Source organism: Xylophilus sp. (assembly GCA_009914555.1).
In the GTDB taxonomy this organism is placed as follows: domain Bacteria; phylum Pseudomonadota; class Gammaproteobacteria; order Burkholderiales; family Burkholderiaceae_C; genus WNDY01.
Genome location: WNDY01000002.1, coordinates 112298 through 168361 on the forward strand (window position 1 = coordinate 112298; position 56064 = coordinate 168361).

General features: G+C 70.0%; 53 protein-coding genes and 1 pseudogene (2 of these 54 only partly in view). 28 read left to right on the forward strand and 26 right to left on the reverse strand.

Translation table 11 applies throughout. The features are described 5' to 3' along the window. Both pgi and tal read right to left on the reverse strand, forming a co-directional pair. Positions 1–614, reverse strand: the 5' end (the start) of a protein-coding gene (gene pgi / locus GAK38_RS02285) for a glucose-6-phosphate isomerase (protein WP_325341082.1). Its footprint begins 949 nt before the window's first position; only the first 614 of its 1563 coding nucleotides appear in the window; the start codon lies at positions 612–614; the stop codon falls past the left edge of the window. A gap of 103 nt (positions 615–717) precedes the next feature. Continuing rightward, positions 718–1668, reverse strand: coding sequence for a transaldolase (tal, locus tag GAK38_RS02290; RefSeq protein ID WP_325341084.1), 951 nt, complete (start codon positions 1666–1668; stop codon positions 718–720). Positions 1669–1811: 143 nt separating this feature from the next. Here tal and zwf point away from each other — a divergent pair, with 143 nt between their 5' ends. Then, positions 1812–3281: a glucose-6-phosphate dehydrogenase gene (gene zwf / locus GAK38_RS02295; protein ID WP_325341086.1), complete on the forward strand. Its 1470-nt coding sequence runs from the start codon at positions 1812–1814 to the stop codon at positions 3279–3281. Between the two features lie 8 nt (positions 3282–3289). Continuing rightward, a complete protein-coding gene (locus tag GAK38_RS02300) occupies positions 3290–4141 on the forward strand; it encodes a MurR/RpiR family transcriptional regulator (RefSeq protein WP_325341088.1) in 852 nt (283 codons plus the stop codon). Between the two features lie 68 nt (positions 4142–4209). Here the strand turns inward: GAK38_RS02300 and GAK38_RS02305 are convergent, their stop codons facing one another. From GAK38_RS02305 to GAK38_RS02325, 5 genes and pseudogenes are all read right to left on the reverse strand, one after another. Then, positions 4210–5538 carry an LLM class flavin-dependent oxidoreductase gene (locus GAK38_RS02305; RefSeq protein WP_325341090.1) on the reverse strand — a complete coding sequence of 443 codons (1329 nt, stop codon included), beginning with the start codon at positions 5536–5538 and terminating at the stop codon, positions 4210–4212. A gap of 204 nt (positions 5539–5742) precedes the next feature. Continuing rightward, complete coding sequence (locus GAK38_RS02310) at positions 5743–7260, reverse strand: ABC transporter substrate-binding protein (protein ID WP_325341091.1); 1518 nt, start codon at positions 7258–7260, stop codon at positions 5743–5745. Between the two features lie 29 nt (positions 7261–7289). After that, positions 7290–8520, reverse strand: a pseudogene (locus GAK38_RS02315) (M20 aminoacylase family protein). A gap of 30 nt (positions 8521–8550) precedes the next feature. Continuing rightward, on the reverse strand, positions 8551–8742 hold the full coding sequence (locus tag GAK38_RS02320; RefSeq protein ID WP_325341093.1) for a hypothetical protein: 192 nt from the start codon (positions 8740–8742) through the stop codon (positions 8551–8553). 102 nt (positions 8743–8844) lie between these two features. After that, positions 8845–9951, reverse strand: coding sequence for a porin (locus GAK38_RS02325; RefSeq protein ID WP_325341095.1), 1107 nt, complete (start codon positions 9949–9951; stop codon positions 8845–8847). 270 nt (positions 9952–10221) lie between these two features. On the opposite strand from GAK38_RS02325, the gene coq7 reads away from it, so the two are divergent. Further along, positions 10222–10839 carry a 2-polyprenyl-3-methyl-6-methoxy-1,4-benzoquinone monooxygenase gene (gene coq7 / locus GAK38_RS02330; protein ID WP_325341228.1) on the forward strand — a complete coding sequence of 206 codons (618 nt, stop codon included), beginning with the start codon at positions 10222–10224 and terminating at the stop codon, positions 10837–10839. A gap of 19 nt (positions 10840–10858) precedes the next feature. On the opposite strand, the gene GAK38_RS02335 is transcribed toward coq7, so the two are convergent. Continuing rightward, positions 10859–11308 carry an OsmC family protein gene (locus tag GAK38_RS02335; RefSeq protein ID WP_325341097.1) on the reverse strand — a complete coding sequence of 150 codons (450 nt, stop codon included), beginning with the start codon at positions 11306–11308 and terminating at the stop codon, positions 10859–10861. A 254-nt stretch (positions 11309–11562) separates the two neighbouring features. On the opposite strand from GAK38_RS02335, the gene ilvA reads away from it, so the two are divergent. The 3 genes from ilvA to GAK38_RS02350 are packed head-to-tail and all read left to right on the forward strand — an operon-like array spanning position 11563 to position 14509. Further along, positions 11563–13122: a threonine ammonia-lyase, biosynthetic gene (gene ilvA, locus GAK38_RS02340; protein ID WP_325341098.1), complete on the forward strand. Its 1560-nt coding sequence runs from the start codon at positions 11563–11565 to the stop codon at positions 13120–13122. Between the two features lie 14 nt (positions 13123–13136). Further along, complete coding sequence (locus GAK38_RS02345) at positions 13137–13949, forward strand: adenosylcobinamide-GDP ribazoletransferase (protein WP_325341100.1); 813 nt, start codon at positions 13137–13139, stop codon at positions 13947–13949. After that, entirely contained in the window at positions 13946–14509 is a 564-nt protein-coding gene (locus tag GAK38_RS02350; protein WP_325341102.1) for a histidine phosphatase family protein, read from the forward strand. The genes GAK38_RS02345 and GAK38_RS02350 overlap by 4 nt, the downstream gene beginning before the upstream one ends. A 1-nt stretch (position 14510) precedes the next feature. On the opposite strand, the gene GAK38_RS02355 is transcribed toward GAK38_RS02350, so the two are convergent. Then, complete coding sequence (locus tag GAK38_RS02355) at positions 14511–14951, reverse strand: type II secretion system protein N (RefSeq protein WP_443089143.1); 441 nt, start codon at positions 14949–14951, stop codon at positions 14511–14513. Positions 14952–15027: 76 nt separating this feature from the next. Between GAK38_RS02355 and gspG the strand changes: the two genes are divergently transcribed. The 10 genes from gspG to GAK38_RS02405 all read left to right on the forward strand — a co-directional run bounded on the left by gspG (position 15028) and on the right by GAK38_RS02405 (position 24572). Next, positions 15028–15480: a type II secretion system major pseudopilin GspG gene (gene gspG, locus GAK38_RS02360; protein WP_325341105.1), complete on the forward strand. Its 453-nt coding sequence runs from the start codon at positions 15028–15030 to the stop codon at positions 15478–15480. Then, entirely contained in the window at positions 15455–15901 is a 447-nt protein-coding gene (locus GAK38_RS02365) for a prepilin-type N-terminal cleavage/methylation domain-containing protein (RefSeq protein WP_325341106.1), read from the forward strand. Before gspG ends, GAK38_RS02365 begins: the two co-directional genes overlap by 26 nt. A gap of 20 nt (positions 15902–15921) precedes the next feature. Next, entirely contained in the window at positions 15922–16314 is a 393-nt protein-coding gene (gene gspI / locus GAK38_RS02370) for a type II secretion system minor pseudopilin GspI (protein ID WP_325341230.1), read from the forward strand. Between the two features lies 1 nt (position 16315). Further along, positions 16316–17047 (forward strand): PulJ/GspJ family protein, encoded by a 732-nt coding sequence (locus GAK38_RS02375; protein WP_325341107.1) that lies wholly within the window; start codon positions 16316–16318, stop codon positions 17045–17047. Then, on the forward strand, positions 17044–17994 hold the full coding sequence (gene gspK, locus GAK38_RS02380) for a type II secretion system minor pseudopilin GspK (RefSeq protein ID WP_325341108.1): 951 nt from the start codon (positions 17044–17046) through the stop codon (positions 17992–17994). The genes GAK38_RS02375 and gspK overlap by 4 nt, the downstream gene beginning before the upstream one ends. 63 nt (positions 17995–18057) lie before the next feature. Beyond that, positions 18058–19311 carry a type II secretion system protein GspL gene (gene gspL, locus GAK38_RS02385; protein ID WP_325341110.1) on the forward strand — a complete coding sequence of 418 codons (1254 nt, stop codon included), beginning with the start codon at positions 18058–18060 and terminating at the stop codon, positions 19309–19311. Next, complete coding sequence (gene gspM, locus GAK38_RS02390; protein WP_325341112.1) at positions 19308–19967, forward strand: type II secretion system protein GspM; 660 nt, start codon at positions 19308–19310, stop codon at positions 19965–19967. Before gspL ends, gspM begins: the two co-directional genes overlap by 4 nt. 52 nt (positions 19968–20019) lie before the next feature. Continuing rightward, positions 20020–20844, forward strand: a complete 825-nt coding sequence (gspN, locus tag GAK38_RS02395; protein ID WP_325341114.1) for a type II secretion system protein N — start codon at positions 20020–20022, stop codon at positions 20842–20844. Between the two features lie 4 nt (positions 20845–20848). Next, positions 20849–23209 carry a type II secretion system secretin GspD gene (gspD, locus tag GAK38_RS02400; RefSeq protein ID WP_325341116.1) on the forward strand — a complete coding sequence of 787 codons (2361 nt, stop codon included), beginning with the start codon at positions 20849–20851 and terminating at the stop codon, positions 23207–23209. A 1-nt stretch (position 23210) separates the two neighbouring features. Next, entirely contained in the window at positions 23211–24572 is a 1362-nt protein-coding gene (locus GAK38_RS02405; RefSeq protein WP_325341117.1) for a GspE/PulE family protein, read from the forward strand. Between the two features lie 65 nt (positions 24573–24637). Here GAK38_RS02405 and GAK38_RS02410 read toward each other — a convergent pair whose 3' ends face one another. Both GAK38_RS02410 and GAK38_RS02415 read right to left on the reverse strand, forming a co-directional pair. Further along, positions 24638–25426: a transporter substrate-binding domain-containing protein gene (locus tag GAK38_RS02410; protein WP_325341119.1), complete on the reverse strand. Its 789-nt coding sequence runs from the start codon at positions 25424–25426 to the stop codon at positions 24638–24640. A gap of 132 nt (positions 25427–25558) precedes the next feature. After that, positions 25559–26479 (reverse strand): LysR substrate-binding domain-containing protein, encoded by a 921-nt coding sequence (locus GAK38_RS02415; protein ID WP_325341121.1) that lies wholly within the window; start codon positions 26477–26479, stop codon positions 25559–25561. A 103-nt stretch (positions 26480–26582) separates the two neighbouring features. Here GAK38_RS02415 and metC point away from each other — a divergent pair, with 103 nt between their 5' ends. The 5 genes from metC (at position 26583) to GAK38_RS02440 (ending at position 31316) form a co-directional block, all read left to right on the forward strand. After that, positions 26583–27746, forward strand: coding sequence for a cystathionine beta-lyase (gene metC, locus GAK38_RS02420; RefSeq protein WP_325341122.1), 1164 nt, complete (start codon positions 26583–26585; stop codon positions 27744–27746). Positions 27747–27788: 42 nt separating this feature from the next. Further along, entirely contained in the window at positions 27789–28433 is a 645-nt protein-coding gene (locus GAK38_RS02425) for an amino acid ABC transporter permease (protein ID WP_325341124.1), read from the forward strand. 2 nt (positions 28434–28435) lie between these two features. After that, positions 28436–29215, forward strand: coding sequence for an amino acid ABC transporter ATP-binding protein (locus tag GAK38_RS02430; RefSeq protein ID WP_325341126.1), 780 nt, complete (start codon positions 28436–28438; stop codon positions 29213–29215). 224 nt (positions 29216–29439) lie between these two features. Further along, positions 29440–30273, forward strand: a complete 834-nt coding sequence (locus GAK38_RS02435; RefSeq protein ID WP_325341128.1) for a transporter substrate-binding domain-containing protein — start codon at positions 29440–29442, stop codon at positions 30271–30273. Beyond that, positions 30270–31316, forward strand: a complete 1047-nt coding sequence (locus tag GAK38_RS02440) for a succinylglutamate desuccinylase/aspartoacylase family protein (protein ID WP_325341130.1) — start codon at positions 30270–30272, stop codon at positions 31314–31316. The genes GAK38_RS02435 and GAK38_RS02440 overlap by 4 nt, the downstream gene beginning before the upstream one ends. A 103-nt stretch (positions 31317–31419) precedes the next feature. Here GAK38_RS02440 and GAK38_RS02445 read toward each other — a convergent pair whose 3' ends face one another. The 7 genes from GAK38_RS02445 to GAK38_RS02475 all read right to left on the reverse strand — a co-directional run bounded on the left by GAK38_RS02445 (position 31420) and on the right by GAK38_RS02475 (position 39908). After that, positions 31420–32547, reverse strand: a complete 1128-nt coding sequence (locus GAK38_RS02445; RefSeq protein WP_325341131.1) for a response regulator — start codon at positions 32545–32547, stop codon at positions 31420–31422. Positions 32548–32568: 21 nt separating this feature from the next. Continuing rightward, entirely contained in the window at positions 32569–36984 is a 4416-nt protein-coding gene (locus GAK38_RS02450) for a response regulator (RefSeq protein ID WP_325341133.1), read from the reverse strand. A 150-nt stretch (positions 36985–37134) separates the two neighbouring features. Then, positions 37135–37836, reverse strand: a complete 702-nt coding sequence (locus GAK38_RS02455) for a fumarylacetoacetate hydrolase family protein (protein ID WP_325341134.1) — start codon at positions 37834–37836, stop codon at positions 37135–37137. A gap of 73 nt (positions 37837–37909) precedes the next feature. Continuing rightward, positions 37910–38863, reverse strand: coding sequence for a helix-turn-helix transcriptional regulator (locus tag GAK38_RS02460; RefSeq protein WP_325341136.1), 954 nt, complete (start codon positions 38861–38863; stop codon positions 37910–37912). Positions 38864–38899: 36 nt separating this feature from the next. Beyond that, a complete protein-coding gene (locus tag GAK38_RS02465) occupies positions 38900–39442 on the reverse strand; it encodes a BON domain-containing protein (protein WP_325341137.1) in 543 nt (180 codons plus the stop codon). Then, on the reverse strand, positions 39439–39708 hold the full coding sequence (locus GAK38_RS02470; RefSeq protein WP_325341138.1) for a hypothetical protein: 270 nt from the start codon (positions 39706–39708) through the stop codon (positions 39439–39441). Before GAK38_RS02470 ends, GAK38_RS02465 begins: the two co-directional genes overlap by 4 nt. Then, complete coding sequence (locus GAK38_RS02475) at positions 39708–39908, reverse strand: CsbD family protein (RefSeq protein ID WP_325341140.1); 201 nt, start codon at positions 39906–39908, stop codon at positions 39708–39710. The genes GAK38_RS02470 and GAK38_RS02475 overlap by 1 nt, the downstream gene beginning before the upstream one ends. A gap of 206 nt (positions 39909–40114) precedes the next feature. Between GAK38_RS02475 and GAK38_RS02480 the strand changes: the two genes are divergently transcribed. From GAK38_RS02480 to GAK38_RS02500, 5 genes are all read left to right on the forward strand, one after another. Then, positions 40115–41812 (forward strand): SulP family inorganic anion transporter, encoded by a 1698-nt coding sequence (locus tag GAK38_RS02480; protein WP_325341142.1) that lies wholly within the window; start codon positions 40115–40117, stop codon positions 41810–41812. 7 nt (positions 41813–41819) lie between these two features. After that, on the forward strand, positions 41820–42731 hold the full coding sequence (locus GAK38_RS02485) for a sulfurtransferase (RefSeq protein WP_325341144.1): 912 nt from the start codon (positions 41820–41822) through the stop codon (positions 42729–42731). A 265-nt stretch (positions 42732–42996) separates the two neighbouring features. Next, a complete protein-coding gene (gene flhD / locus GAK38_RS02490; RefSeq protein ID WP_325341145.1) occupies positions 42997–43326 on the forward strand; it encodes a flagellar transcriptional regulator FlhD in 330 nt (109 codons plus the stop codon). A 39-nt stretch (positions 43327–43365) separates the two neighbouring features. Next, positions 43366–43920 carry a flagellar transcriptional regulator FlhC gene (flhC, locus tag GAK38_RS02495; protein ID WP_325341146.1) on the forward strand — a complete coding sequence of 185 codons (555 nt, stop codon included), beginning with the start codon at positions 43366–43368 and terminating at the stop codon, positions 43918–43920. A gap of 492 nt (positions 43921–44412) precedes the next feature. Next, a complete protein-coding gene (locus GAK38_RS02500) occupies positions 44413–45378 on the forward strand; it encodes an SDR family oxidoreductase (protein ID WP_325341148.1) in 966 nt (321 codons plus the stop codon). A gap of 15 nt (positions 45379–45393) precedes the next feature. Here the strand turns inward: GAK38_RS02500 and GAK38_RS23815 are convergent, their stop codons facing one another. From GAK38_RS23815 to nrdH, 7 genes are all read right to left on the reverse strand, one after another. Then, positions 45394–45690, reverse strand: a complete 297-nt coding sequence (locus GAK38_RS23815) for a FlgO family outer membrane protein (protein ID WP_443089144.1) — start codon at positions 45688–45690, stop codon at positions 45394–45396. Between the two features lie 20 nt (positions 45691–45710). Then, positions 45711–46226: a hypothetical protein gene (locus GAK38_RS02510; RefSeq protein ID WP_325341151.1), complete on the reverse strand. Its 516-nt coding sequence runs from the start codon at positions 46224–46226 to the stop codon at positions 45711–45713. Between the two features lie 128 nt (positions 46227–46354). Next, positions 46355–48577, reverse strand: a complete 2223-nt coding sequence (gene yccS, locus GAK38_RS02515) for a YccS family putative transporter (protein WP_325341152.1) — start codon at positions 48575–48577, stop codon at positions 46355–46357. 55 nt (positions 48578–48632) lie between these two features. After that, positions 48633–49622: a class 1b ribonucleoside-diphosphate reductase subunit beta gene (nrdF, locus tag GAK38_RS02520; protein ID WP_325341154.1), complete on the reverse strand. Its 990-nt coding sequence runs from the start codon at positions 49620–49622 to the stop codon at positions 48633–48635. Between the two features lie 23 nt (positions 49623–49645). Continuing rightward, positions 49646–51853 carry a class 1b ribonucleoside-diphosphate reductase subunit alpha gene (gene nrdE / locus GAK38_RS02525; RefSeq protein ID WP_325341156.1) on the reverse strand — a complete coding sequence of 736 codons (2208 nt, stop codon included), beginning with the start codon at positions 51851–51853 and terminating at the stop codon, positions 49646–49648. After that, a complete protein-coding gene (gene nrdI, locus GAK38_RS02530) occupies positions 51802–52242 on the reverse strand; it encodes a class Ib ribonucleoside-diphosphate reductase assembly flavoprotein NrdI (protein WP_325341157.1) in 441 nt (146 codons plus the stop codon). Before nrdI ends, nrdE begins: the two co-directional genes overlap by 52 nt. A 35-nt stretch (positions 52243–52277) precedes the next feature. Further along, positions 52278–52508 carry a glutaredoxin-like protein NrdH gene (gene nrdH, locus GAK38_RS02535; protein ID WP_325341159.1) on the reverse strand — a complete coding sequence of 77 codons (231 nt, stop codon included), beginning with the start codon at positions 52506–52508 and terminating at the stop codon, positions 52278–52280. Positions 52509–52782: 274 nt separating this feature from the next. Here nrdH and fabA point away from each other — a divergent pair, with 274 nt between their 5' ends. Both fabA and fabB read left to right on the forward strand, forming a co-directional pair. After that, on the forward strand, positions 52783–53310 hold the full coding sequence (gene fabA / locus GAK38_RS02540; RefSeq protein WP_325341161.1) for a 3-hydroxyacyl-[acyl-carrier-protein] dehydratase FabA: 528 nt from the start codon (positions 52783–52785) through the stop codon (positions 53308–53310). Next, on the forward strand, positions 53307–54527 hold the full coding sequence (fabB, locus tag GAK38_RS02545; RefSeq protein ID WP_325341162.1) for a beta-ketoacyl-ACP synthase I: 1221 nt from the start codon (positions 53307–53309) through the stop codon (positions 54525–54527). The genes fabA and fabB overlap by 4 nt, the downstream gene beginning before the upstream one ends. 23 nt (positions 54528–54550) lie before the next feature. Here fabB and ppc read toward each other — a convergent pair whose 3' ends face one another. Beyond that, positions 54551–56064 carry the 3' portion of a phosphoenolpyruvate carboxylase gene (gene ppc, locus GAK38_RS02550; protein ID WP_325341164.1) on the reverse strand. The gene runs 1309 nt beyond the window's last position, so only the last 1514 of its 2823 coding nucleotides appear in the window; its start codon lies beyond the right edge, outside the window — the gene reads right to left on this strand; the stop codon is at positions 54551–54553.

The following is a 56064-nucleotide window of genomic DNA, read 5'->3' on the forward strand; positions in this document are numbered from 1 at the left end:
GCGACGAGGAACAGCGTGTTCCGCGGCCTCAGGCGCCTCAACACACCGGCCAGCTCGTGCCCGTCCACGTTGGAGACGAAGTGCAGCCGCCGGCCCGGCGCCGCGAAGGCATCCAACGCCAGCGTGGCCATCTGCGGGCCGAGGTCGGAACCGCCGATGCCGATGTTGACCACGTCGGTGATTTCGTGGTCGGCGCGCACCTGCTCGGCATAGGCCAGCATGGCGTCGAGCGTGGCGTGCACGGCGTCGAGGTCTGCTCGCAGCGCACGGGGTACGGCGGCGTCGCGCGGCGCGCGCAGCAGCCAGTGCAGAACCTGCCGGTGCTCGGTGCTGTTGATCGGCTCGCCGGCGAACAGCGCGGCGCGGCGGGCGTCGAAGCCGGTCTCGCGCGCCAGCGCGAACAGCAGGCGCTCGGCGGCGGCGTCGATGCGGTTCTTCGACAGGTCGGCGAAGACGTGCGGGATCTGCTGGCTGAAGTGCGCGACCCGGCCGGCATCGCCGGCGAGCGCCTCGCGCACGTCGAAGTCGGCCGCACCCTGTGCATGATGCTGCCGAAGCGTGGCCCAGGCGAGGGTCTGGTCGGCGCGGATCGGGAGAGTCGTGGTCTTCGTCATGGTGCGGAATCCGTCTGCAGGAAAAGAAAGGTGCGCGGTATATACCCCTTCCCGTACATACTACAGTGCCCGGATAAAGGGCGCTGTAGGCCCATACCCCCTTCTAGGCCGCAAGGATCAGCTGGTCGAGCCGGGCCGCGTCGGCGGCGAAGGCGCGGATGCCCTCGGCCAGCTTCTCGGTGGCCATGGCGTCCTCGTTCAGGGCGTAGCGAAAGGCCGGCTCGTCGTACTGCACGGGCTTCAGGTCCAGCGCGCGGGCGGCCGCGGGATCGAGCGCGCGCTGGACCGGCGCATCGGCCGCGGCCAGCTGGGCCAGCAGGTCGGGCGAGATGGTCAGCAGGTCGCAGCCGGCGAGCGCCAGGATCTGGCCGGCGTTGCGGAAGCTCGCGCCCATGACTTCGGTGGCGATGCCGAAGTGCTTGTAGTACGCGTAGATCTGGCGCACCGAGCGCACGCCCGGGTCGTTGGCGCCGGCGTTGGCGGCTTCGTCCCAGGTCGCGCCGGCAGTCTTCTTGTACCAATCGTAGATGCGGCCGACGAAGGGCGAGATCAGCTGCACCCCGGCCGCGCCGCAGGCCACGGCCTGGGCGAACGAGAACAGCAGCGTGAGGTTGGTGCGGATGCCGGCGCGCTCCAGGCGCCCGGCGGCGCGGATGCCTTCCCAGGTGGCGGCGATCTTGATGAGCACGCGCTCGCGCGCGATGCCCTCGGCCTGGTACCAGCCGATGATGCGCTCGGCGCGGGCCACGGTGGCGTCGGTGTCGAACGACAGGCGGGCGTCCACTTCGGTGGAGACGCGGCCCGGGATGATGGACAGGATCTCGCGGCCGAAGCGCACCAGCAGGCGGTCGACGATGGCATCGAGCGGCTGGCCGCGGTGCCGTTGGACCGTCTCGGCCAGCAGCGGAGCATAGTCGGCCTTCTGCACGGCCTTGAGGATGAGCGAGGGGTTGGTGGTCGCGTCCTGCGGCTGGAAGGCGCCGAGCTGGCGGAAGTCGCCGGTGTCGGCCACCACGGTGGTGAATTGCTTGAGGGCGTCGAGCTGGTTGGGCATGGCGTGCGGGAGGAAAACGGAACGCCGGACAGGCGGCGGCGCACAGTGTAGCCCCGAGGTTACATAAAAACGGGGCCATCCATGAAACTCAATTACAGTCGCACACATCGGCCCGCAGCGGCATCCACCCCCACGACGCATCCATGAGTTTCGACCTCGTTCTCTTCGGCGGCACCGGCGACCTCGCATGGCGCAAGCTGATGCCCGCCCTGTTCCAAGCCTTCCGCCACGGCTCGCTGCCCGAGGGCGGGCGCATCATCGGCGTGGCCCGCGACGACCTCGGCGACGACGCCTACCGCGCGCTGATCCAGGAGCGCTTCGAAGGCGTCGAAGGCGCCAAGCGGCCCAATGCGGAGGAATTCGCCCGCTTCGCCGCGCTGCTGCACTTCGTGCGCATGGACCTGTCCAAACCCGAGGACTACGCCCGCCTGGCGAAGGCGCTGGCCGAGCGCGATGCCGACACCGTCGTGCTCTACCTCGCGACCGCGCCGGGGCTGTTCACCACCGCCTGCGAGCAGCTCGCCGCCGCCGGGCTGAACACGCCCAGGACCCGCGTGGTGCTGGAGAAGCCGCTCGGTCACGACCTCGAATCCAACCGCGCGATCAACGCGACGGTGCGCCGCGCGTTCGACGAGCGCCAGATCTTCCGCATCGACCACTACCTCGGCAAGCCGTCGGTGCAGAACCTGTTCGCGCTGCGCTTCGGCAACGCCCTCTTCGAGCCGCTGTGGCGGCGCGAGCACATCGCCAACATCCAGATCACGATCGCCGAGGACCTCGGCGTGGAAAAGCGCGGCGCCTTCTACGAGACCACCGGCGCACTGCGCGACATGGTGCAGAACCACGCGCTGCAGCTGCTGTGCGCGGTGGCGATGGAGCCGCCGATCGACGCCGGCGCCGACGCGATCCGCGACGAGAAGCTCAAGGTGCTGCGGTCGCTCAAGCGCTGGACGCCCGAGGCCCTGTCGCAGCACGTGGTGCGCGGCCAGTACACCGCCGGCAGCGCGGCCGGCCACCGCGTGCCGGGCTACCGCGACGAGTCCGGCGTGGACGCGCGCAGCACGACCGAGACCTTCGTCGCGCTGCGCGCCGAGATCGCCAACTGGCGCTGGGCCGGCGTGCCGTTCTACATCCGCACCGGCAAGCGGCTGGCCGCGCGCGACGCGCACATCGTCGTCAATTTCCAGCCCACGCCGCATGCGATCTTCCGCACGCCGGTCGGCGCCGGCAACAAGCTGGTCATCAACCTGCAGCCGCGCGACGGGCTGGAGCTGCACCTGCTGGCCGAGGGCCAGACCGCGCGCGACGAGGCCCGGCGCGGCGCCGCGCAGACGCTGGCGCCGGTGCAGCTCGACCTCGACTTCGACAAGCGCTTCGGCTCCGAGCGCGTGGGCGCCTACGAGCGGCTGCTGCTCGACGTGATCGCCGGGCGGCTCAACCTCTTCGTGCGCAGCGACGAGCAGGAAGAAGCCTGGCGCTGGATGCAGCCGGTGCTGGAGCACTGGCGCGGCGACGCGCAGGGCCCGCGCCCTTATGCTGCGGGCACCTGGGGGCCGAGCGCCGCGAGCGCGATGATCGCGCGCGACGGCTTCGCCTGGGCAGAGGAAGCCTGAGCGGGACCATGCTCGACCGCATCAGGGCTTCGCTGCCTTCCCTGGCGCCGGCCGAGCAGCGCGTCGCCCAGCTCGTGCTGGCCGATGCGCGCGCCTTCTCGCAGCTGCCGGTGGCCGAGCTGGCGCTGCGCGCGGGCGTGAGCAAGCCGACCGTCGTGCGCTTTTGCCGCAGCATGGGCTACGAGGGCCTGTCGGATTTCAAACTCAAGCTGGCCGGCAGCGCGAGCGTGGGCGAAGGCGTGCCCTACGTGCACCGCAGCGTCGGCGCCGGCGACAGCAGCGCCGACGTGCTGGTCAAGGTGGTCGACAACACCGTCGCCGCCTTCCTCAAGTACCGCAACGACGCCAGCAGCGCGCCGCTGGAGCGTGCGGCCGCCGCGCTCGCCGCCACCTACGAGACCCGGCGGCGCATCGAGTTCTACGGCGTCGGCAACTCCGGCATCGTGGCGCAGGACGCGCAGCACAAGTTCTTCCGCCTGGGCGTCACCTCCATCGCCTACGGCGACAGCCACACCCAGGTGATGAGCGCCTCGCTGCTCGGCCCGGGCGACTGCGTGGTCGCCATCTCCAACTCGGGCCGCACCCGCGACCTGATGGAGGCGGTGGCCCTCGCCCGCAGGAACGGCGCGACCACCATCGTCCTCACCGCCAGCGGCTCGCCGCTGGCCCAGGCCGGCCACATCCACCTGGCGGCCGACCATCCCGAGAGCTACGACCGCTACAGCCCCATGGTCTCGCGCCTGCTGCACCTGCTGGTCATCGACGTGCTGGCCACCTGCGTGGCCCTGCGCATCGGCAGCGCGCTGCAGCCGCAGCTGGAAGCCATCAAGCGCAATTTGCGCAGCAAGCGCGATGCATGACCGTGGAGTATGGCCCCAGAGCGCCCAGACAGTGCGCGCTACACACCCTATGATGGGGGAGTATCTGCTCAGGCGAAGAACCGGTTGACCGGCCGCGGCAGCCCCAGGTTGTCGCGCAGCGTCGTACCTTCGTATTCGCGGCGCAACAGGCCGCGCGCCTGCAGCTCGGGCACCACCAGATCCACGAACGCATCGAGTCCGCCCGGCAGCCAGGGGAACATCACGTTGAAGCCGTCGCTGCCGTCTTCCTCGATCCACTGCTGCATCGCGTCGGCGATGGTCTTGGCGGTGCCGACGAAGGCCAGCCCGCCGTAGCCGCCCAGGCGCTGCGCGAGCTGGCGCACGGTCAGCTTCTCGCGCCGCGCCAGGCTGAGCACGCGCTCGCGGCCGCTCTTGCTCTGGTTGGTCTCGGGCAGTTCCGCGGGCAGCGGGCCTTTGGGGTCGAAGCGCGAGGCATCCACGCCGAGCGCGACCGACAGCGAGGCGATCGCGCTCTCGTAGTGCACCAGGCCGTCGAGCCGCGCGCGGATGGCGCGGGCCTCGTCCACGCTGTCCGCCACGACGACGAAGGCGCCCGGCAGGATCTTCAGATGGGCCGGGTCACGGCCGATGGCGCGCATGCGGCCCTTCACGTCGGCATAGAAGCGCCGGCCCTCCTCCAGCGTGCCGTGGCCGGCGAACACCACCTCGGCCGTCTCGGCGGCGAGCTGGCGGCCGGGCTCCGACGCGCCGGCCTGCACGATCACCGGCCAGCCCTGTACCGGCCGCGCGATGTGCAGCGGCCCGCGCACCGACAGCTGCGGCCCCTTGTGGTCGAGCACGTGGAGCTTGTCGCGGTCGAAGAAGATGCCGCTGTCGGCGTCGCGCACGAAGGCATCGTCGGCCCAGCTGTCCCACAGGCCGGTGACCACGTCGTAGAACTCGCGGGCGCGGGCATAGCGGTCGGCATGGGCCGCATGCTCCTCGCGGCCGAAATTGCGGGCCGAATCGGGGTTGCTGGTGGTCACGATGTTCCAGCCCGCCCGGCCGCCCGAGAGGTGGTCGAGCGAGGCGAAGCGGCGCGCGATGTGGAAGGGCTCGTCGTAGGTGGTCGAGGCCGTCGCCACCAGCCCCAGGTGCGTGGTGTGCTGGGCCAGCGCCGACAGCAGCGTGAACGGCTCGAACGAGGTGACCGTGTGGCTGCGCTGGAGCGCCTCGACCGGCATGTTGAGCACGGCCAGGTGGTCGGCCATGAAGAAGGCGTCGAAGCGCCCCTGCTCCAGCCGCTGGGCCAGGTACTTCAGCCGGATGAAGTTGAAGTTGGCATCGCGCCACGCGCCGGGATAGCGCCAGGCGCCGGTATGGATGCTGACGGGGCGCATGAAGGCGCCGAGATGGAGTGGGCGTGGGGAGGACATGCGGCTTTCGCAGGCAGGGCGACGGGGCCGGCCAGCTTACTGCGCACCCGACATTCGTGCAGTGCACGGCACAAAAGCCACCTCGGCCTCAGGCCAGCAGACGCCGCGCAAGGCCCGCCCCGCCGCGCTGGCGTCGCCCCCCTTGCCGGAGCGGAGGCGCGTAGAGAGAAGGGGGGAGCGGCGACAGCCGCTCGGGGGTTGTCTTTACTTCTTCATCCACTTGAAGACGAAGCGGTTGTCGGGCAACTGCACCACTTGCGCATCATTGGCCACGCCCCAGGACAGCGACTGCTGGTACAGCGGAATGTGCCCCACGTCCCGGGCATGCAGCGCCAGCGCCTCGCCGAGCAGCTGGTTGCGCCGCGCCCGGTCGGTCTCGCGGCCGAGGCGCTCCAGCAGCGCATCGAGCGCCGGGTTGCAGTAGCCGCCCACGTTGTAGCCGCCGGCGTCCGCGCCTTCCGTGCGGCACTGGGCCAGCGCCTCCAGCGCCGCGGCCGCGTCGTAGGTGCCGGGGGTCCAGCCCAGCAGGTAGAAGCCGGTGTCGCGCCGCAGCAGCCGCGGGAAATAGGTCTGCTTGGACTCGACGGCCACCTGCACCCGCACGCCGATCCTGCCGAGCTGCTCGCCGATCGCGCGGCAGACGGCCGCATCGTTCACGTAACGGTCGCTGGGACAGTTGAGCGTGAGCGCGAAGCCTTCGGGATAGCCGGCCTCGGCCAGCAGCGCCTTGGCCGCCTTCGCGTCGAACGCCAGGCGCTTGTCGAGCGCGGCGGTCCAGCCGTTGATGCCGGGCCCGACGATCAGCGCCGCCGGCCGCGCCGCGCCCTGCTGCACCTTCTTCGTGATCGCCTCGATGTCGATGGCCTGGTAGAAGGCCTGGCGCACGCGCACGTCCTTGAACGGGTTGCGGCCCTTCACGCTGGCGTTCGGCAGCTCGTCGCGCCACTGGTCCATGCCGAGGAAGATGGTGCGCAACTCGGGGCCGGTCACCACGCGTGCCTCGCCGCTGGCCTTGACCTTCGCCGCATCGGCCACCGGCACCGGCTCGACCAGGTCGAAGCCGTCCTTCAGCAGGCCGGCCACGCGCGCCGCGGCATCGGGCTGCGGCGTGAAGACGACGCGCTGCACGTTGCCTTCCACGCTGCCCCAGTAGCCGGCGAACCGCTCGAAGACGGTGCGGCTGCCGGGCACGCGCTCGCGCACCGCATACGGCCCGGTGCCGTTGGCCTCGCGGGCCGGATCGTGGGACTGCGCCCAGGCGCGCGGCAGGATGCCGATCTCGGTCAGCGCATCGGGCAGCAGCGGCTGCGGCTGGCGCGTCTCGATGTCGACCGTCCGGCCAACGACCGCGCGCGCGCCCGCGACGCCCGGCAGCAGGCCCGCCCGCGCCGCGCGCTCAATCGAGAACACCACGTCGTCGGCCGCGAGCGGCGCGCCGTCCTGGAACTTCACGCCGGCCCGCAGGGCGAACTGCCACACTGTCGGCGCGGTCTGCCTCCAGCCGGTGGAGAGCAGGGGCGCCAGGCTCAGGTCCTTGTTGCGGCCGACCAGCGGCTCGTAGACGTTGGAAGTCAGGCTGTACTGGACCGATTCGTTCACCGCGGCATGTGGATCGAGCGAGATCGTGTCGCCCGGGCTGGCGATGCGCAGGGTCTGCGCCGCGGCGAGGCCAGCGGTGGACAGGGCGGCGGCCAGCGCCGCGCAGCGGAAGACGAGTTTCATCAGGGACCCGGCGACTGCATGGAAATGGATTACTCGACCAGGCCCGCATGCAGCGCGGCGCCTAGCGGCAGGATCTCGTCGTTGAAGTCGTAGCGGCTGCTGTGCAGCAGCGCACCGGCCGAGCCCTGGCCGATGCGCAGGTAGGCACCCGGCTTGACCTGGAGCATGAAGGAGAAGTCCTCCGCGCCCATGCTGGGGTCGAGGTCGCGCACGACCTGCTCGCCGCCGACGATGGATTCGGCCACGCCGGCGGCGAACAGCGCCTCGTGCGCCGAGTTGATCATGGCCTGGTAGATGCGCTCGAAGTTCACCGTGGCCGTGGCGCCGAAGCCCAGGACCACGGCGCTGCACAGCTCGCTCAGGCGGCGCTCGACCATGTCCTGCACCACCGGATTGAAGGTGCGCACGGTGCCCACCAGTGTGGCCTTGCCCGGGATGACGCTCATGGCGCCCGGATCGCCGACCTGCATCGCGCACAGGCTGGCCACGGCGCTGTCGATGGCCCGCACGCTGCGCGACACGATGCTCTGCACCGCGGTGATGATGTGAGCGGCGACCAGCACCGAATCGACCGTCTGGTACGGATGCGCTCCGTGGCCGCCGCGGCCGGTGATCTCGATGGTGATGCGGTCGGCTGCGGTCATCGTCGGGCCGGGGTTGATGCCGACGGTGCCCAGCTTCATCGCCGGCCAGTTGTGCATGGCGTAGACCGCCTGCACCGGGAAGCGGTCGAACAGGCCGTCCTCGATCATCACGCTCATCACGCGCACGCCGGGCGAGGCCCTCCTCGCCCGGCTGGAAGATCAGCACCGCCGTGCCGTCGAAATCGCGCGTGGCGGCCAGGTAGCGGGCCGCGCCCAGCAGCATGGCGACGTGGCCGTCGTGGCCGCAGCTGTGCATCAGGCCGGAGCGGGCCGACTTCCAGGCGAACTCGTTGTGCTCGGCCATCGGCAATGCGTCCATGTCGGCGCACAGGGCGACCATCCTGCCGCTGGCTGTGGAGCGGCCGCGGATCACCGCGACCACGCCGGTGCGGCCGATGCCTTCGTGCACCTCGTCCACGCCGGCCGCGCACAGGGCCTCGCGGACGCGGGCGCCGGTGTAGACCTCCTCGAAGCCGAGTTCCGGATGCGCGTGCAGGTCGCGCCGCAGCGCGGTGAGCTCGGAATGGAACCGCGCGATCTGCGCGAAGGCCCGGCCGCCGGCGCGGTAGCGGACTGCGCAATGGAGAAAGGGAGGCAGCAGGGCAGCAGTCGTCATGGCCGAGCCAATCTACACCAGCGGCAGCGTTCAGTGCAGCCGGATGTTGCGCCAATCTGTGCGGTCGTACGCGCGGTGCGGCAGTTCGACGCTGCGGCGCATGGCCCAGGGGACGATCTGGTTGTAGAGCGGTATGTAGGCGACCAGCTCGTTGTGCAGCAGCGCCTCGCCCAGCAGCTGGCGGCGGCGGGCCTGCGCGGACGGCTGCGGCGTGTAGACCACCTGCCGCAACCGGCAGGGTAAAGAAACGCCAGCCGAAGCTGACGTTTTCCTGGGTTCGTGACACACCATCCGAAGGCCTGGCCCTCGGACGGCGGCGCATCATCAGAACGAGTGACGCAAACCGAAGTCGTAGCCGTTGCCGCTGCTGCCAGGGCCGAAGGTCACGCCGCTGATGCCGTTGGCGTTCAGCGGGGTGGCCTGGGTGCCCTTGTTCTTCACGTGGGCGTAGGTGGCGTACAGAGCGGTGCGCTTGGACAGGTCGTACTGGTAGCCCAGAGCGTACTTCTGAGCGTCGCCTTGCTTGAGGGCACTCTTGTCGTTGGTGTCGATGTACGAGAACTTGATCGTGCCCGGGCCGACCGGAGCCGTCAGGCCCAGCAGGTAGTTGCGGTACTTGGTTTCCGAAAAGGCGTCGTTCTTTTCCTGGTTGACAGCGATGACCGGCTTGATGAAGCCGAAGTCGTAGCTGGCGGCCAGGTTGATGTTGTCGGTATCGGTGGCCAGAGCCGAGGTGCCGTGGGTGATGACGTGACCGTGCTTCAGCTTGGTGTAGGCGCCGCCGACAGCCAGGGGGCCGTTCTTGTAGCCCAGATTGAAGGAGTAGCCGTTGCCGTTCTGGCCAGATTGGCCATTGGCCGTAGTGACGGTGCTGCTGGCCCGCTCGCCGAAGATGAACTGGGCTTGGCCGTAGAAGCCGCCCAGGTTCGCGGGCAGGAAGTAGTTGACGGTATTGCTCTTGCGGTTTTCGAAGCCGTTGGCGCTACGGGTGTTGTAGAACAAGCTGCCGAATGCGCCGACACCCAAGTCGCCGAACGGGTCGACGCCGAGGAGGACCAGACCGTTGTAGGCGGCGATGAAGTCACGGCCCAGGCGGAGTTCACCGAAGTTGCCCAGCAGGCTGACCGTGGCGCGGCGCTTGAATTCGAAGCCCGGGCCGGCAGCACCGGCACCAGCACCGGTGCCGCTGTCGTTGGAGATCGCGCCTTCGAGCCAGAAGCCGGCCTTCAGGCCGCCGCCCAGGTCTTCGATGCCGCGGAAACCCAGACGGCTGCCCGCGTTGCCGCTGTTGGACAGACCGGTCACCGACTTGCCACCCGAAGAAAGACGGCTGACGCCGGCGTCGACGACACCGAACAGGGTGACCGACGACTGAGCCATGGCGGCGCCCGATGCAGCAAGCACGGCCAGGGCGATCAGGGATTTTTTCATTGCGAGTTACTCCAAGGTTAAACATCGGGCGCCGGAACGGGGGGCGTTATGTCTCGATCCCGCCGGTTTCCCGGGCCAACCTCCGTTTTCGGGAAGTTGCGTCCATTGCACCAGAGCGCGGCATGATGTGCAAAGCATTTGACCTTTCAGCCCCTCCGCAAGACGCCTTTTCGTTGCAACAGTGCAACATTCCGGATGAACGTCGGACAGCGCTTACAGCAAACCGTCCCACCCTTTCGGAAACGATGGACAAGGACCGCCATGCAACCGATCGACAAACTTCTTACCGCCGCCGACGCGGCACTGCGCACGCTCTTTGCCAGCCCGCGGGCATCGGCCTCCAGCCCCGCCACCGGCCAGGTGGATGTGCCGCTCGGCACCGAAGAAAAAAAACGGTCGGCCGCCTTCATGCGCGTGAACCACGTGGGCGAAGTGTGCGCGCAGGCGCTCTACACCGGGCAGGCCGCGGCGACGCGCAATGCCGTGTTGCGCCGCCACCTGCTCGAAGCTGCGCGGGAAGAGACGGACCACCTCGCCTGGACGCGCGACCGCCTCGACCAGCTCGGCGCGCGGCCCAGCCTGCTCAACCCGCTGTGGTACGCCGGCGCATTCGCGCTCGGGGCGATCGCCGGGCGCATCAGCGACCGCGCGAGCCTGGGTTTCGTGGTGGAGACGGAGAACCAAGTCGCCGAGCACCTGCGCGGTCATCTCGAAAAGCTGCCGCCCGGCGACAGGTCGTCGCGCGCCATCGTCGCGCAGATGAAACGCGACGAGGAGCGCCATGCTTCGCAGGCGCGCGCGGCCGGCGCGCTGGAACTGCCGCCGCCCGCGCGGCTGCTCATGCGGGCGGCGGCCAAGGTCATGACCACCACCGCCCACTACATCTGACCCTCTGACGGGGCGGGAATCAGGTTTCGACCACGTCGAAGCCGGTCGTGATCTCGGCCGTCTTGCCCAGCATGATGCTGGCCGAACAGTACTTGTCGTGGCTCAGCGCGACGGCACGCTCGACGGCTGCGGACGGAATGCCCTTGCCGGTCACGGTGAAGTGCATGTGGATGCGGGTGAAGACCTTGGGGTCGACCTCGGCGCGCTCGGTCGTCAGCTTCACGGTGCAGCCGCGAACGTCGTGGCGGCCGCGCTTCAAGATCAGCACCACGTCGTAGGCCGTGCAGCCGCCGGTGCCTGCGAGCACGGTTTCCATGGGTCGCGGTGCCAGGTTCTGGCCGCCGTTCTCGGGCTTGGCGGCGTCGGGGGCGCCGTCCATCACCAGCACGTGGCCGCTGCCCGTTTCCGCCACGAATCCCATCGGCGAGCGCGTGCCGGCGCCGCCGGTCCAGCTGACCGTACATTCCATTGAATTCCCCTCGTCCTTGGTCGAAGCGTGCGCCGATGCTTCCATGCAGCGTGGCACAAACGCATCAAGCTTGTTGCAACGCAGCAAATTATCGCTATACTTCAACCCATCGTATCCATCAGTGGATGCACCACTTGTCTCCTCCACCTCCTCCTTTGGTGGATTTAGCCCCGAGTCTCACGGCTCGGGGCTTTTTTCTTTGCCGGCCGCCCTTGAGATGGGGAACTATGATGGCAGGCTACCCTTCAGCTGCCATGACCGACTCTGCATCCGCCGCGCTGTCCCCCGCGGACTACCTCAGAAAGATCCTCACCGCCCGCGTCTACGACGTGGCCATCGAATCCGCGCTGGAGCCCGCACGCAGCCTGAGCCAGCGCATTGGCAACACGGTGCTGCTCAAGCGCGAGGACCAGCAGCCGGTGTTCAGCTTCAAGCTGCGCGGCGCCTACAACAAGATGGCGCACCTGTCGGCCGAGCAGCTCGCCCGCGGCGTGATCTGCGCCTCGGCCGGCAACCATGCCCAGGGCGTCGCGATGAGCGCCCGCAAGCTGGGCACGCGCGCCGTCATTGTCATGCCGACCACGACGCCGCAGGTCAAGATCGATGCGGTGCGCGGCTTCGGCGGCGAGGTCGTGCTGCATGGCGAGAGCTATTCCGAGGCCCATGCCCATGCGGTCGAGCTGGAGCGCGCGCAGGGCCTGACCTTCGTGCATCCGTTCGACGACCCGGACGTGATCGCCGGCCAGGGCACGATCGCGATGGAGATCCTGCGCCAGCACCCGGGCCGGCTCGACGCCGTGTTCGTCGCCATCGGCGGTGGCGGCCTGGTGTCCGGCGTGGCCAACTACATCAAGGCCCTGCGCCCCGAGATCAAGGTGATCGGCGTGCAGATGAACGACTCCGACGCGATGGCGCAGTCGGTCGCCGCCGGCCGGCGCGTCGCGCTGGCCGACGTGGGCCTGTTCGCCGACGGCACGGCCGTCAAGCTGATCGGCGAGGAAACCTTCCGCATCGCCCGGGGGCTGGTCGACGGGTTCGTCACCGTCGACACCGACGCGGTCTGCGCGGCGATCAAGGACATCTTCGTCGACACCCGCAGCATCGTCGAGCCGTCCGGCGCGCTCGCGGTGGCCGCGATCAAGCAGTACGCCGCCGCCCACGGCACGCAGGGCGAGACCTATGCGGCCGTGCTCTGCGGCGCCAACATGAACTTCGACCGGCTGCGCTTCGTAGCCGAGCGCGCCCTGGTCGGCGAGGAGCGCGAGGCGCTGTTCGCCGTCACCATTCCCGAGGAGCGCGGCAGCTTCCGACGCTTCTGCGAGGCGGTGGCCGCGCTGCCCGGCGGGCCGCACAACGTCACCGAGTTCAACTACCGCATCAGCGACACCGAGCGCGCCCACGTGTTCGTGGGCCTCTCGACCCACGGGCGCGGCGAGTCGGCGCGCATCGCCAAAGCCTTCGCGCAGCAGGGCTTCCAGACGCTGGACCTGACCCACGACGAACTGGCCAAGGAGCACCTGCGCCACCTGGTCGGCGGCCACTCCAGCCTGGCGCACGACGAGCGGCTGCTGCGCTTCGTCTTCCCCGAGCGGCCCGGCGCGCTGCTCAAGTTCCTGAGCCTGATGCAGCCGACCTGGAACATCAGCCTGTTCCACTACCGCAACCAGGGCGCGGACTACGGCCGCATCCTGGTCGGCCTGCAGGTGCCGGCCAGCGACAGCCAGGCGTTCCGCGCGTTCCTGGACACGCTGGGCTATCCGTCGATCGAGGAGACGGCCAACCCCGCCTACCGGCTGTTCCTGCGCAGCCAGTAACCCCGCGTCCCGGCATGCGCGCCGCCGCCACGGGCCTGCGCCACTTCCTGCTCGCGCTGCAGTTCTTCACCCGCGTGCCGGTCACCGGGCGGCTGGCGGCCTGGATCGGCTACAGCCCGGCCATGCTGCGCGCGGCCGCGGCGCACTTTCCGGGCATCGGCTGGATCGCCGCGGCGCTGGCCGCCGCCGTCTACGCGCTGCTGCACCGGGCGCTGGGCGCCAATCCGTTCGCGCCGCTGGCGGCCGCGGTCGGCTGCACCATCGCCACGGTGCTGCTGACCGGCGGCTTCCACGAGGACGGGCTGGCCGACGTGGCCGACGGGCTCGGCGGCAGCGCGTCGCGCGAACGGGCGCTGGAGATCATGAAGGACTCGCGCATCGGCGCCTTCGGCGCGATGGCGCTGGTGCTGGCGCTGCTGGCCAAGTCCGTGCTGCTGGCGGCCCTCGGCGCGCGCGGGCTGGCGCCGGCCGCCGCGGCGCTGGGCGGCGCGCATGTGCTGTCGCGCTTTCTTCCGCTGCTGCTGGTGCGGGCGCTGCCGCACGTGGGCGATGCGGCGCGGTCCAAGAGCAAGCCGCTGGCCGACCGCATCGGCGGCGGCGCGCTGGCGGTGGCCGGCGCGTGGTGCCTGCCGCCGCTCGCGGGCGCGATCGCCTGGCAGGGCGCCGCTTTCGCCGCGGCGGCCGTTGCCGCCAGCCTGCTCGCCCTCGCCTGGATGGGCCGGCTGTTCGCGCGCCGGCTCCAGGGCTTCACCGGCGACTGCCTGGGCGCCACGCAGCAGGTCTGCGAGATCGCGTTCTACCTGGGCGCGGTGCTGGCGCTGCGATGACGGCCAGGCTCTGGCTGGTGCGCCATGCGCTGCCGCAGGTGGCGCCGGGCATCTGCTACGGCGCGCAGGACGTGGCGGCCGACAGTGCCGCGACCAGCGAGGCCGCGGACCGCCTTCACGCCCTGCTGCCGGCGGCGGCGCAGCTGGTCACGTCGCCACGCCGGCGCTGCACGGCACTGGCCGATGCGCTGCACGCGCGCCGCGGTGGCGCCATGCCGCGCGTCGATGCGCGGCTGGCCGAGATGGATTTCGGCCGCTGGGAAGGCCGTGCCTGGAACGCGATCGCCGCGGCCGAACTCCGGGCCTGGACCGATGACTTCGCCGGCTACCGCGCGGGCGGCCACGGCGAATCGGCCGGCGCCTTCATGGCCCGCGTCGGCGCGGCCTTCGACGAAAGCACCGGCGCGGCCGGCGACGTCGCCTGGATCACCCACGCCGGCGTGATCCGCGCGGCCATGCTGATCGCGCAAGGCATTCGCACGCTCGCGCGTGCCGACTGGTGGCCCATGCAGGCGCCGCCCTTCGGTCAGCACATCGTGCTGGAACTGCAACGGGATTGAATCAGCGGCGCGGGGGCAGCTCGAGCTGCACCGTCGCCGCGCCGCCGGCCGGCCCCAGCTGCGCCTGGCGGTGCCCGAGCGACTGCACGACCACGCCCTCGGCCACGGTGGCGCCGACGCGATACGGCCGGGCCGGCTGGCCGTCCACGGCGATCAGCGCCGCGCCGCTGCCGCTGCTGCGCCCGGCCAGCACGCCGAGCAGGACGTAGCGGCTGGCTGCGGGCGCCGCGGCCTGCGGCACGGCACCGAGCACGCGGGCCAGTGCGGCCGCATCCGGCGCCGCCGCCGCGGGCAGCCGCACCGGTACGTCGACCTCGTCGCGCGGGGCCGACAGCCGCAGGCCCCAGTAGGCCGCGCCGGCAGCCGCCGCGGCCCACAGGACGAAGGTCAAGGCGGACGTTGCCGCATACGTGCCCCGCGGGCCCTGGATTGCTGTCACCATCGCCGCATTATCATGCGACCGCCTTGCGCGCATATTTCACGTTCAGCCCTTTGCCCCGCGGCGCGCCGCCTGAGACATGACTTCTTCCCCCTCTTCCCTGCGAATTCCCCTGCGCCGCCGCATACAGGCCGGCTTCACCCTGATCGAACTGATGGTCGTGCTGGTCATCATCGGCGTGCTGGCCGCGCTGATCGTGCCCAACGTGCTGGACCGCGCCGACGACGCCCGCGCGACCGCGGCCCGCACCGACGTGAACAACCTGGTGCAGGCCCTCAAGCTCTACCGCCTCGACAACCAGCGCTATCCCACGGCGGAGCAGGGGTTGCAGGCGCTGGTCGCCCGCCCCACGGCCGCGCCGGTGCCGAGCAACTGGCGCCCCTACCTCGACAAGCTGCCGAACGACCCCTGGGGCCGTCCATACCAGTACCTGAACCCGGGCGTGAGGGGCGAGATCGACGTGATGTCCTTCGGCGCCGATGGCAAGTCCGGCGGCGAAGGCAGGGATGCGGACATCGGCAGCTGGCAGTAGGCCGCACGACCCCGGTTTCACGCTGGTGGAGCTGCTGGTCGTGATCGCCATCGTGGCGCTCGCCACCGCCGGTGTGTCCCTGGCGCTGCGCGACACCCGCGCCGATGCGCTCGAACGCGAGGCGGTGCGTCTGGCCGCGCTGCTGGAGGCCGGGCGTGCCCAGTCGCGCATGAGCGGCGTGCCGGTGCGCTGGAGCGGCGGCGCCGCAGGCTTCCGCTTCGACGGGCTCGACGCCGCGCCGCGCCCGGGCCGCTGGCTCGACACCGGCACCGCCGTCGTCGGCGAGGCCGTGCTGCTGCTCGGCCCCGAGCCGCTGATCAGCCCGCAGCAGGTGGTGCTGGTCAGCCGCGAGCTGCCGGGCCAGGCTGTGCGCGTGGCGACCGACGGACTGCATCCGTTCACGGTGCAGCGCGTCCAGTGAAACTCATACTCCCCCAGGCAATACGCCACAGCGGGCAGCCTGCGCGAGCTACCAGGCCATACCCCCAGGTCGGCTTTACGCTGATCGAGGTGCTGGTCGCGCTCTCCATCGTGGCGATCGCACTGGCGGCCGGAACGCAGGCGACCATCGCGCTCACGCGCAGCGCGCAGCGCCAGTCCGACATGGTGCTGGCCCAGCTCTGCGCCGAGAACGAGCTGACCCGCGTGCGCCTGTCGAGCCAGATGCCCGGCGTGGGCGATACCGCCGTGGCCTGCGAGCAGGCCGGCCGCCGCTACGACGTGGCCATCGCCGTGCGGCCGACGCCGAACCCGAGCTTCCGCCGCGTCGATGCGCAGGTGCTCGCTGCCGGCATGCCGGTGCTCCGGCTCACGACGATCGTGGGACGGTATTGAGATGCGCCCGCGCGGCTTCACCCTCGTCGAACTGCTGGTCGCCCTGTCGGTCATGGCGCTGCTCGCCATCCTGGGCTGGCGCGGGCTCGACGGCATGGTGCGGACCCGGCAGTTCACGCAGTCGCAGGCCGATGCCACGCTGACACTGCAGGCCGGCCTGTCGCAATGGCGCACCGACCTCGACGCAATGGTGGTGCTGCCGCACATCCAGCCGCTGGACTGGGACGGTCAGGCGATGCGCATCACCCGCCGGGGTGCCGCCGCCGTCGCCAGCGCCAGCGCGCCGGTCGTCGTCGTGGCCTGGGCCCGGCGCGACGGCCAGTGGCTGCGCTGGCAGTCGGCGCCCGTGGCCTCGCGCGCCGACTGGCAGGATGCCTGGCAGCGCGCCGCGCTCTGGTCGCGCAACCCCGGCGTGCAGGACCTCGGCGCCCAGACTGCCCTGCTGCCCCTGGCCTACTGGCAGGTCTTCTACTTCCGCGGGGAGACCTGGACCAACCCGCTGTCCAGCGACGACAGCGCCGCCGCCAGCCGCGCCGTCGCCCGCAATGCGGCCCAGCAGCAAGCCACGCAGCAGTCCACCGGCTCGACCGACACGCAGCTGCAGACCGCGACACTCAACGCCGCGCTGCCCGACGGCGTGCGGCTGGTGCTGCAGCTGCCCGAGGGCAGCGCCTTCGCCGGCACGCTGGTGCAGGACTGGGCCCGGCCGACGGTGGGCGGAGGCAAGTTGTGAAGCGCGTGCTCCGCCGCCAGCGCGGCGCCGCCCTGCTGGCCGCCATGCTCACGGTGGCGCTGGTCGCCACCTTCGCCGCCGCAGCCGTCTGGCAGCAGTGGCGGGCCACCGAGGTCGAGGCCGCCGAACGCGTGCGCGTGCAGACCGCCTGGATCCTCATCGGCGCGCTCGACTGGTCGCGCCTCATCCTGCGCGAGGACGGCATCGCCGGCAACACCGACCACTTGGCCGAGCCCTGGGCCGTGCCTCTGCAGGAGTCGCGCCTGTCGACTTTCCTCGCGGCGGACCGCAGCATGGCCGACGCCTCGGCCTCCACCGCCGACGCGCAGGAAGCCTTCCTCTCCGGCCGCATCGTCGATGCGCAGTCCAAGCTCAACCTGAGCAACCTCGTCGGCCATGACCGCAAGATCGACGCGGCCACGCTGGCGCAGTTCACCCGCCTGTTCGCGCTGCTCGGCCTGCCGGCGAGCCAGCTCACGTCGCTCGCGCAGAACCTGCTGCTCGCCTCCGATGGCAGCGCGAGCGGCGCGCCGCTCATGCCGCAGAAGCTCCAGGACCTGGGCTGGCTCGGCCTGCCGCCGGCCACCATCGCCGCGCTCGCGCCCTATGCCACCGTGCTGCCGGCCCGCACCACCGTCAACGTCAACACCGCCGGCGCCGAGGTGCTCTACGCCTCCGCGCCGAAGCTGCAGATCGCGCAGGCGCGCCAGTTCGTCGGCCTGCGCGACACCGTGCAGTTCGACACGCTGCTGGCCGCCGGCAAGCGCCTGGGCGACGAGAGTCTCTTCACGCAGGGCGCGCACGACGTGCGGTCCAACTACTTCGAAGTGCAAGGCCGCCTGCGCATCGACCAGTTCGCAGTGGAAGAGCATTCGCTGGTCTTCCGTACCGGCATCGTGGTGCGCACCATCTGGCGCGAGCGAGGGCCGGCGCCGGCCGACGAATAGCTGCGACCCAATGCACACGAAGCTGTCAAAACAAACTTCTAGAATGGCCGGCTGACTTTTTCCATGAGCACGCTGATCGTTCTCCTCCCGCCGGGCCCTGCCGCCGGCGCCTCTGCCGACCATCCGTTCGTGCTCACCGCCGACGGGCATGCAGTCGTGCAGCATGGCAGCGCGCCACCGGCCCTGCTGCCGCTGCCCACGGGCACCGGCGCCGCCACCGTAGCCGTGGTGCCGGCGCGCCTGCTGTCGTGGCACCGCGTCGACCTGCCGCGCGGCGTCAACCAGGCACGTCTGCGCCCGGTGCTCGAAGGTCTGCTCGAAGACCGGCTGCTCGACGACCCCGCCGCGCTGCAGTTCGCCCTTGCGCCCGGTGCACATTCCATCGCACGTTCCGGCGGACCGGCGTGGGTCGCCGTGTGCGACCGCGCCTGGCTGCGCGGCGCGCTGGCGGCGCTCGAAGCCGCCGGCCGCCCGGTGGCGCGCATCGTGCCGGAGTTCGCACCGCAACCCGACCCGGGCCTCTCATCGCGCGTGCATGCCATCGACGGCGGTGGCGGTGCCGACGATGTCTGGCTGGTGCACGAAGGCGACGCCGAGGCCGGCGTGGCCCTGCTGCCCCTGCTGGCCGCGGCCGCCGTGCCGCTGCGCGCGGCCGACGACATCACCGCCGAGCCGGCCGTGGCCGCCGTGGCCGAGCGCGTGCTCGGCCGCAGCCTGCCGCTGCGCACCGCGGGCGAACGCTGGCTGGCCGCGGCGCGCGGCGGCTGGGACCTGGCCCAGTTCGACCTGGCCCGCCCGGGCGGCCGCCGCCTCTGGCGCCGCATCGGTGCGGCCGCCGCGCAGTTCCTGCGCGCCCCCGAATGGCGTGCCGCACGCTGGGGCGCCGCGCTGCTGGTGGTCGTGCAGATCGCCGGCCTCAACCTCTGGGCCTGGCAGGAGCGCAGCGCGCTGGCCGCCAAGCGCGCGCGCATCGAGGACACGCTGACCGAAACCTTCCCGCAGGTGCGCGTGGTGCTTGACGCGCCGGTGCAGATGGAGCGCGAGGTGGCCGCGTTGCGGCAGGCCACCGGCGGCATCTCGCCGGGCGACCTCGAATCCATGCTGGCCGCGCTGGCGGCCGCGCTGCCGGCCGGCCGCTCGGTCGCGGCCATCGAATACAGCCCCGGCGAAGCGCGGCTGCGCGGCCCGGGCCTCGAATCCGGGCTCGACAGCGGCATCGCGGCCCGCCTGCGCCAGGCCGGCTATTCCCTGCGCACCGACGGCAGCACCGTCGTGCTGCGCGCCGATGCCGCCGCGGCCGAAAGCACCCATCCATGAGCAGCGCCGTGAACCCGCCGAGCCGCGCCTCCGCCCTGCGCGACCACGAGGCCCTGCAGGCGCTGCGTGCCCGCTGGCAGGCCCTGGCGCCGCGCGAGCGCATGCTGGTGCGCGGCGCCGGCGCGCTGGCCGGCCTGGCGCTGGTCTGGTGGATCGCCATCGCACCCGCCGTGACCACGCTGCGCAGCGCCCCGGCCGCCCACCGCCGGCTCGACGACCAGCTCCAGCGGGTGAGGGTGCTGGCCGCCCAGGCGCGGCAGCTGCAGTCCCAGCCCCGCACCGGCCGCGACGAAGCCCAGCGTGCGCTCGCCGCCAGCGTGCAGCAGCGCCTGGGCACGCAGGCGCAGCTCGGCGTGGCCGGTGACCGCGCCACACTCAATCTGCAGAACGTGCAGCCCACCGCGCTCGCCGCCTGGCTGGTGGACGCACGCACCTTGGCCCATGTCGTGCCGTCACAGGCCCAGCTGATGCGCGGCATGCACGGCGGACCGGGCGGCCCCGGGGGCCGTCCGGGGTTCGGACCCCAGCCCGGCCAGTTCAATCCTCCCGCCGGCAACGCGGGCCCCCAGCCTCAGCCGCCGCAGCCCGGGCAGGCCCACGACGGCCCCGCCGGCTGGACCGGCTCACTGGTGCTGGACCTGCCGGCCGAGCGCTGAAAACACCTTCCGACCGGCCGGCCCCGCCCTGTCTTCCTCGAACCATTCTTCCGTGGCCCGACGCCCTCTTCGCCCCGCCCTGCGACGCAACACGCCGTCCGCCCCGGCCACGCCCTGGCGCTGGGCCGCGGCCGGCACGCTGGCCGGCCTGCTGCCGGCGCTGCTGCTGTTCGCGCCCGCCCGCTGGCTGGCCGGCGCGGTCGAGCGCGCCAGCGACGGCCACGTCCTGCTGGCCCATGCCCGCGGCACGGTCTGGAACGGCACGGCCCAGCTGGTGCTGACCGGCGGCGCCGGCAGCCGCGACCGCGCCGCGCTGCCGGGCCAGCTGGCCTGGCAGCTGCGGCCGGCCTGGCTCGGCGCGCGGCTCGCGGTGCAGGCCGACTGCTGCACTGCTGCCGTGCCGCTGGAAGCACGCGTGCGCATCGCCGGCGGCGGCCTGCGCACACAGCTGGCCGACGGCGAAACGCACTGGCCGGCCGACGTGCTGGCCGGCCTGGGCACGCCGTGGAACACGATGCAGCCCGAGGGCGAATTCGTGCTTTCCACGCGGGGCCTCACGCTGCACTGGGCGGCCGGCCGCGCCAGCGTGGCCGGCCAGGCGCGGCTCGATGCCCTGCGCATGTCGTCGCGCGTGTCCACGCTGCGCCCCCTGGGCAGCTACCGCATGGCCCTGCAGGGCGGCAGCGCGACGACGCTGCAGCTCGAAACCCTGCCCGGCAGCAGTCTGCTGCTCAGCGGCAGCGGCCAGTGGGTCGGCGAGCGGCTGCGCTTCCATGGCGAGGCCCAGGCCGCGCCGGGACGCGAGACGGTCCTGTCGAATCTCCTGAACATCATCGGGCGGCGCAACGGCGCGCGCTCCATCATCTCCGTGGGTTGATCGCATGAAGCCAACGACGAACATCCGTTCCCAACGCGCCTGCGTCCTGGCGGTGCAGGCCGCCATCGCGACGCTGTGCGCCGGCACGCTCTGGCCGCTGGCCGCCACCGCCCAGCAGGCGCTGACGACGGCCACCGCCAGCGTGCGCCCCGACGAGCTGGTGACGCTGAACTTCGCCAACGCCGAGATCGAGGCCGTGGCCCGCACCATGGCCACCATCACCGGCCGCAATGTGGTGGTCGATCCGCGCGTGAAGGGCACGCTCAACCTGGTGACCGAACGCGCCGTGCGCCCGGCCGTGGCGTTCGACCAGTTCCTGGCGGCGCTGCGGCTGCAGGGCTTCACCGTGGTCGAATCGGCCGGGCTCTACAAGGTCGTGCCCGAGGCCGATGCCAAGCTCCAGGGCAGCGCGGTGACCGTGTCGCAGGGTGGCGCCACACCGCGTGCCTCGGTCACCGGCAATCAGATCGTCACGCAGATCTTCAAACTCAATTACGAAAACGCGGCCAACCTGGTACCGGTGCTGCGCCCGCTGATCAGCCCGAACAACACGATCAACGCCAACCCGGGCAACAACACGCTGGTCATCACGGACTACGCGGACAACCTCAACCGCATCGCACGCATCGTGGCGGCGATGGACGTGTCCAACGCCACCGGCGTGGAGGTGATCACGCTGCGCTATGCGATCGCCACCGATCTGGCGCCGCTGGTGCAAAAGCTCGTCGACGGCAGTGCCGCGACATCTACACCTACGGCCGCGGCCCCGACGGGCACTGCCGCCGCGGCCACGCCGGCGGCCGCCGGCGGCAGCGGCGACGTCTTCCGCACCACGCTGCTGGCCGAGCCGCGCAGCAACACGCTGATCGTGCGCGCGGCCAATCCGGCGCGGCTGGCGCTGGTGCGCTCGCTGGTCGACCGGCTCGACCAGCCGAGCTCGAATGCTGCCGACACAGCGGCCGGCAACATCCATGTGGTCTACCTGAAGAACGCCGACGCAACCCAGCTCGCCGCCACGCTGCGTGCCGCACTCGCGGCCGACCCGGGCTTTGCGGGCAACAGCAACAGCAACAGCGCCGGCGGCGCCTCGAGCGCCGGCAGCACGAGCGCGATCTCGGCCGGCACCAACGTGGCGACCGGGCTGGGCTCGACCACGGGCAGCAGCATCTCCTCCACCGCGAGCCGCTCGACCTCGGGCGGCCTCGGCAGCGGCAGCGCCACGACCAGCGGGCTGACGGCCTCCTCCGCCCAGCCGAGCACCGGCGGGCAGATCCAGGCCGACCCATCGACCAACGCGCTCATCATCAGCGCGCCGGCGCCGCAGTACCGCCAGCTGCGCGCGGTGATCGACCAGCTCGACGTCCGCCGCGCCCAGCTCTACGTGGAGGCGCTGATCGCCGAGGTCACGGCCGACAACGCGACCGACCTCGGCGTGCAGTGGCTCGGCCTAGCCGGCAGCTCCAGCAGCGGCTACATCGGCGCGGGCACCAACTACGGCACTACCGGCAACCTGTTCGCGATCGCCGCCAGCAAGGCGCTCGGCACGACCACCGGCTACACCTACAGCCAAGGCCTCAACATCGGCTTCTACAAGGGATCGCTCGGATTGCTGGCCAGCGCGCTGGAAACCAAGAGCAATACCAACATCCTCTCGACGCCGACGCTGCTCACGCTCGACAACCAGGAGGCCAAGATCATGATCGGCAAGAATGTGCCGATCGCCACCGGTTCGTACACGAGCACCACGTCCAGCACCTATTCGACCTACGAGCGCATGGACGTGGGCCTGACGCTCAACATCAAGCCGCAGATCAACGCCGACGGCACGATCAAGCTGCAGATCTATCAGGAGGTGTCGAGCATCTCGGGCAGCCTCGACAGCAGTACCACCACGACCTCGTCGAACCTCGTGACCAACAAGCGCTCGGTCGCCTCGACGGTGCTGGTGCAGGACGGCTACACCGCCGTGCTCGGCGGCCTGATCTCCGACGAGTACGACGGCAGCACCAGCCAGGTGCCGGTGCTCGGCAGCCTGCCCTACATCGGCCCGCTGTTCCGCAGCCAGAGCCGCAGCCGCAGCAAGACCAATCTTATGATCTTCCTGCGCCCGACGATCCTGCGCGACAACCAATCCATGGACCGGCTGATGCTGGATCGCTACGACAACATCCGCTCGCTGCAGACCCAGTCGCAGCCGGAGCAGAGTTCGGTCCTGCGCGTCAACATGTCACCGGTGCTGCCCGCGGTACAGCCAGGCTCCTCGGGCCAGGGCGTGCCGCCGGCGCTGCTGCCCTCGGCCTATCCCGACTCTGCAGCGCCGCAAGCCCAACCTGCGGCAACGGAGCCCAGCTCCACCACGCCCTGACATGCGCCATCCCCTGCCCTACGCCTTCGCCCGCACCCACCAGCTGCTGCTGGAGGACGACGGCCAGCAGGCCACGCTCTGGCACGGCCCCGAGCCGCATGCCGGCGCCTTCGGCGAAGTGCAGCGCAAGTACGGCGTGCAGCGGCTGCAGCTGCTCGATGCGGCCTCGCTGGCCCAGCGCATCAGCGCCGCCTATGCCGAGGGGGAATCGAGCGCGGCCACCGTGGTCAGCGAGGTCGAGAGCGACGCCGACCTCTCGCGCATGATGCAGGAGCTGCCGGCCGTCGAGGACCTGCTGGAGACGGCCGACGACGCCCCCATCATCCGCATGCTCAACGCCCTGCTCACGCAGGCTGCGCGCGACGGCGCGAGCGACATCCACATCGAGCCCTACGAGCGCACGTCGAGCGTGCGCTTTCGCATCGACGGCGCGCTGCGCGAGGTGGTGCGGCCCAACCGCGCGCTGCATGCGGCGCTCATCAGCCGGCTGAAGATCATGGCCGATCTGGACATCGCCGAGAAGCGCCTGCCCCAGGACGGCCGCATCAGCCTGCGCATCGGCACCCGCGCGGTCGACGTGCGGGTCTCCACGCTGCCCTCGGCCCACGGCGAGCGCGCTGTGCTGCGCCTTTTGGACAAGAGCGAGAACCGCATCAGTCTCGAATCGGTCGGCATGACCGGCGACGTGCTCGCGCGCTTCGAGCGGCTCATCGCCCAGCCGCACGGCATCATCCTCGTGACCGGGCCGACCGGCTCGGGCAAGACCACAACGCTCTATGCCTCGCTCGCGCGGCTCGACGCCGCGCGCAACAACATCATGACGGTCGAGGACCCGATCGAATACGAGCTGCCGGGCGTGGGCCAGACCCAGGTCAACAGCAAGATCGAGCTGACCTTCGCGCGCGCGCTGCGCGCCATCCTGCGGCAGGACCCGGACATCGTGATGATCGGCGAGATCCGCGACTTCGAGACCGCGCAGATCGCCATCCAGGCCAGCCTGACCGGCCACCTGGTGCTGGCCACGCTGCACACCAACGACGCGGCCAGCGCCGTCACGCGGCTGACCGACATGGGCGTGGAGCCCTTCCTGCTGAGCAGTTCGCTGCTCGGCGTGCTGGCCCAGCGGCTGGTGCGCCGCCTCGACCCGTCGGATGCGAGCGGCTACCGCGGCCGCACCGGCGTGTTCGAGCTGCTGGTGGTGGACGACGTGATCCGCGCGCAGATCCACGACCGCGCCGGCGAAGCGGCGATCCGCACGACGGCGCTCGCCGCCGGCATGACGCTCATGCGCGACGATGGCGAGCGGCTGGTGCGCGAGGGCGTGACGAGCCTGGAGGAAGTGCTGCGCGTCACGCGGGACTGACCGCATCTCCCGCCGCCACCCGCCTTCCCGAAGAGCCCGGCCGGCGCAGCGGAAGGGGGTACAGGCTAGGGTTCCTTCTGCGCATTGGCGATTTCGGCGGCCATGTCATAGCTCACGCCGACCCAGCGGCGGGACAGTCGGTCGATGGTGCCGTCGGCCCGCATGTCGTTGACGGCCCGGGAGACGGCCTCGCGCAGCGCGGGCTGGTTTTTCGCCATCGCCGGCGCCGACAACTGGTAGGTCTGGAGCGGGCCGACCTCCTTGATGGGCAGCTTGTTGACCACCGTGTACTTGGTGCCGCCGAAATGCGAACTGATGACGGCGTCGATCCGGCCGATGGCAAGATCGTTGAAGACCAGCCCGCCGTTGTCGTAGGTCACGATCTCGGACTGCTTGAGGTGCTCGCGCGACCAGGACTCGTTGCTGGTGCCGGCCGTGACACCCACGCGCTTGCCGCGCAGATCGGGGCGGTCCCTGATGTCGTCGTTGCTGGCGCGCACGAAGATGCGGAAGTCTTCCACGCCATAGGGAGCCGCGAAGTCGACCTGTTTCATGCGTTCGGGCGTCGGTGTCAGGTCGTTCATGACCAGGTCGTACTTGCCTGCCTTGAGGCCCTCGACGAAGTTCTTGAAAAGGTCGGCCACGAATTCGACGCGCGCCACGCCGATGCGCCTGGCGACCTCCTTTGCGACCTCCACGTCGTAGCCGGCCGGCTGGTTCCTGTCGTCCAGCAGGCTCCACGGCGGGCTCGCCTGCGTATTGGCGACGCGGATGACGCCAGCAGCCCTGGCGGTGCTCAGAACGTCGCGTGGCTGCGACCAGGCAGTATGGCAGGCGCTGACCAGAAAAAGCACGCCGGCTATGCATCTGATACCGACAAAAGCGAATCGCATGGAAATAGGCATGTGGTGGGGAGATGCATCCATTCTTCTTCCTGCACCAGCCCTGCCGCAACCCGGCCGGCGTACTTGCTCTATAAGGCCAACTTAGCAGGTCGTGCCTAGCGCCTTGACCACGCGCTCCAGGTCCGAGGCCAGTTGGATGCGCATGACACGCAGCAGGTCTTTTGCATTCTCCGACAGCGGCGGCCCCGGTCGGAAAACCAGCAGCGTGTGGAAGCAGATTTCCAGCGCGAGCGGTTTCATGAGCAGTCCGCGCGCCAGATAGTCCAGCGCCTGCACTGGATGGGCCATACCCATGCCCACGCCTTGCAATGCCAGTTCGCAGATGGAGTTGGAGTATGGCGTCTCGATGATCGGACGCAGGGCCTTGCCTTCGTGCCGCAATCCGCCCTCCAGCCGCCGGCGGCTCGAGTCCTCGGGGTTCAGAGCCAGGAACGGATGTTCGAGCAGGTCGGCCGTCTCGATGAGCGGCTTGCGCGCCAGGGGATGCTGGGCGTTCATGACGATGACGCCCCGCACCTTCAGGAATTCGGAATGCTCCACGCCCGAGAGCGACAGTTCGTCGGCCATCAGACCGAAGTCCAGCTGGCCCGAGGAGACCTGCTGGTACACCTGCTGCGAACTCATGATCTGAAAGGACATCTGGATGCACCGCGAGCCGAGCCCGAAGGCGCCGATGGCGCGTGGCATGAAGCCGGAGCCCAGGGCCGGCAGAGCGGCGACCGCCAGCCGGCCGAGCCCGAAAGACTTGAGGCTGCGCACCCGGTGCTCGATCATCTCGAAGCCCATGAAGTAGCGGTCTACCTCCACCATCAGCGCCAGGGCCTCCCGCGTGGGCACGAGCCGGCCCCGTACGCGGTCGAACAGCCGCAGTTCCGAATCGATTTCGAGCTTGCGCACGGACTGGCTGACCGCCGGCTGCGACACGCCGAGCAGGGCCGCCGCCTTGCTGGTCGTTCCCGCCTGCATGACGGCGCGAAAGACGCTGATGTCCCGCATTTCCATGGCTATAAGTACCGCTTATCGGGTGAGTTCCAGGAGCTGTTGAGGCACGGAGACAGGTGCTGAATACTCGTCCTCATATGCATAACCCTATTAAATAGTTCCCATGCATTCGATGAATAGAGCTTATACGGATGAGCAGTTTTCTTGCCTGTCTCCCGCAGTAGTCCGGGCGTCCACCGTCGTATTCGAGAACTTCGAGGACTTCGTGCAGCGCAAGCGCCGGCAGCCCGACGGCTACAGCTACGGCATCACCGGCACGCCCACCGCCCGCCTCCTCGAACGCAGGATCGCCGACCTGGAAGGTGCGCGGCACTGCGTAGTCACGCCTTCTGGCCAAGCCGCACTGATGACGGCGGTGATGGGCTTCGTCCGTGGCGGCGACCACCTGCTGGTCTCGGCCGCCAGCTACGGCGCCCTGAAAACCTTTGCCGAGAAGTGGCTCGCATCCATGAATGTCGAGGTGGAGTTCTTCCATCCGGCCATCGGGGCGGAGATCGGGGAACGGATCAGGCCCCACACGAGGATGATCTGCCTGGAGGCGCCCGGCACGGTCACCATGGAGGTGCACGATACGCCGGCCATTGCTCGCGTCGCCCGCAGCCGGGGCGTGCTGACCATGATGGACAACACCTGGGCCAGCCCGCTGGGCTTCAGGCCGCTGGAGCACGGAATCGACTTCAGCGTCGAGGCGGCGACCAAGTTCCTGGGCGGCCATTCCGACCTGCTGATGGGCAGCATCAGCATGAATGACTTCCAGCATTACGAGGTCCTGCGCGAGACCCAGAGCATCCTGGGCCAGCAGGTCAGCCCGGACGACTGCTTCCTCGTGCTGCGCGGCCTGGAGACCCTGAAGGTGCGCCTGGCCGCCCAGAGCACCGCCACGCTGGCGATCGCACGCTGGCTTCAGCGGCAGCCGGGCGTGCAGGACCTGCTGTACCCACCGCTGGAATCGGACCCCGGGCATGCGCTCTGGAAGCGCGACTTCCGCACCAACGGCTGCCTGTTCTCGATGATCCTCGCGCCCGGGCCCGAGAAGGCGTTCCACGCCTTCTTCGATGCGCTCCAGACCTTTGTCATCGGCGCCAGTTGGGGTGGCGTGCACAGCCTGGCGGCCTACTACCCGGCAGCCCAGCAGGCCAGTCGCAAGTTTCCCCGCACCGACCAGCCGATCGTCCGGCTGTCCATCGGACTGGAGGATCCCGAGGTGCTGACGGCCGCCCTGTCGGCAGCGCTTGACGCCTACACCACCGCGCTTGCCGCCGCCTGAGGGGCGGGGTCGGCTTCACCTTCGGGCACCTCGTAAGCGTCTATGTTGGAACTGTTCAATCGCGCCCTGCCCCTGCTGCAGAAAGCCGTCCTGGTCACCCTGACCCTGGGCTTTTCGGCATTCTTCTGTGGATGCGCGTTGGGCCTGGTGGTGGCCCTGGCGCGCATATCTCCCTATCGGCCGCTGCACTGGCTCGCCTTCGCATACGTCTCTGTTTTCCGCGGAACGCCGTTGCTCATCCAGATCCTGCTGATCTATTTCGGACTGCCCAGTTACGGCATCGTCCTCGGACCGGTACCATCGGCCCTGCTGGCCCTGAGTCTGTTCGCGGCAGCCTACCTTAGCGAGAACTTCCGCTCGGGCATTCTGGCGGTGGACAGGGGCCAGTGGGAAGCTGCCTGGTCGATGGGCATGGGCTATTGGAAAACACTGCGGCGCGTGGTGCTGCCCCAGGCTTGCCGCATCGCGCTGCCACCGCTGGGCAGCCGCCTCATCGCGCTGATGAAGGACACCTCGCTGGCGTCGACGGTGACCGTGGTCGAGGTCACGCGCGTGGCCGAGCAACTGGGTGCCGCCACCTTCCGCTACATGGAGATGTTCCTGATGGTTGGCGCCGTCTACTGGCTCATCAACCAAGTGCTCACGCTGCTGCAAACTTGGCTGGAAAGCCGCCTGTCGAGAGGATGACCATGCATTCCGCGTCTACCCACGACAAGCCCATCGTCAAGGTCGACGGCCTGGCCAAGAGCTTCGCGGGCAACCCGGTGCTCAAGAGTGTTTCGCTACAGGTCGGCAAGGGCGAAGTCGTCGTCATCATGGGCCCTTCCGGCTCGGGCAAGACCACGTTTATCCGCTCGCTGAACTTCCTGGAGATGCCCGACAGCGGCGCAGTCGAGGTCTGCGGCATCGCCGTAGCCGGCGCGGGGCCCCGTCCCGAACGCGAGGCGCGCAAAAGGATCCAGGCGATCCGGCAGCGCACCGCCATGGTGTTCCAATCCTTCAACCTGTTCCCGCACATGACGGCACTGGAGAACGTGATCGAAGGCTTGGTCTCGGTGCGCGGCATGCCGAAAGAGCAGGCCCGCACCCGCGGCCGCGTTCTGCTCGACAAGGTGGAACTGGGCCAGAAGGCCGACGCCTACCCTTCGCGCCTTTCGGGCGGGCAGAAGCAGCGCGTGGCCATCGCCCGGGCACTGGCCATGGAGCCGGAGGTCATCTACTTCGATGAGCCCACCTCGGCCCTGGACCCGGAATTGCGCGACGATGTGCTCAAGGTCATGCGCGACTTGGCAGACGATGGCATGACCATGCTGGTGGTGACCCATGAAGCCCGCTTCGCCCGCGACGTGGCCGACCGTGTGATCTTCATGGAAGACGGCCATGTGCTGGAAGACACCACGCCTGCCGAATTCTTCGGCCCTCACGCCAGCGAGCGGACACGGCGTTTCCTCGGCCGCATCGGCGACTAAGCAAGGGGTATGCATGATCATTCCCAAGCCATCGAAAACCGCCACCCTGCAGCCCCCCCCGCGCCGGCGTCAAGAAAGGCAGCCGCCGCCGGCGATGTCGACCACAAGGGTGCCATCGCCTTGAGCGCACGGGCCGTGCTGTGGCTGATGGAAGACCCGGATGCCGCTGTCGCACGACACCCGGCTGCACCGCATGCCTCATCCAACTGATACCGGGAGTTTTCATGGAGCGCCGCTTCTTCCTCTACATCCTCCAGCGCACCGCATGGCCGGCCGCTCTGCTGGGCACAACCGGCCCATCCGGGGCGCAGGCCGACGAATCGCTGACCCGTATCCAGAAGCGGGGCCGTGTGCTGGTGGCCAACACCCAGACCAGCCCGCCCTGGAGCTTCCTGGGTCCGGACAACCAGCCCACCGGCTACGACGTGGCCATCGCCCGGGAGATCTTCGGCCGCATCGGCATCGCCAGGGTCGAGTTCGTCGCCGACAGCTTCAAGAACTTCATCGAAGGCCTGAAGGCAGGCAAGTACGACGTCGTGGTCAACAGCATGGCCAGGACGGCGGAGCGCGCCAGAGTGGTGGATTTCACCGAGCCCTACACCGTGCAGGACTTCCGCATCTGGGTCCACGCAAGGAACACCGACATCACGGGGCCCGCCAGCCTGGCCGGCAAGAGCGTCGGCGCCAGCGCCGGCACCTCCAACGAACTCTGGGCACGCAACAACCTGCCTCGGTCCGAAGTGCGCGTCTACGAGGGCGGCGGCTTCCTCTACAACGACCTGGTCAATGGCCGGCTCGATTCGGTCATCGACTCCTACTTCAATGGCCACAAGATGCAGAGCATCAACAACCTGCCGGTCAAGCCGGTCGGCGAGCCGCTGGTTTATTCACTGGGCGCCGCGGCCGTGCCCAAGAACTCCCCGGCACTGCTGGCCGCCATGAACAAGGCCATCGCGGACATGCTGGCCGACGGCACCATCCAGAAGCTGGCACACCAGTACGTCTCCGCCGACTACGACATGGTGGGCAACATGAAGAAGGGCCAAGCCTGGAAATGAGTGCGGACAAGAACATCCTCTGCGGAGTGCGCAACCCCATCAAGGCCGACATCGATCTGGACGCGCAGGGCAAGCACCTCGGCTTCCTGCGGCTTCCGAACTCGGTGCATCGGTCAGCCTACGGATGGCTTCCACTGCCAGTGGCTTCCATCAAGCGAGGCCAGGGGCCGACCATCGTCGTCAGCGCGGGCACGCATGGCGACGAGTACGAAGGGCAGATCATCGTGTCCAACCTCATCCGTGCCATCGAGCCCGGCATGGTAAACGGCCAGATCATTCTGCTGCCAATGGCCAACGCACCGGCGGCGGAGGTGGGCATGCGGACCTCCCCGCTGGACGACGGCAACCTGAACCGGCTCTACCCGGGCGACCCCTTGGGCACTCCGAGCCAGATCATCGCCCACTACATCGAGCACACCCTGCTGGCGCGTGCGGACTACATGGTGGACCTGCATTCCGGCGGCAGTTCGCTGCTGTACCAGAGCGGCAACGCCATGGGGCTGGAGCCGCGCGATGTCCAGGAGAGCGAACGGGTCACGGCGCTGTTGCAGGCCTTCGGCATGCCCAAGTCGTTCCTCTATCAGCCCAACCCGGTCAACGTCACGGCTGCGGCGCGCAGGCAGAACGCCATCTGCTTCCTCGCCGAGTTGGGCGGCGGCGGCAACGTAGACCCGGCGCTGGTGAAGATGGGCACACAGGGGCTGCTCAACCTTCTGGGGTTCATCCAGGTGCTGGCAGGGCCGCTGCTGCCCGAAGGGCCGCCGGCAGCCACACGCCTGATGACGATCGATCGCGATACGCACTACACCTATGCCATGGACGCCGGCGTGTACGAACCTCTGGCTGCATTGGGCGACGTGGTCAGGCAGGGACAGGAGGTGGCGCGGGTGCACTTCCCCGCCGATCCGGGCAGGCAGTCCGCCGTGGTGCTGGCCTCGGGAGACGGCGAGATCGTGTGCCAGAGGGCGATGGCGCTCGTGCGCAGAGGCGACTGCATCTTCCAACTGGCATCCGAGCGCTCCCTGCCGCGTGCCGGACGCTGAGCCTTGGCAACGGCACGGCTGACCCTTCCCGACGGTGCGGCGTGCAGGGAGGAGTCCACGCCCGCGTTCCGACGCGGCCCCTGCGGCGGCAGCCGACACGTTCTCAGTGCTCGTCGCGGTACAGCGTTGCGATGGTGCGGAAGTCTTCCGCCAGGTCCATAAAGGCATCGACGATGTCCGGATCGAAGTGGCCGCCGCGGCCCCTGGCCACGGTGGCGCAGGACTGCTCGTGCGGATAGGCGGGCTTGTAGACCCGCTTGCTGATGAGCGCGTCGTACACGTCGGCCAGTGCCATCAGGCGGGCCGACGGGGGGATCGCCTCGCCGGCCAGGCCCTCGGGGTAGCCCGAGCCATCCCACTTCTCCTGGTGGCTATAGGCGATCTCCTTGGCCACGCTGAGGAAGCCCACGCGCATGCCGAGGCGCCGCTCGGCGTCCTCGATGGCCTTCCTGCCGAGCGTGGTGTGGGTCTTCATGACCTCGAACTCCTCCACCGTTAGCGGGCCGGGCTTGAGCAGGATCGCGTCGGGAATGCCGATCTTGCCAATGTCGTGCAGCGGCGCGGACTTGTAGAGCAGGTCGATCATGCGGTCGTTGAGCGCATGGGCGAAGCGCGGGTGGCCGCGCAGCCGCTCGGCCAGCGCCTTCACGTAGAGCGGCGTGCGGCGGATGTGGTTGCCGGTCTCGTTGTCGCGCGTCTCGGCCAGCGAGGTCAGGGCCATGATGGTCACGTCCTGGATGGCCTGCACCTCCAGCGTGCGCAGCGCGACCTCGCGCTCCAGGTAGGCGCCGCGGTCGCGCAGGAAGTCGGCGCTGGCCTTGAGCGTCAGGTGGGTCTGCACCCGCGCCTGCAGGATGGCCGGGCTGATCGGCTTGGTGATGTAGTCCACCGCGCCCAGTTCCAGGCCGAAGCGCTCGTCCTCCTCCTCGTTGCGCGCGGTCAGGAAGATGACCGGGATGTCGCGCGTGCGGGCGTCGGCCTTGAGCCGGCGGCAGACCTCGTGGCCGTCGATGCCGGGCATCATGATGTCGAGCAGGATCAGGTCGGGCGGGTTCTCGCCCTGGGCGATCCGCAGCGCCTTCTCGCCCTGGTTGGCGACCTTGACCCGGTAGCGGTCCTTGAGCAGGCTGCCCATGAGGGCCAGGTTGTCGGCGGTGTCGTCCACGACGAGCACGGTGGCGATCGGCCGCTCGACGAGGACGGGGGCATCGGAAACGGGCGCGGCATCCATCGAAGAGAACTCCCGGTATTTCTAGTCGTTTTCCCGCTGGCCGTGGCTGCCGGCTGTCGTCCGCAGCCTTTCGAGTGCCTGTTCGAACTCGAAACTGCGCACCAGCCCCGCCACCTTCGGAAAGTCGGCGCCCAGCGCCGATTGCAACAGGCTCACATTCTGTTGCAGAACGTCCGCCGCTGTCGAATCGGCTTCGGCCAGGAGGCGGGCCAGCCGGGCGACGACCGCCTGGGGCGCCGCATCGCCGCCGTCCGCCGGCGCCGGCGCTTCGCCCGCCGCGCGCTGCGCCTGCCAGGCCGCCAGCCCGGCCAGCAGCGGCGCCAGGGCCAACTCGACCGCGGCCAGCGCCGCGGCCGGGTCGGCCGCCGCGCGCAGCGCGCCTTCCAGCGCCTCGGCCGCCTGCTGCACCGCGCCAGCGCCGATGTTTCCGGCCACGCCGCGCAGCGTGTGAGCCAGGCGCTCGGCCGTGGCCCGGTCGCCCGCGGCCAGGCTGGCATGGATCTGCGCCGCCGCATGGCGCTGGCCGGCGAGGAACTTGTCGAGCATGCCCGCATAGAGCGCCGGGCGGCCCAGGGCACGGCGCAGGCCCAGCACCAGATCGAGGCCGGGGATGGGCCGGTCCGGCAGCAGCCCCTCGTCACTGTCCGGCGCCGGGGCGAGCCGCGCGGCGCGGCCGCCGTCGACGGCGCCCAGGCCAGCGCGCGGGCGGATCCAGCGGGCCAGCGCGGCCCAGAGCCGGTCGGGGTCGATCGGCTTGGGCAGGTGGTCATCCATGCCGGCGGCCAGGCAGCGGTCGCGGTCGGCCGGCATGGCGTTGGCCGTCATCGCGACGATGGGCAGGCCGGCGTGGCGGGCGTCGGCCCGCAGGTGGCGGGTGGCGGCGATGCCGTCCATCACGGGCATCTGCATGTCCATCAGCACCAGGTCGTAGTGATGCTCGTCGGCCAAGTCGATGGCCTCGCGGCCGTTCTCGGCCACGTCCACGAGGAAGCCGGCATCGCGCAGCAGTTCGCGCGCCACCTGCTGGTTCAGGTCGTTGTCCTCCACCAGCAGGATGCGCGCGCCGCGCACGGCCGACAGCGGCGGCGGGCGCGGCGGCGGCTCCGCGGCCGCCGGTGCCGCGGCGGGCCCGGCGCCGAGGATCTCCGTCAGCGTGTCGAACAGCACCGACGGCGTGACCGGCTTGACCAGCACGTCGCCGATCGCCAGGGCGTCGGTCTGGGGCAGCACGCCTTCGCGACCATAGGCGGTAACCAGAAGCACCTGCGGCTGCACCGGAAGGGCCAGCGCGCGCACCTGCCGCGCCAGCTCCAGCCCGTCGACGCCGGGCATCTGCCAGTCCAGCACGATGACACGGAAGGCGTCGCCGGCCCCTGCCGCGGCCTGCACGGCAGCGAGCGCGTCGGCGCCGTTCCAGGCCTGCTGCACGCGGAAGGTCATCGCGGCCAGCATCTCGGCCAGCACGCCGGCGGCGTGGCGGTTGTCGTCCACCACGAGGATCGGCAGGCCGCGCAGGTCCGGGCGCGGCAGCAGCTCGCGCGCGGGCGCGCCGCGGCCCAGCGGCACGGTGACGTGGAAGACCGAGCCCTGGCCGGGCAGGCTCTCGACGCCGACCTCGCCGCCCATCAGCTCGGCCAGGCTCTTGCTGATGGCCAGGCCCAGGCCGGTGCCGCCGTAGCGCCGCGTGGTGGAGGTGTCGGCCTGCTGGAAGCTCTGGAACAGCCGCTCCATCTGCGCCGCGGCGATGCCGATGCCGGTGTCGCGCACCTCGAAGCGCACGCGCACCGTGTCGCCGCCGTCTTCCTCCAGCCGCACGGCGATGGCGACCTCGCCGCTGTCGGTGAACTTGACGGCGTTGTTGGCATAGTTGATGAGGATCTGGCCGAGCCGCAGCGCGTCGCCGACGAGGTTGGCCGGCACGGCGGGGGCCACGTCGCAGACCAGCTCCAGTCCCTTGGCCACGGCCTTGTGCGCGACCACGTCGGCCACGCCGCCGAGCAGGCGCTCCAGCTCGAAGGGCGCGCGCTCGACGGCGAGCTTGCCGGCCTCGATCTTGGAGAGGTCGAGGATGTCGTTGATCAGCCCCAGCAGGTGCTCGCCGGCCTGGCGGATCTTGGTCACGTAGTCGCGCTGGCGCGGGTCGAGCGCGGTGCGCAGCGCCAGGTGCGACATGCCGATGATGGCGTTCATCGGCGTGCGGATCTCGTGGCTCATGTTGGCCAGGAAGTTGGCCTTGAGCCGCGCGGCCTCCTCGGCCAGCTCCTTGGCCTGCCGCAGCCCGGCCTGGGCGCGCTTCTGGTCGCTGATGTCGACCACGGTGCCGATCACGCCGCCGGGCGATCCGTCGCCGCGGCGGAAGCCGTGCACCCAGTACATCACGTCGTGCTCCAGGCCGTCGGCGAATACCATGCACTGCTCCGACTGCTCCACGCCGCCGCTGCGCAGGGCGCGGTCGGCGTCGCGGTGGAGCCGGTCGCGCAGCGCGGGCGGCAGGTAGGGCAGGTCCTGCACCGTCCTGCCGACGAGGTCCGCGCCGCGCACGCCGAAGGTGTCCTCGTAGGCCCGGTTGAATCCCAGGTAGCGGCCGGCCGTGTCCTTGTAGAACAGCGGCACCGGCACCGTGTCCATGAGCACCTTCTGGAAGTCGAGCTGCTCGGCCAGCCGCTCCTCCAGCTGCTTCTGCGCATGGATGTCGATGATGACGCCAACCGCGCGCCGGGCCGCGCCCTGCGCGTCGCGGAAGATGCGGGCCGAGGTCAGGAACCAGCGCACCTCGCCGTCGAGCCGCACGGCGCGCCAGGTGTCGGTGAAGCCGCCGGCCGCCGGATCGGCCGCCGCTTCGCGCATGCAGGCCGCGGCGCGCTCGCGGTCCTCCGGATGCACGTGGCGCAGCCATGCGGCCACGCCGCCCTCCAGCGGAGCGTCCTGGTAGCCGAACAGCCTGGACAGCTGCGGCGAGCGCACCACCGCGCGCGAGACCAGGTCGGCGTCGAAGACGCCGATGTGCCCGGCCACCTGGGCGATCTCCAGCCGCTCGTTGGCCTCGCGCATCGCGCGCTCGGCGGCGAGGGCTTCCGTCACGTCCTCGTGCAGGCTGACATAGCCGAGCCGGCGGCCCTTGTCGTCGATCACCGGCGACAGCGACACCTGGTCGTGGTAGATGCTGCTGTCGCGCCGCCGGTTGACGAAGTGCCCGCGCCAGGGCTGGCCGCGCAGCAGCGTGGTCCACATGTCGTGGTAGGTCTCGGTGGGCGTCTGGCCGCTGGCCACGATGGACGGCTTGCTGCCTCGCACCTCGGCCAGCGTGTAGCCGGTGTTGCGCTCGAACTGCGGGTTGACCCAGTCGATGCGGCCCTCGACGTCGGTCACCACGACCGCCACCGGGGCGGCCTCCAGCGCGGTGCCGAGCACGCGGAAGCGCTCCAGCGTCTCGGCCATGCGCGCGCGGCCGCGCACGATGTCGAGCACCAGGAGGCCGATGACGAACACCACCGCGGAGGCCAGCGCGCCCAGCCGCAGCCGCTCGGCCCAGGGCACGAGCGCGCCCGTGTCCTCCAGCGCCACCAGCTGCCAGGGCCCGCCGGGGTCGCCCCACTCCACGCTGGTCTGCGCAACGATCGACGGACGCCCGTCCACGACGACGGTGCGCGCCTGCGGATCGAAGGGCAGCGCCGAGGCCACGCCGTTGCCGAAATGGCTACCGAACTGGCGCAGGTGGTGGATCGCATCGATGCGCGCCTGGGTCAGTGGCGGCGTGACGGCATAGAGCCACTCCGGCCGGCTCGACAGGAAGACCACGCCTTCGGGCGACAGCAGCAGCGTCGGCCGCCCGGCCAGCGCCATTGCCTCCTCCAGCGGCTGCAGCGGCATCTCGAAGGCGACCGCACCGATGATCGGGCCGCCCGGCTGGCTGCCCGTATAGATGGGCGCGGCATAGTAGAGGCTGCGCTCGCCGGTCGCCAGCCCGACGGCCGCGTACACGTTGGCATGGCCGCTCAGGACCTGCCGGAAATAGGGCCGGGCCGATACGTCCAGGCCGGTCGCGCGCGCGCCCGGCGTCTGGTGGGCCACGACGATGCCGCGCCCGTCGATCACATAGGCCGACTGCGCCCCGAAACGCGCGCGGGCGATCGACAGCTGCGACAGCACCTCGGGCGCATCGGGCCGCAGCCGGCCGCGGACCACGTCCTTGAGCACCGGCTCGCCGAAGCCCAGCAGGCTGACCGCGCCCATCGCCGCGCTGCCGGCCGTCTGCTGCACCAGCTGGCCGGCGGTGAGACGCAGCTGCCGGTCGATGTCCTCGCGCCGCAGCTCCAGCCGCTCGGATGCCAGCCATTCGTTGGCCAGCCAGGCGGCGAGCAGCGCCGCCAGCAGCACCACGGCCAGGCCGCGCGACCAGCGGCCGTGCCGTCGGTAGAACGCGCTGTCGAAGATCACCGCCGCGCGCCCCGCGGCCGGGGCGGCTCGGACGGCGACGTCAGGAAAACACCGGTGGGTATGCGCACCTGTTCAGCCGAGGGAGTGGGCGCGCGGCGGCGACCACGCCGCCGGCAGGCGGCCAATATACGGCAGAAGCGTGACGTTGGGTTACGGCTTCGCGCCGAGGCGGAAGTGCAGTTCCGCGACCCCTTCGACACCGCCGTGGATCTCGTCGCCCGGCTGCACCGGACCGACGCCCGCGGGTGTGCCAGTGAAGATCAGATCGCCCGGCTCCAGCCGGACCGACTGCGACAGGTAGGCGATCACGTCGGCCACCGGCCAGATCAGGTCGCCCAGGTCGCCGGCCTGGCGCTCCTGGCCATTCACGCTGAGCCAGATGCGGCCCTTGGAGGGGTGGCCGATCTTCGATGCGGGCACCAGCGGCGCGCTCGGGCCCGAGGCATCGAAGCCCTTGGCCCCATCCCAGGGGCGGCCCTGCTTCTTGGCCGCGGCCTGCAGGTCGCGGCGGGTCAGGTCCACGCCGACGCCATAGCCCCAGACGTGCTCCAGCGCCTGCGCGGCCGGGATGTCAGCGCCGCCCTTGCCGATGGCCACCAGCAGTTCGATCTCGTGGTGCAGGTCGGAGGTGAGCGGCGGATACGGCACCGTGCCTTCGGCCGGCACGACCGCATCGGCCGGCTTGCTGAAGAAGAACGGCGGCTCGCGGTCGGGATCGTGGCCCATCTCGCGGGCATGCTCGGCATAGTTGCGGCCGACGCAGAACACACGGCGCAGCGGGAAGCGCTCGGGCTGGCCCTGGATGGCGAGCGACGCGACGGCAGGCGGCGCGATGGCGTAGGAAGCGGTCATGGATGGAAAGTCCCCAGTGGATTGGATGGCCTTCCAGTCTAGAAGCGGACTGCACCGCCGGACTTGGACGCCCCTACGTGCTTGTTGGACGCGGGTCCGCGCCGCCGCGGCCGCTGCCGCTGCCGGCCCGCCAGTCGCGCGGCGCCATGCCGAAGAAGCGCTGGAAGCGGCGCGAGAAGTAGGCCGCATCGTTGAAGCCGGCCGCGCGGGCCACGTCGGCCACCGGCTTGCGGGTTGAGACGAGCAGCGAGCGTGCCAGCGCCATGCGCCGCTCCAGCACCATCTCGGTGAAGCTGCGGCCGGTCTCCTTGCGCAGCAGGTGCGCCAGGTGGTTGGGCGACAGGAAGGCGGCCGCCGCCGCGCCGGCCAGCGACAGGCCGGGGTCGGTCAGATGCCGCGCCACGTGGGCGCGCACCCGGGCCAGCGCATCGCGGCGGCCGGTCTTCTGCGCGTCGGCCTGCGACAGTTCCTCCAGCGCGGCCGCGTGCCGCATGCAGACCAGGCCGATCAGCTGCAGCAGGCAGCCGCGCAGGTATTCGGCCGAACCCAGGCGGCGCGCGCGGTTGGCCTCGCGCATGCGGTCCAGCAGCGCGACCGCGTCGGCGAAGTCGGCATCCGGCAGCTCGAAGTCCAGGTATTCCTGGAAGCGGAACGGCGCCAGTTCGGGCACCTGGCGCAGCGACACGTCCTCCAGGTCCAGCGGATCGCAGTCGAGGTCGCTGCGCAGGAAATGCTGCGAGAAGTTGAGCACCACGAAGCGGCCATCGTCCGGATGCGGAATCAGGTGCAGCCGCTGCGGGAGGATGAAGGCCAGCATGCCGCGGCGAAATGGCCGCACCGCGCCGCCGATGTGCTGCTCGGTATCGCCGCCCAGGTTGACCTGGATCTGGAAATACTCGTGCCGGTGCGGCAGCGTCAGCGCCGGCCGCCCGGCCTGGTCGCGGATGTAGAAGTCCAGCCGGTCGCTGCGGTCGGACATGCCATAGGTACGGACGGCGGACGAAAGGGAACGGATGGCGGCGGCCATGGCGCGATTGTGCGCGCGGCGCCCGCCATGGCGAAGTCAGGATCCGGCCTTCACCACCAGCCGGTTGTCCACCGAGGTCACCCCCTTGATACTCCTGGCGATGGTGGTCGCGCGGTCGCGCGCCTGCTCGCTGGGCGCCGGGCCGCCGAGGGTGACCGCGCCGCCGTGCGCATCGACGTCGATGCGCAGGGCGCTCAGGTCCGGGTCTTTGGCCAAGCCGGCGGACACCTGGGCCTTGATGGCGATGTCGTCGACCTTGTCGGCGATCTTGTCGTTGGTCTCGCGGGCGGACTGCTCCACGCGCGGCGCGTTCTCCTGGTAGGTGGCCTTGGCGTCGGCCGCTGCCTGCTCGGTGCGGGCCTTGGCATCCGCTGCCGCTTCCTGGGCGCGCGCCTTGGCGTCGCTGGCGGCCTGCTCCGTGCGGGTGATCGCCGCATCGACCTTCTGGCCGACGGTCGCGTTGTCGTGGCGGTCGCAGCCGGCCAGGCCGAATGCCGCGGCGGCCACGGCGATCACGGCCAGAACGCACGGGCCGTGGCTGCGGCGCAGCGGGTCATCGTTGTTGTCGTAACGGGTCATGTACGTGACTCCTCATGCCGTCGGTCGCTGCGGCGGGAACCGTCAGCCGGCGGTCGCCGCCGGGCTGCACCCTTGTCGGGCTCCACCGGCTCCTTCACGGGGATGGCCGGTTCGCGCGGCGGCGCCTTGACCGGCGTGCTGCGCTCGTTGTCGTCTTGGTCGTCCTCAGGCTTGGGGTGGGTGCTCCGGGCCACCGCCCGGCGGGCATCGTCCGCCAGGCGGCGCCGCTGCGCCAGTCGCGCATGGGCGGCGGGGCGCATGGCCATCAGAGGTCGTCCGCGGCCTTCTTGATGCTGTCCTTGGCGTTTTCCTTCACGTCGCCATAGGTGGACTGCACCTTGCCGGCCGCCTGGTTGGCGCGGCCCTCGTTCTTCAGGGACTCGCTGCCGACGACTTTGCCGGCCACTTCCTTGACCTTGCCCTTGACCTGTTCGGCGCGTCCTTCGATCTGGTCCTTGTTTGCCATGATGCGTTCCTTTCGGTTTCGTTGCGGAGAGGGGGCATGGAACCGCGGCCGCAGGCCGCCGCTTCCATGCAGGGCACTCTAGGCCGCAGCCCACGGCCGAGCGGTCGGACGCCACTGAAACAGGTGTAGGACAAGCTTCGGCGCTGTGCTAAGTTTGGACCGCCTCTCCTCTGCCCGCCGCGCGCCCCACGCGGCCCCGCATCCCGATGCCCCTCCTTCCGCGCTCCCGGCCTGCGCTGCGGCGCTGGCTTCCCTTCCTCGCCTGGCCGCGGCTCACGCGCGGGCTGCTCGCCGTCGAACTCACCGCAGGCATCACCGTCGGCCTGATGCTGGTGCCGCAGGGCCTGGCCTATGCGCAGCTGGCCGGCATGCCGGCGGTGACCGGCATCTACGCCTGCCTGGCGCCGGCGCTGGTCGCCGTGCTGTGGAGTTCGTCGCACCGGCTCGGCGTGGGGCCGACGGCGCTGACCAGCCTCCTGGTCGGCGCTTCGCTGGCCGAGCTGGCCCAGCCCGGCAGTCCGCAGTGGATCGCGCTGGCGGTGTGGCTGGCGCTGATGTCGGGCGCGGTGCAGCTGCTGCTGGGCGCCGTGCGCTTCGGCTGGCTGCTCAACATCATCACGGCACCAGTGCTCGCCGGGTTCACGCAGGCGGCGTCGATCCTGATCTTTGTCTCGCAGCTGCCGCCGCTGGTCGGCCTGCGCGGCGAATTCGACACGCTGCTGGCGCATCCGGACTTCCACCTGCCGGACACGGCCTTCGGCCTAGGCGGACTGGCGGCGCTCATTCTGCTGCGCCGCTGGCGGCCGCGCTTTCCGGCCGCGATGGCGGCGGTGGCGGTAGCCGCGGTGGTCAGCTGGGCGCTGGACTACGCCCAGGGCGGCGGCGCCGTCGTCGGCACCGTGCCGGCCGGGCTGCCCGCGCCGTCGCTGCCGCCGGCATTGCCGCGCCACCTGCTGGGCGCGCTCGTGATGCCGGCGCTGGCGATCGCGCTGGTGAGCTTCCTGGAGACGGCCTCCAGCGCCAAGGTCGACACGCGCCTCGCCGGCCGCCAGTGGGACGAGAACCAAGACCTGATCGGCCAGGGCCTGTCGAAGCTGGCCGCAGCCTTCAGCGGCAGCTTCCCGACCAGCGCGTCGTTCTCGCGCTCGGCGCTGAACCTGCATGCCGGCGCGCGCAGCGGCTGGGCCACGCTGTTCGCCGTGGCGCTGGTGCTGGCGGTGCTGCTGGTGGCCACGCCCGCGCTGTACTACGTGCCGCAGCCTGTGCTGGCCGCGCTGGTGGTGGCCGCGGTGACCAACCTGTTCAACCCGTCGGAGGTGCTGCGGCTCGCGCGCATCTCGCGCGTGGAGGCCGCCACCTGGGCCGTGACCTTCGCACTCACGCTGGTCACCTCGCCGCAGCTGTACTGGGGCGTGCTCGCGGGCATCCTGATGAGCCTGTCGCACTTCCTCTACCTGCGGCTGCATCCGCGCATCATCGAGGTGGGCCTGCATCCGGACGGCAGCCTGCGCGACCGGCACCTGTGGCAGCTGCCGCCGCTGGCCGGGCGCCTCTACGCGCTGCGCATGGATGCGGAGCTGGACTTCGCCTCGGCCGCGGCGCTGGAGCGCAACGTGGCGGCCCACATCGACGCGCATCCGCGGACCGCCCACGTCTGCCTGTTCGCCCAGCCGATCAACCGGATCGACGCGACCGGCGTGGAGGCCTTCGCCCGCATCCGCACCCTGCTCCACGAGCGCGGCATCGCCCTGCACGTGAGCGGCCTGAAGCTGCCGGTCGACACCGTGCTGCGCGGCGCCGGCGAGCTGCCCGACGGCCCGCTGCTGCACCTGTACCGCACCGACATCGAGGCGCTCGGCGCCCTGGCCCGGCTGGACGCCATGAAAGAAGGCGGCGCAACATAATGCGCCCATGCCGACCCCCTACACGACCCTGATTTCGCCCGAGGAACTGCTGCCGCTGCTCCACGGCCCCACGCCGCCTGTGGTGTTCGACGCGAGCTTCGACCTCGCCCGCCCCGAATGGGGCGAGCAGCAGTACCTGGACTCCCACATCCCCGGCGCCATCTACGCGCACCTGGACCGCGACCTCAGCGCGCCGCATGGCGCGCCCGGCGCCCATGGCACGGTCGCCGTGGCGCACGAAGGAGCCGACCAGCCCGCCTCCGGTGGCCGCCACCCGCTGCCGAGCCGCGAGCGCTTCGCCGAATGGCTCTCCAGCATCGGCTTCTCCAACGACCGCCAGGCCGTGGTCTACGACCGCAACGGCGCCAACTACTGCGGCCGCCTCTGGTGGATGCTCAAGTGGGCCGGCCACGATGCGGTGGCCGTGCTCGACGGCGGCTTGCAGGGCTGGCAGGCCGCGGGCGGCGCAGTGCGCGGCGGCGCGGAGCCGGCGCACTTCCAGGCCCACTTCGAGCTGCGCCCACCGCTGCGCCGGCTGGTCACCGCAGGCGAGGTCGAGGCCGCCCTGGGCGGCGCCGGCCAGACGGTGGTGGACGCGCGCGGCGGCCCGCGCTTTCGCGGCGAGGTCGAGCCGCTGGACCCGGTGGCCGGCCACATCCCCGGCGCGCTGAACCGCCCGTTCACCGAGAACCTCGGCCCTGACGGCCGCTTCAAGCCCGCGGCGCAGCTGCGCGCCGAATTCGAGGCGCTGCTGGCCGGCCGTGATCCGGCCACGGTGGTCCACCAGTGCGGCAGCGGGGTCAGCGCGGTGCCGAACGTGCTCGCGCAGGAGCTCGCCGGCCTCGGCCAGGCCGGCCTGTTCGCCGGCAGCTGGAGCGAATGGTGCAGCGTGCCGGGGCGGCCCGTGGCCAAAGGATGATCTGGCGTGGGTATACGCCCATAGCGCGCTTCGGATACGCGCTGTGGGGCAATACTGGCCCCCATCAAGTCGACCAGCGGGGGCCGGCCATCTTCCCCTGGCATCCTATGCCGTGTAAGGCAAATTTCTAGGCCGGCCGCGCAAAACCAGACACCGCGCGCAGCCGAACCCCGACTTAATTTCCTTTTGGGGGTTCTTCACAATCCATTTCACCGGATCGCGCTGCGTTTTCCGGGCAACGGAACGGAAAAGGAAGGACCCTGCCATGACCAGCGAACAGATGCTTGCCGAGATCCGCGAAGCGAATCTCACCTACCTGATGCTTGCACAGAACCTGATCCGGCAGGACAAGGCGGAGGCCGTCTACCGCCTGGGCCTGAGCGAGGACTCTGCCGAGCTGCTCGGCTCCCTCTCCACCGCCCAGATCCTCAAGCTGGCCTCGGGCAACACCCTGCTGTGCCGCTTCCGCGTGGACGACGACATGGTCTGGAACCTGCTGACCAACCACACGCCGGGCAACAAGGTCGGCAACGAGGCGACCAACCGCCTGCACGCCGGCATCCTGATGGCCAGCCGCGTCAGCGAAGTGCTCTGACCTCCGTTCCTCCTTCCCGTTCCACACCACGAGCCGACCATGCCCGCAGCCGCCTCCGCCACCGTCAAGAGCGTCCTCAACGAATCGCGCCAGATCGAGCGCGCCGCCCTGCTGATCCGCATGGGCGCCCGCATGCAGGTGCTCGAATCGGAGACCACGCTGTCCTACGAGCGGCTGATCCGCCTCTACAAGGAGATCGCCGGCAAGTCGCCGTCGAAGGGCCAGCTGCCGTTCTCGACCGACTGGTTCCTGACCTGGCAGGAGAACATCCACTCATCGCTGTTCCTCAACATCCACGAATACCTGGTCAAGGGCGCGAGCCTGGACACGGTGGAACTGCTGACGAAGGCCTGGCGCCTCTACAACGAACAGGTGCAGGCCGCAGGCATCGAGCCACTGCTGTCGTTCACGCGCGCCTGGCGCCTGGTGAAGTTCGTCGAGGCCAGCATGCTGACCCGCACACCCTGCTCGCGCTGCGGCGGCCACTTCGTGACCGAGATGTACGAGAACGCCAAGCACTACACCTGCGGACTGTGCAACCCGCCGGCGCGCGCGGGCAAGAGCAAGAGCGCCGGGGCGCTGATGCTGCACTGAGGCGGCGCGCCTCACGGGCCCGCATGGGCGACCGTCTGCGGCCCGCCACCGCGGCTGTGGACGACCCGAGTCGGCGCCGCAGATTCACTGAGATTCGCGTTGCGCCTCCGGGGGCTTGGACGAAAGCCCCAGGACGCAGCAAGGCGCAGCCATGCCGCGTGAAAACCCGGGCCGTCGCGTTTCCTGTGACGCCGCTCAGAACCACCAGCACGATGAACGCCTGCGCAGATCGGCGCGTCAACGCCGGTCAATCTGCGCAGCAGCGTCCGCACGTCCGCGGCCAGCGGTCGCGCAGCGACGCTCCTGCAGCACGGCCGAGTGGTTTTCTTACAGAATCTGCGCTGGGCCGCGCCTTCAAAAGGCCGGCCGAAGCAGCCTGTGCCTTGGCGCAGGCAAGCTATCTCTCAAAGTCGCAAGGCGGTGCGCCGGCATCATGCCGACCATGTTCCGCGGTCTTGAAGTCCAAGCTGCATTGAACATGAAGGGCCCTTTATGAACACCAAGACCGTCCTGGTCGCCGGAGCGACCGGCACCCTGGGCACCCACATCGTCGGTGCGCTTCTGCAAGAGGGCGCCCATGTCAGGGCGATGGTCCGCGCGACGAGCGACCGCAGCCGCCTCGAAGCCCTCGGCGTGACGGACTTCGCGGTCGCCGACCTCAACGATCGGGCGTCGCTGGATCGCGCGCTGGCGGCCGAGCCCGGGGTCGCGGCCGTGGTCTCCAGCGCGGCAGGGTCCACTGGCCACTCCGCTCGCACGAAAGGCAACAGCGCGAAGACGGACACCGAAGGCTATCGGAACCTGGTGGACGCGGCCCGGCACGCGAATGTGCCCAGATTCGTCCTGATCTCGATTCTCGAGTGCGGCAAGGCCATCGGAGTGCCGCATTTCTCCGAGAAATTCGAGACCGAGAAATACCTGGCGACCACGCGCCAGCCATACATCGCCCTGCGCGCCGGAGCCTTTCTCGACCGGGCCAGGGATGTGGTGCCCGACCACCTGCGCAAGGGCGTTTTCCCCGATATTCTTCCTGGGGTGCCGATGGCGCTCGTGTACTCGCGGGACCTGGCCCGGTATGCGTCCCAAGCCGCCCTCCGGATTCCGGATTCCGCTCTGAACCGGAGCGTGGACATCGGCTGCGACGTCCCGGCCACCGGCGAGAGGGTGGCCGCCGCTTTCACCCGGGTGCTGGGACGGCCGATCGTGGCCAGGCCGGTCTTTCCGCGCATCCTTTTCACCGTGCTGCCATGGGTGGCCTGGGTCTCGCCGCGTCTGCGGGACAACCTCGCCGTGCTGAAGTGGCTGCGCAAGGGCGGCTACGTCAATCGCAATACCGGAGCGCAGAAGGAATTGTTCGGTGAATTGCCGACGATCGAGCAGACTGTGGCCCGGTACTGCCGTGACAAGGGATTGGTCCCCGGACCGGGAGAAGGCGCAGCCGTACCTGCGGTTTCATGACCCCGCTGCCAGCGGTCAGCGCAGCATCGACCGCATGTTCGCGCCCATCGGCAGCACCAGCGGCTGGGCCGTGAGCACCGCCGCATCGGCCGGCCGCACCAGGCGCAGGCTGACATACACCGCCGTCGCCGCCACCGCACAGGTGCCGACCACGACCGCCTGGACGCCCTGGGCCTGAGCCAGTCGCGCACCTCGCGCGACAGCAGCAGCTCGCCCTGGCCTTCGCGCACGGCGAAGTCGCGCTGCGCCAGCCGGCCGCCGGCCTGCTCGGCCACGCGCCGGGCGCCAGCGGCGCCGACTGCAGCAGCGCACGCCTTCTGCCGCGCAGACTCCTAGCGCTCCACCAGCGGCAGCACCGTCGCCGACACCGGCTCGGGGGCGAGGTACAGCGACACGTTCTCCGCCGGCACCGCGAACAGGTCGCTGGTGCGGGCCAGGTACCGGCCGTCGTTCTCAAGCGAGGTGGACACCAGCAGCTGGGCGCGGCGGCTGCCCGGCGACTGCAGCAGCTGCGTCTCGACCCGCAGTTCCACGCCCGTGGGCTCGACCGCCACGGCCACGCCGCGTTCGCGCAGCCGCGTGACCAGCAGGCTGCGCAGCCCCAGGTGGAAGGCCGAGGCGCCCGAGGGCACGACGTGGATGGCCGGCGCGTCGGCCGGCCAGGCGCGGGTCTTGTTGGCCAGGCGGCGCGCGATGTCGTCGGCCAGCAGGTCCCAGCGCGGGATGACCGGCGCGGGCTCCACCGCTTCGGTGCTGGTGCCGCCGCCGGCCGGAGGCAGCGCGACGCAGCCGGCCAGCGCCAGCAGCGCACCGCCGGCCGCGAGGGTAGAGGAGATGGATGTGCGCATGGCGCGCATGCTAACAAGCGCCGCAGCACCCGAGCCGGCGAACAGGGGCGGAATCGGCCGGCAGTTCGCCGCGCTGCAAAGCGGCTTGCTTCACAAATACTCCTACACCTATCTTCTTACAGCGCCCTTCATTTGCTGACTTCAGCCATATACTCCCCTTCTCCGCGCAGCAATGCCGCGACCACGTCGCCGAGCGCCGGCAGCTGGCGGCAGACCAGCGCGAGCTGCGCGAGCACCAGGCGCTGCTCGTCGTCGGGCGCCGCAGCGTCGTCGTCGCCGGCCTGCTCCAGCCGTGCGGCCAGGGATTGGGCGGCGCCGTCGCCGGCGTCCACGGCGTTGGCGCTGCGGCGGCGCAGCGATGCGGCCAGCGCTTCGAGCCGCGCGGCGGCCAGCTCGGCCGCTTCGCCGACCAGCCCGCCGGTCTCGACGCGGCTGCGGTGCGCGCCGAGCGCCGAGAGGTAGCTCAGCAGCGTGTGCGACAGCACCAGCAGCCGCATGCCGGCGGCCGCGTGGCGCCGCACGAAGCCGGGCTCCTTGAACAGCTGCGACAGCGCGGCCGACAGCGCGGAGTCGGCGTTGTGGGCATTGCGCCGCGCGAGGCGGTAGTCGAGATCGTCGTCCTTGCCGCTGCCGTACTGCGACATGATCTCGCGCAGATAGGCGCCGTTGGCCGCCAGCGCCTGCGCGGCCACCTCGTGCAGCCGCCGGCCCTGCCAGTCGGGCAGGATCAGGAACACGGCCGACACCGCGATCGCGCTGCCGACCAGCGTGTCGACCATGCGCGGCACGATCAGCGTGTAGGCGTCACCCGAGATCTGGTTGAAGCTCAGCAGCACCAGCAGCGTGATGGCCGCCGTGGCCACCAGGTAGCGCGCGGTGCGCGTGGCGAAGAACAGCACGCCCGCGGCCACGATGAACAGCGCCTGCACCGCCGCGCCCGGAAAGAGCCGCATCACCGCCCAGCCCGCCACGAGCCCGGCCACGGTGCCGGCCACGCGCTGCGACACCTTGGCCAGCGTGGCGCCGTAGCTCTGCTGGCAGACGAAGAGCGTGGTCATCACGATCCAGTAGCCGTGGTGCGGATCGCTCAGCTGCATCACGCCGTAGCCCGCCGCGAGCGCCAGCGACAGCCGCACCGCGTGGCGCAGCAGCGGCGACGACAGCCGCAGCTGCGCGCGCACCCGCGCCCAGGCATCGGCCAGCGAACGCGGCGTGCGGTCGAACAGGCTGAAGTCGGCATGCAGGCCGCCGGCGCCGGGCGTGGCCGCGGCGGCCAGCTGCGCGTCGAGCGTGGCCAGGTTGCGCGCCAGCGCGCGCAGCGACCGCAGCGGCCGCGCCCAGGCCGGCTGCGCCTGCGCCGCCAGGTGGTCGATCGCGCCGCGCAGATCGTCGAGCGCGCGCGGCGCGGCCCCGTCGTGCGCCAGCGGCAGGTGGTTGCCCAGCGCCTCGGCCAGCCCGGTGCAGGCCGCGCCCTGCAGCGCCAGCACGCGCTGGGCGCGGTAGAGCACGTCGCTGTGGAAGAACACGTCGGCCCAGGCGTTGTAGTGGTAGTGCGACGAGCTGGCGCGCTCGTGCACGTCCTGCGCGATGAAGTACAGGTTCAGGTGCTGCAGCATGCGGCCGGTGGGCGCCAGCGTGGCGCGCCGCCCCAGGCGGCTGAAGATGCTTTCCTTGGTGGCGTTGAGCGCGGCCACCACGCGGCCGTTGTACTGCGCCAGCGCGAGGCGGCGGCGCTCCACGTCGACGCCGCGCACCGGCTCGAAGAGGCTCGCCTTCAGGCGCAGGTAGTCGCCGAGCGCCTCGTAGAGCCGCACCAGGTTCTGCCGCACCGGCTGGTGCGGAAAGAGCGCGCACCAGGCCACCGACAGCAGCCCGTACCACGCGGCGCCCGCGAGCAGCAGCGTGGGCACCTGCCAGAAGGCGCCGCGCCAGTGCGGCTGGGCGCGCAGCGCATCGGGCTCGACCGACAGCGCGGTGTAGATCGCAAGGATCATCGTGGCCTGCGCGATCGCGCGGTAGCGTTCGCCGACGGCGCCCAGCAGCGTGAGCCCGAAGGTCGCCAGCGTGAGCCCGCCAACGAAGGCCCAGGGCCGGTCGAACAGCACCTCGACCGACGCTGCGGCCACGCCGAAGCTCAGCAGCGTGACCAGCAGCGCGCGCAGCCGGCCGCGCCAGTTGTCGTCGGTCTCGGCGATCGCGCTGGCGATGGTGCCGAGGAAGACCGGCGCGACAAGCGGCAGGCGGTCGAGGTGCCAGCACAGCGCCATCGCCCCGGCCAGCGCCACGAACACGCGCAGTCCGTAGACGAAGGCGTCCTGCGCCCACAGGCGGCGCCACCATGTTGTATTCAACAACCGCATCCCCGACGATTGACCCGCATGAACCCGGCACCACGCGGCGCCGGTATCAGAATGCCCAGTCCTCGTCTTCGGTGCTGACAGCCTTGCCGATCACGTACGACGAGCCCGAGCCCGAGAAGAAGTCGTGATTCTCGTCCGCGCTGGGCGACAGCGCGGCCAGGATCGCGGGGTTCACGTCGGTCATGCTGCCCGGGAACAACGCTTCGAAACCCAGGTTCATCAGCGCCTTGTTGGCGTTGTAGTGCAGGAACTTCTTGACGTCCTCGGTCCAGCCGACGGTGTCGTACAGGTCCTCGGTGTAGCGGACCTCGTTGTCGTAGAGGTCCTGCAGCAGTTCGTAGGCATCGTCCTTGACGGCCTGCCGGCGCTCGGCACTCTCCCGGGCCAGCGCCTGCTGGAACTTGTAGCCGATGTAGTAGCCGTGCACCGCCTCGTCGCGGATGATGAGGCGGATCAGGTCGGCGGTGTTGGTCAGCTTGGCGCGGCTCGACCAGTACATCGGCAGGTAGAAGCCCGAGTAGAACAGGAAGGACTCCAGGAACACGCTGGCGACCTTGCGCATCAGCGGATCGTCGCCGCGGTAGTGGCCGAGCACGATGGCCGCCTTCTTCTGCAGGTAGCCGTTCTCCAGGCTCCAGCGGTAGGCGTCGTCCACGTCGGTGGTCTGGCACAGCGTGGAGAAGATCGAGCTGTAGGAGCGCGCGTGCACCGCCTCCATGAAGCTGATGTTGGTGTAGACCGCCTCCTCGTGCGGCGTGACCGCGTCGGCCATCAGGCTGATGGCGCCGACCGTGTTCTGCACCGTGTCGAGCAGCGTCAGGCCGGTGAAGACGCGGATGGTGAGCTGCTGCTCCTTCGGCGTGAGCGTGGCCCAGGACGGAATGTCGTTGGACAGCGGCACCTTCTCGGGCAGCCAGAAGTTGCTGGTCAGGCGGTTCCAGACCTCGAGGTCCTTCTCGTCCTCGATGCGGTTCCAGTTGATGGCGTTGACCAGCGGCGGGATCAGCGCGGGCGTGTTCAGCGAGGGGATGCTCATGGCGCGCGGTGCAGGAGGGTGGATCAGAGCGTGCAGGACACGCAGCCTTCGACTTCGGTGCCTTCGAGCGCGGCCTGCCGCAGGCGGATGTAGTAGATCGTCTTGATGCCCTGCTTCCAGGCGTAGATCTGCGCGCGGTTGATGTCGCGCGTGGTGGCCGTGTCGCGGAAGAACAGCGTGAGCGACAGGCCCTGGTCCACGTGCCGCGTGGCCGCGGCGTAGGTGTCGATGATCTTCTCGGGGCCGATCTCGTAGGCGTCCTGGTAGTACTCCAGGTTGTCGTTGGCCAGGTACGGCGCCGGGTAGTACACACGGCCGACCTTGCCTTCCTTGCGGATCTCGATCTTGGCCACGATCGGGTGGATGCTCGACGTGGAATGGTTGATGTACGAGATCGAGCCGGTCGGCGGAATGGCCTGCAGGTTCTGGTTGTAGATGCCGTGGGCCATCACCGAGGCTTTCAGGGCGCGCCAGTCGTCCTGCGTGGGCAGGGCGACGCCGGCCTGGGCGAACAGTTCGCGCACGCGGGCGGTCTTCGGCTCCCACTTCTGGTGGACGTACGGGTCGAAGTAGCTGCCGTCGGCGTATTTCGAGTGCTCGAAGCCCTTGAACGCCTGGCCGCGCTCGATGGCGATGCGGTTGGAAGCACGTACCGCGTGGAAGGCCACGGCATAGAAGTAGAGGTTGGTGAAGTCGACGCCTTCCTCGCTGCCGTAGAAGATGCGCTCGCGCGCCAGGTAGCCGTGCAGGTTCATCTGGCCCAGGCCGATGGCGTGCGAGTCGTGGTTGCCTTTCTCGATCGACGGCACCGAGCGGATGCGGCTCATGTCCGACACCGCCGTCAGGCCGCGGATGGCCGTCTCCACCGTGGCGGCGAAGTCGGGCGAGTCCATCGTTCGGGCGATGTTGAGCGAGCCCAGGTTGCAGGAGATGTCCTTGCCGATGGCCTCGTAGCCGAGGTCGTCGTGGTAGAGCGACGGCTCGTTGACCTGCAGGATCTCGGAGCACAGGTTGCTCATGTTGATGCGGCCGGCGATCGGGTTGGCGCGGTTGACCGTGTCCTCGTACATGATGTACGGATAGCCCGATTCGAACTGGATCTCGGCCAGCGTCTGGAACAGCTCGCGCGGATTGATCTTCTTCTTGCGGATGCGCGGGTCGCCCACCATCTCGCGGTACTTCTCGGTGATGCTGATGTCGGACATCGGCACGCCGTAGACGCGCTGCACGTCGTAGGGCGAGAACAGGTACATGTCCTCGTTGTTCTTCGCCAGCTCGAAGGTGATGTCGGGGATCACCACGCCGAGCGAGAGCGTCTTGATGCGGATCTTCTCGTCGGCGTTCTCGCGCTTGGTGTCGAGAAAGCGGTGGATGTCCGGATGGTGCACGTTGAGGTACACCGCGCCCGCGCCCTGGCGGCTGCCGAGCTGGTTGGCGTAGGAGAACGCATCCTCCAGCAGCTTCATGATCGGGATCACGCCCGAGGACTGGTTCTCGATGTTCTTGATCGGCGCGCCGGCCTCGCGCACGTTGGTCAGCAGCAGCGCCACGCCGCCGCCGCGCTTGGACAGCTGCAGCGCCGAGTTGATCGAGCGGCCGATCGACTCCATGTTGTCCTCGATGCGCAGCAGGAAGCACGACACCAGCTCGCCGCGCTGCTTCTTGCCGGCGTTCAGAAAGGTCGGCGTGGCCGGCTGGAAGCGGCCCGAGATCACCTCGTCGACCAGGCGGGTGGCCAACTGCTCGTCGCCCTGGGCCAGCGCCAGCGCGACCATGCAGACGCGGTCCTCGTAGCGTTCGAGGTAGCGCTTGCCGTCGAAGGTCTTGAGCGTGTAGCTGGTGTAGTACTTGAACGCGCCCAGGAAGGTCTGGAAGCGGAACTTGCGGGCATAGGCCCCGTCCCAGAGCCGCTGGATGAAGGCCGGGCTGTACTGCGCCAGCACCTCGGCCTCGTAGTAGCCCTTCTCCACCAGGTAGTCGAGCTTCTCGCACAGGTTGTGGAAGAAGACCGTGTTCTGGTTGACGTGCTGGAGGAAGTACTGCCGGGCTGCGGCGCGGTCCTTGTCGAGCTGGATCCCGCCGTCCGGCCCGAACAGGTTGAGCATGGCGTTGAGCGCGTGGTAGTCCAGCTCGGACGTGGCCGCGGCCACCGGCCGGGCGGCAGGCGTGCGGCCGGCGGTCAGTGCGCGGGATGCGGCTGCGCCGGCGGGAATGAGGCTGGTTGCTTCCAAAATGATTCCACTCCCTGCCGGACCCGCGCCACGTCGTCGGGCGTGCCCAGCAGTTCGAAGTTGTAGAGGACGGGCACGCCGCACTTGCGGGCGATGATCCGCCCCGCGAGGCAGTAGGCCTCGCCGAAGTTGGTGTTGCCCGCGGCGATGACGCCCCGGATGCCGGCGCGGTTGCCCGGGTCGTTGAGGAAATGGATGACCGCCTTGGGCACGGCGCCCTTGGCACCGCCGCCGCCGTAGGTCGGCACGACCAGGATGTACGGCTCGTCGACCCGCAAGGGTGGGCTGCCGTCATCCTGCGGCGGGATGCGCAGCGCGGGCAGCCCGAGCTTCTGCACGAAGCGGTGCGTGTTCTCCGATGGGCTGGAGTAATAGACCAGCGTGGGCATGGCTCAAGCTTCAGGGCGCCGGCCTGCCGGCAGCCTCACAGCGCAGCGGCCAGGGCGCTGATCTTGTCGGGGCGGAAGCCGGACCAGTGGTCGTCGCCGGCGATGACGATGGGCGCCTGCTGGTAGCCCAGGGATCGGACCCTGCGCAGGGCTTCCTCGTCCTGCGTCAGGTCCACCACCTCGTATGCCAGCCCCTGGCGGTCGAGTGCGCGGTAGGTGGCGTTGCACTGGACGCACGAGGGTTTGGTATAGACGGTGATGCCCATGGCGCATGGCTCCTTGGATCGAGCGGATTGGAGGAATGCAGTCGCGCCAGCAGTGTTGCGGTGGACTGCGCAAGGAAAATCTTACAACGGCAAGCCTAAACCAAAAAAACGCTACAGGTAGTGTTTTTCAGATTCAACAACACCATCTATGGTGTTTTTTACATTTCCACCGTGCCAGAATCGAGCGTGCCGGGGGGACATCGCTGGCGCGGAGCGCCCGGCGCGGGACAATAGGGGGTCCCGCAGCGGGCCATTACTTAGAAGCAATTGACACATGGTTGAATCTTTCTCGTACGAACAGCTGATCGCATCCGGTGAGGGCCGGCTGTTCAATCCCGACAGCGGCCGCCTGCCGCTGCCGCCCATGCTGATGTTCGATCGCATCACGCACATCGACGATGAAACCGGCGCCCACGGCCTGGGCAGGATCCGCGCCGAACTCGACGTCCGCCCCGACCTGTGGTTCTTCGCCTGCCACTTCCAGGGCGATCCGGTCATGCCCGGCTGCCTGGGCCTGGACGCCATGTGGCAGCTCATCGGCTTCTACCTGACCTGGCTGCGCCTGCCGGGCCGCGGCCGCGCCCTGGGCGCCGGGGAGATCAAGTTCACCGGCGAGGTCACGCCCGAGGCCAAGCTTGTCACCTACGAGATCGACATCAAGCGCGTGATCAGGCGCAAGCTCATCATGGCCATCGGCGACTCCCGCCTGCTGGTCGACGGCAAGGAAATCTACACCGCGGCCGACCTGCGCGTGGGCCTGTTCGAAAAGCCCGGCGCTGCAGGAGCAGGAGCCGCTGTATGAAGCGTGTCGTCATCACCGGTGCCGGCATCGTCTCGTGCATCGGCAACGACAAGGCCACCGTGGTCGATGCGCTGCGCCACGGCAAGTCCGGCATCAGCGCACGCCCCGAGTTCAAGGAACTGGGCCTGCGCAGCCAGGTCGCCGGAGCCCCGCAGATCGATCTGGACGCGCTCATCGACCGCAAGCTGCGCCGCTTCATGGGCGACGCGGCGGCCTACGCCTACCTGTCGCTCAAGGACGCGATCGCCCAGTCGGGCCTGCCGCCCGAAGCGGTGTCCAACCCGCGCACCGGCCTGATCATGGGTTCGGGCGGCGGCTCGCCGGCCCACCAGATCGAGGCGGCCGACACGCTGCGCAGCAAGGGCATCCGCCGCGTCGGTCCCTACCAGGTCACGCGCTGCATGGGCTCGACCGTCTCGGCCAACCTGTCCACGGCGTTCGGCGTCAAGGGCATCAACTTCTCGATCACCTCGGCCTGCAGCACCTCGGCCCACTGCGTGGGCGTGGCGGCGCAGCAGATCGCCTTCGGCCTGCAGGACGTGATGTTCGCCGGCGGCGGCGAGGAGCTGAGCTGGGGCCTGGCCACGCTGTTCGACGGCATGGGCGCCATGTCGAGCGCCTACAACGAGACGCCGGAGCGCGCCTCGCGTCCCTACGACGCCCACCGCGACGGCTTCGTCATCGCCGGCGGCGGCGGCGCGCTGGTGCTGGAAAGCCTGGAGCATGCCCAGGCGCGCGGCGCCGCCATCCTGGCCGAGATCGTGGGCTTCGGCCTGTCGTCCGACGGCGCCGACATGGTCGCTCCTTCGGGCGAAGGCGCGGTCGCCTGCATGCGCCAGGCGCTGGCCAACGTCGACACCCCGGTCGACTACGTCAACACCCACGGCACCTCCACGCCCGTGGGCGACGTGCCGGAACTGCACGCGCTGCGCACCGTGTTCGGCGAAGGCAAGGTGCCGCCGCTGTCGAGCACCAAGTCGCTGACCGGCCATTCGCAGGGCGCCACTGGCGTGCAGGAGGCGATCTACTGCCTCTACATGCTGCAGGACAGCTTCATCGCCGGCTCGGCCAACATCGAGACGCTCGACCCCGCGGCTGAGGGCCTGCCGGTGGTGCGCGCGTCGCACGACGCGGCGCTGACCACGGTGCTGTCCAACAGCTTCGGCTTCGGCGGCACCAACGCCAGCCTGGTGCTGCGCGCGTACCGCGGCGCCTGAGGACCGGCCGGCCGGCCTTTTCCTTAGCCGGTATTCCGCAGGCCCGCGGCGATCCCGTTGATCGAGATGTGGATGCCGATCTTTACCCGCTCGTCCTGCTCCTGGCCGCTGCGGTAGCGGCGGATCAGTTCGACCTGCAGGTGGTGCAGCGGGTCGATGTACGGGAAGCGGTGGCGGATCGAGCGGGCCAGGGCCGCGTTGTGCGCCAGGCGCTGCTTGTCGCCGGTGATGCGGGCCAGCGCATCGGCCGTGCGCTGCCATTCGGCCTCGATGGCCGAGAAGACCTTGCGGCGCAGCCGCGCGTCGGCCACCAGTTCGGCATAGCGGCCGGCCAGCGCCAGGTCGCTCTTGGCCAGCACCATGTCCATGTTGGACAGCAGCGTGCGGAAGAACGGCCACTGCCGGTACATCTTCTGCAGCAGCGCCAAGCGCGCCTTGGCGTCCTTTCCGTCGGCGCTGACGAAGGCATCGACCGCGGCGCCGAAGCCGTACCAGCCCGGCAGCGTGAGCCGGCACTGGCCCCAGCTGAAGCTCCAGGGGATGGCGCGCAGGTCCTCGATCTTCTGGCTGGGCTTGCGGCTCGCGGGACGCGAGCCGATGTTGAGCTCGGCGATCTCGCGGATCGGCGTGGAGCCGAAGAAGTAGTCGGTGAAGCCCGGGGTCTCGTAGACCAGCGCGCGGTAGGCCGCCATGCTGGCGCGCGAGAGCTCGGCCGCGGCTTCGTGGAAGGCGCGCGTGGCCGGCTTGGTCGGCGGGAGCAGCGTGGCTTCGAGCGTGGCGGCCACGAGCGTCTCCAGGTTGCGGCGGCCGATCTCGGGGTTGGCGTACTTCGATCCGATGATCTCCCCCTGCTCGGTCAGCCGGATCTGGCCGCGCACCGTGCCCGGCGGCTGCGCCAGGATGGCCTGGTAGCTCGGGCCGCCGCCGCGGCCGACGGTGCCGCCGCGGCCGTGGAACATGCGCAGGCGGATCGGGCCGCCCGTGGCCGACAGCTCGTCGAACAGCTCGACCAGCGCGATCTCGGCGCGGTAGAGCTCCCAGCTGCTGGTGAAGATGCCGCCGTCCTTGTTGCTGTCGCTGTAGCCGAGCATCACGTCCTGCTCGGCGCCCGAACGGCGCACCAGCGCGGCGATGCCCGGCAGCGCGTAGAAGTCGCGCATGATGGGCGCGGCGTTGTGCAGGTCCTCGATGGTCTCGAAGAGCGGCACGACGATCAGGTCGGCCGTGGCGCCGTCATCCACCGTGCCGCGCAGCAGGCCCACCTCCTTTTGCAGCAGCAGCACTTCGAGCAGGTCGCTCACCGTCTCGGTGTGGCTGATGATGTAGTGGCGGATCGCCTGGGCGCCGTAGCGCGCGCGCAGGTCGCGGGCGGCCTCGAAGATCGCGACTTCGCTGCGGGCCAGCTCGGAATAGCCGGCGCCGACCACGCGCAGCGGCCGCGCGTCGGCCAGCAGCCGCAGCAGCAGCTGCTGGCGCGCGGGCTCGTCGAGCGCGGCGTAGTCGGACTCGACGCGGGCGGTGGCCAGCAGTTCGGCGA

What these genes read in the sequence shown, in the direction of transcription:
- fabA (WP_325341161.1), top strand. Translation starts at nt 52,783, where the DNA reads ATGGTTGAATCTTTCTCGTACGAACAGCTGATCGCATCCGGTGAGGGC.
- GAK38_RS02475 (WP_325341140.1), bottom strand. Translation starts at nt 39,908, where the DNA reads ATGGCAAACAAGGACCAGATCGAAGGACGCGCCGAACAGGTCAAGGGC.
- GAK38_RS02455 (WP_325341134.1), bottom strand. Translation starts at nt 37,836, where the DNA reads ATGACCGCTTCCTACGCCATCGCGCCGCCTGCCGTCGCGTCGCTCGCC.
- ilvA (WP_325341098.1), top strand. Translation starts at nt 11,563, where the DNA reads ATGACCGACTCTGCATCCGCCGCGCTGTCCCCCGCGGACTACCTCAGA.
- GAK38_RS02355 (WP_443089143.1), bottom strand. Translation starts at nt 14,951, where the DNA reads ATGGTGACAGCAATCCAGGGCCCGCGGGGCACGTATGCGGCAACGTCC.
- nrdI (WP_325341157.1), bottom strand. Translation starts at nt 52,242, where the DNA reads ATGCCCACGCTGGTCTATTACTCCAGCCCATCGGAGAACACGCACCGC.
- tal (WP_325341084.1), bottom strand. Translation starts at nt 1,668, where the DNA reads ATGCCCAACCAGCTCGACGCCCTCAAGCAATTCACCACCGTGGTGGCC.
- metC (WP_325341122.1), top strand. Translation starts at nt 26,583, where the DNA reads ATGCATTCGATGAATAGAGCTTATACGGATGAGCAGTTTTCTTGCCTG.
- gspD (WP_325341116.1), top strand. Translation starts at nt 20,849, where the DNA reads ATGAAGCCAACGACGAACATCCGTTCCCAACGCGCCTGCGTCCTGGCG.
- GAK38_RS02430 (WP_325341126.1), top strand. Translation starts at nt 28,436, where the DNA reads ATGCATTCCGCGTCTACCCACGACAAGCCCATCGTCAAGGTCGACGGC.
- GAK38_RS02375 (WP_325341107.1), top strand. Translation starts at nt 16,316, where the DNA reads ATGCGCCCGCGCGGCTTCACCCTCGTCGAACTGCTGGTCGCCCTGTCG.
- fabB (WP_325341162.1), top strand. Translation starts at nt 53,307, where the DNA reads ATGAAGCGTGTCGTCATCACCGGTGCCGGCATCGTCTCGTGCATCGGC.
- gspL (WP_325341110.1), top strand. Translation starts at nt 18,058, where the DNA reads ATGAGCACGCTGATCGTTCTCCTCCCGCCGGGCCCTGCCGCCGGCGCC.
- gspM (WP_325341112.1), top strand. Translation starts at nt 19,308, where the DNA reads ATGAGCAGCGCCGTGAACCCGCCGAGCCGCGCCTCCGCCCTGCGCGAC.
- GAK38_RS02350 (WP_325341102.1), top strand. Translation starts at nt 13,946, where the DNA reads ATGACGGCCAGGCTCTGGCTGGTGCGCCATGCGCTGCCGCAGGTGGCG.
- GAK38_RS02345 (WP_325341100.1), top strand. Translation starts at nt 13,137, where the DNA reads ATGCGCGCCGCCGCCACGGGCCTGCGCCACTTCCTGCTCGCGCTGCAG.
- GAK38_RS02485 (WP_325341144.1), top strand. Translation starts at nt 41,820, where the DNA reads ATGCCGACCCCCTACACGACCCTGATTTCGCCCGAGGAACTGCTGCCG.
- nrdH (WP_325341159.1), bottom strand. Translation starts at nt 52,508, where the DNA reads ATGGGCATCACCGTCTATACCAAACCCTCGTGCGTCCAGTGCAACGCC.
- GAK38_RS02305 (WP_325341090.1), bottom strand. Translation starts at nt 5,538, where the DNA reads ATGTCCTCCCCACGCCCACTCCATCTCGGCGCCTTCATGCGCCCCGTC.
- flhC (WP_325341146.1), top strand. Translation starts at nt 43,366, where the DNA reads ATGCCCGCAGCCGCCTCCGCCACCGTCAAGAGCGTCCTCAACGAATCG.
- GAK38_RS02405 (WP_325341117.1), top strand. Translation starts at nt 23,211, where the DNA reads ATGCGCCATCCCCTGCCCTACGCCTTCGCCCGCACCCACCAGCTGCTG.
- GAK38_RS02440 (WP_325341130.1), top strand. Translation starts at nt 30,270, where the DNA reads ATGAGTGCGGACAAGAACATCCTCTGCGGAGTGCGCAACCCCATCAAG.
- GAK38_RS02325 (WP_325341095.1), bottom strand. Translation starts at nt 9,951, where the DNA reads ATGAAAAAATCCCTGATCGCCCTGGCCGTGCTTGCTGCATCGGGCGCC.
- GAK38_RS02365 (WP_325341106.1), top strand. Translation starts at nt 15,455, where the DNA reads ATGCGGACATCGGCAGCTGGCAGTAGGCCGCACGACCCCGGTTTCACG.
- GAK38_RS02470 (WP_325341138.1), bottom strand. Translation starts at nt 39,708, where the DNA reads ATGGCCATGCGCCCCGCCGCCCATGCGCGACTGGCGCAGCGGCGCCGC.
- GAK38_RS02335 (WP_325341097.1), bottom strand. Translation starts at nt 11,308, where the DNA reads ATGGAATGTACGGTCAGCTGGACCGGCGGCGCCGGCACGCGCTCGCCG.
- GAK38_RS02310 (WP_325341091.1), bottom strand. Translation starts at nt 7,260, where the DNA reads ATGAAACTCGTCTTCCGCTGCGCGGCGCTGGCCGCCGCCCTGTCCACC.
- GAK38_RS02435 (WP_325341128.1), top strand. Translation starts at nt 29,440, where the DNA reads ATGGAGCGCCGCTTCTTCCTCTACATCCTCCAGCGCACCGCATGGCCG.
- nrdF (WP_325341154.1), bottom strand. Translation starts at nt 49,622, where the DNA reads ATGAGCATCCCCTCGCTGAACACGCCCGCGCTGATCCCGCCGCTGGTC.
- zwf (WP_325341086.1), top strand. Translation starts at nt 1,812, where the DNA reads ATGAGTTTCGACCTCGTTCTCTTCGGCGGCACCGGCGACCTCGCATGG.
- GAK38_RS02500 (WP_325341148.1), top strand. Translation starts at nt 44,413, where the DNA reads ATGAACACCAAGACCGTCCTGGTCGCCGGAGCGACCGGCACCCTGGGC.
- GAK38_RS02510 (WP_325341151.1), bottom strand. Translation starts at nt 46,226, where the DNA reads ATGCGCACATCCATCTCCTCTACCCTCGCGGCCGGCGGTGCGCTGCTG.
- GAK38_RS02445 (WP_325341131.1), bottom strand. Translation starts at nt 32,547, where the DNA reads ATGGATGCCGCGCCCGTTTCCGATGCCCCCGTCCTCGTCGAGCGGCCG.
- GAK38_RS02425 (WP_325341124.1), top strand. Translation starts at nt 27,789, where the DNA reads ATGTTGGAACTGTTCAATCGCGCCCTGCCCCTGCTGCAGAAAGCCGTC.
- gspG (WP_325341105.1), top strand. Translation starts at nt 15,028, where the DNA reads ATGACTTCTTCCCCCTCTTCCCTGCGAATTCCCCTGCGCCGCCGCATA.
- GAK38_RS02465 (WP_325341137.1), bottom strand. Translation starts at nt 39,442, where the DNA reads ATGACCCGTTACGACAACAACGATGACCCGCTGCGCCGCAGCCACGGC.
- GAK38_RS02415 (WP_325341121.1), bottom strand. Translation starts at nt 26,479, where the DNA reads ATGGAAATGCGGGACATCAGCGTCTTTCGCGCCGTCATGCAGGCGGGA.
- GAK38_RS02460 (WP_325341136.1), bottom strand. Translation starts at nt 38,863, where the DNA reads ATGGCCGCCGCCATCCGTTCCCTTTCGTCCGCCGTCCGTACCTATGGC.
- GAK38_RS02480 (WP_325341142.1), top strand. Translation starts at nt 40,115, where the DNA reads ATGCCCCTCCTTCCGCGCTCCCGGCCTGCGCTGCGGCGCTGGCTTCCC.
- flhD (WP_325341145.1), top strand. Translation starts at nt 42,997, where the DNA reads ATGACCAGCGAACAGATGCTTGCCGAGATCCGCGAAGCGAATCTCACC.
- GAK38_RS02300 (WP_325341088.1), top strand. Translation starts at nt 3,290, where the DNA reads ATGCTCGACCGCATCAGGGCTTCGCTGCCTTCCCTGGCGCCGGCCGAG.